Raw genomic sequence first — 47504 nt, forward strand, 5'->3', positions numbered from 1 at the left:
ATATAAAAAAGAGGGCTCCTTTTGAAAAGGAGCCCTCTTTCTATAAATAAATTGAAACTATAATCAGTGGGACCATTCCATTCCCTTTACATATTAGCTCACAAATAATGTGATAAAAATGATTAAGTGCGGTTTTCAACTTGCTGACAAATTTCATCTGTTGTTAAACCATGTGCTTTAATTACAGATCCTTTTATCGATGTATCTGCAATGCCCATCATATTAGAATCTTGCCCGGTTACAACGCAACAATCACACCCATGTGCATCATTTTCAGAGTTAAGTGAAACGACTTCATGTCCTTGTTGCTGAAGAGCTTGTTGAACATCTGTTAAAGAGTTCTCAACACCAATTCTAGCCATAATTTTCACCTCCTACCATCTAGTTGCTAGTATGCTCAAGTCCATAGCATATATTTATGAAAAGATGGTAGGAAGAGAATATTTGTTTAGTCGTTATATACACCAGTAAGCATTTGACTAACGAATTGATTATTTAATGTATCTTGTGCTGAACTGTTATTAGACTGAATATCGATTGAAGCTGTGTAGTTGTTATGTTTCCTACTATTTGGTTCTACTTCAACGTAATTATCGAATTTACAAAATCCTTTCGTATCCATTAGATCAAATAGTTGTAGCATTTCTACTACCTCTTGTCTCGTTCCTTTAATTTGTACACACGCCATTGTTATTTCCTCCTTCAATTTGACAAATTGTTTTTTAAAAATAGGATTATGATTACTAAATGAAAAATATGAATGTTATTTTTAGACAGCGTTATTTTTGTTATTTTCCCCCTTTTTCACCAAAAGTCGTTGTATATTCCCGGATTTATAAAATCGGACGTCCGTTTATTGAATACAATAGATTCGTATCAATTGGCGAAAACCCTTCTTTTAAACAAATATTTTTTTAGTAGAATTTGACGAAAAAATTTTTTTGACTTTTTGTAAACGTTAACAATGTTATTAAATCAATATAAACAAAGATGTACGTGCGATTAAAAATTAAAAATTTTCTAAAAATTAACTTGATTTATTTGAAAAGGAGAGTAGACTAGGAAACAATAAAAAACTCATAGAACATAGGGGGCGCTTTCAAGTGAACGAGCAGTGGATTTTCTTAAATGGAGAATTTGTTCCAAAAGACGAAGCAAAGGTTTCAGTATATGATCATGGCTATTTATATGGCGATGGAGTGTTCGAAGGAATTAGGGTATATAGCGGTAATGTTTTCCGTTTGAGAGAGCATCTTGTCCGGTTATATGAATCAGCGAAATCCATCATGTTAGAAATTCCATATACGTTAGAAGAAGCAACGAAAATCGTTGTTGAAACGATTCGACAAAACAAACTATCTAATGGATATATCCGCCTCGTTGTATCAAGAGGACCTGGGAACTTGGGATTAGATCCCGATTCTTGTACGAAACCAAATGTAGTAGTAATTGCAGAGCAATTATCTTTATTTCCACAAGAATATTATGAAAAAGGGATTCCGATTATAACAGTTGCAACGCGTCGCAATCGCCCGGATGTTTTATCGCCTCAAGTAAAATCTTTAAATTACTTAAATAATATTTTAGTTCGCATTGAGGCGAAATTAGCTGGAGTACAAGAAGCACTTATGTTAAATGACCAAGGATATGTAGCTGAAGGCTCTGGAGATAATGTATTTATTGTGAAGGGAAATAAATTAATTACACCACCAAGTTCTGCTGGAGCGTTAGAAGGTATTACACGAAACGCGATTTTAGAAATCGGCGAAAAACTTGGATATGACGTAAGAGAAGAATTATTTACAAGGCACGATGTATATGTAGCTGATGAAGTGTTTTTAACAGGAACAGCTGCTGAAGTAATTGCTGTTACGACAGTAGATGGAAGAACGATTGGTTTAGGTAGAACAGGGCCACATACGAATCGTTTATTAGAAGAATTCCGTAAATTAGTTGTAGAAGATGGAGAGAAAATTTACGAAGAAAATAAAGTTGGATAATAGCTCTTATGACATGATAAAGCGTTGATAGGGAGGAGTAGTTGACTGTGAAGCCTCACAGAGAGTCGGTGGTTGCTGGAAACCGATGGTTCACGTCGACGAACATCACCCTTGAGTGCTAAGCTGAAACGTTTGTTTAGGCTTAGACGGTAGCTCCGTTATTAGCTAGACTCATATCCCGAGTCACTGAGGCAAGAGTAATCTTGCAAAGAAGGGTGGTACCGCGAAATCTTTCGTCCCTTCAGCACATAGCTGGAGTGTGGACGTAGGATTTTTTTATTTTATAAATGTTTTAAAAAAGGGGGCTTATAAGAAAAATGTCTTCAAAAACGGAAGAGAAACTGGCTACTGGTGCACAGCTATTGTTAGAAGCGCTAGAAAAGGAAGGAGTAGAGGTGATTTTTGGTTATCCAGGTGGTGCAGTTTTACCTCTATATGATGCGCTTTATGATTGTGAAATTCCGCATATTTTAACGAGGCATGAGCAAGGTGCAATTCATGCTGCTGAAGGATATGCAAGAATTACAGGAAATCCAGGAGTGGTAATTGCAACAAGTGGACCGGGTGCTACAAATGTTATTACTGGTCTAGCTGACGCGATGATTGATTCATTGCCACTTGTTGTATTTACAGGGCAAGTAGCAACAACGTTAATCGGAAGTGATGCTTTTCAAGAAGCAGATATTATGGGACTTACGATGCCGGTGACAAAACATAATTATCAAGTGCGAAAAGCATCGGATTTACCCCGAATTATTAAAGAAGCATTTCATATCGCTAGAACAGGAAGACCGGGCCCAGTCGTAATTGACCTTCCGAAAGATATGGTAGTAGAGCAAGGTGAGCGATGTAGCGACGTACAAATGGATTTACCAGGATACCAGCCTAATTATGAACCGAATCTACTACAAATAAACAAATTATTACAAGCGATTGAGGTCTCAAAAAAGCCATTAATTTTAGCTGGAGCAGGTGTATTGCATGCGAAAGCATCGAAAGAATTAACAAGTTTTGCTCGCAAATATCATATTCCAGTTGTTCATACATTACTTGGTCTTGGTGGGTTTCCGCCAGATGATGAACTATTTCTAGGGATGGGAGGAATGCACGGTTCATACACCGCAAATATGGCGTTATATGAATGTGACTTACTTATTAATATAGGTGCAAGGTTTGATGATCGTCTTACTGGAAATTTAGCTTATTTTGCTAAAGAAGCGATTGTCGCACATATAGATATTGATCCAGCGGAAATTGGGAAAAATGTGCCGACTGAAATCCCTATTGTTGCGAGTGCAAAGCAAGCATTAGAAGCTCTACTTACTTTTAAAGAAGGGGAAGTACATCACAATGATTGGCTTTCGTTATTGAATAGTAGAAAAGAAAAATACCCTCTTTCTTACAAAGAACATGCAGAGCGTATTAAACCTCAATATGCAATTGATATGCTATACGAAATTACGAAAGGAGAAGCGATTGTAACAACAGATGTTGGGCAACATCAAATGTGGGCAGCTCAATATTATCCGCTGAAAAAACCAGATAGATGGGTAACCTCTGGGGGGTTGGGAACAATGGGCTTCGGGTTTCCAGCAGCAATAGGTGCACAAATCGCAAAGCCTGAAGAACTAGTTATTGCAATTGTCGGTGATGCTGGATTTCAAATGACCTTGCAAGAACTTAGTGTGTTAAAAGAGCATTCTTTACCAGTAAAAGTTTTTATTTTAAATAATGAAGCTTTAGGGATGGTAAGACAATGGCAAGAGGAATTTTATAATGGGCGATATTCGCACTCCTTACTTCCATGCCAACCAGATTTTGTTGCGCTTGCCAATGCTTATGGCATAAAAGGTGTTCGTATTGAAGACCCACTTCTTGCAAAGCAACAATTACAGTATGCAATTGAGTTAAGAGAGCCTGTTGTAATTGATTGCCGCGTACTTCAATCCGAAAAGGTAATGCCGATGGTTGCCCCAGGAAAAGGCGTTCATCAAATGGAGGGAGTGGAGAAAAGGTGAAGAGAATTGTAACAGCGACAGTTCGAAATCAAAGCGGTGTGTTAAATCGAATTACAGGTGTTATGACACGTAGACATTTTAATATTGAAAGTATTTCAGTAGGTCATACGGAATCATCGGATATTTCGAGAATGACGATTGTTGTACACGTTGAAAATGAACAGCAAGTTGAGCAGTTAATTAAACAACTTCATAAGCAAATCGATGTACTGAAAGTATCAGATATTACAGAAGAAGCGATGATCGCTAGAGAACTTGCACTTATTAAAGTAGCAACGTCTGTAGCAAGAGCAGAATTATATAGTTTAATTGAACCGTTCCGAGCCGCTGTAATAGACGTTGGGAAGGATTCCATAGTGGTGCAAGTAACAGGTACCCAGGAGAAAGTAGAAGCGTTAATTGAATTACTTCGTCCATATGGTTTGAAAGAAATTGCTAGAACAGGTGTAACAGCATTTACACGTAGTATGAAAAAACAAGATAAACAAGTTATGTTAATTCAATAATTATTTAAAAAATAGGGGGAAATGAAAATGGCGAAAGTTTATTATGAAAAAGACGTAACGGTAAATGTATTAAAGGAAAAGAAAGTAGCAATCATCGGATATGGATCGCAAGGCCATGCGCATGCGCAAAACTTACGTGATAACGGATTTGATGTGGTAGTAGGACTGAGGAAAGGGAAGTCATGGGATAAGGCGAAAGAAGACGGTTTTTCTGTATACACAGTAGCGGAAGCAGCAGAAAAAGCAGATGTAGTAATGATTCTACTACCTGATGAATTACAGCCGGAAGTATATGAAGCTGAAATTGCACCAAACTTACAAGGGGGCAATTCTCTCGTTTTCGCGCATGGATTTAATGTTCACTTTGATCAAGTAAAACCGCCAGCTAATGTAGATGTATTTCTAGTAGCACCGAAAGGACCAGGACATCTAGTACGTCGTACGTTTGCGGAAGGGGGAGCTGTTCCTGCATTATTTGCAGTATATCAAGATGCAACAGGAGTTGCGATTGAAAAGGCACTTTCATATGCAGATGGAATTGGGGCGACGAGAGCAGGTGTATTAGAAACAACGTTTAAAGAAGAAACAGAAACAGATTTATTTGGAGAGCAAGCTGTACTTTGCGGCGGAGTGACTGCACTAGTAAAAGCTGGGTTTGAAACGTTAGTTGAAGCTGGTTATCAACCTGAACTTGCATATTTTGAATGTTTACATGAACTGAAACTAATTGTTGACCTTATGTATGAAGGTGGACTTGAAAATATGAGATATTCAGTTTCAGATACAGCGCAGTGGGGAGACTTCGTATCAGGGCCACGCGTTGTTACTGAAGATACGAAGAAAGCGATGGGTGCAGTACTAGCAGAAATTCAAGATGGTACATTTGCAAGAGGCTGGATTGCAGAGCATAAAGCAGGAAGACCAAATTTCCAGGCGACAAATGAAAAAGAAAATGAACATGAAATCGAAGTAGTTGGACGTATATTACGTGAAATGATGCCTTTCGTACAGCCCCGAGTAAAGGTAGGGATTAAATAATATGAAGCAAATTTTGTTCATGGATACGACGCTTCGTGATGGCGAACAATCACCAGGAGTTAATTTAAATGAACAAGAGAAATTACAGATTGCGAGGCAACTAGAGAGACTTGGTATTAATGTAATGGAAGCTGGATTTGCAGCGGCTTCTGAAGGTGATTTTCAATCGGTAAAACGTATCGCAAATACCATTCAAAATGCTACGGTTATGAGTTTAGCTAGAGCGAAAGAAAGTGATATTCGAAGAGCCTATGAAGCTGTGAAAGGCGCTGTCTCTCCTCGTTTACACGTATTTTTAGCTACGAGTGACATTCATATGAAATATAAGCTTTGTATGTCAAAAGAAGATGTATTAGATAGCATACATCGCTCTGTTACGCTCGGGAAATCATTATTTCCGACAGTGCAATTTTCAGCAGAAGATGCGACAAGAACATCGAGAGCATTTTTAGCTGAAGCAGTAGAAGTAGCGATTCGTGCAGGAGCGAATGTAATCAATATTCCTGATACAGTTGGATATACGAATCCAGAAGAATATTATTCTCTTTTTAAATACTTACAAGAATCCGTTCCGTCGTATGAAAAAGCAATTTTCTCTTGTCACTGTCACGATGATCTTGGGATGGCAGTAGCGAATTCGTTAGCTGCGGTTGAAGGCGGAGCGTTACAAGTAGAAGGAACGATTAATGGAATTGGAGAAAGAGCGGGGAATGCGGCGCTAGAAGAAGTCGCGGTTGCTCTCCATATTAGAAAAGATTTCTATGAAGCAGAATCCTCTATGACATTAAAAGAAATTAAAGCGACGAGTACGTTAGTAAGTCGGTTAACGGGTATGGTTGTACCGAAAAATAAGGCGATTGTTGGAGCAAATGCTTTTGCTCACGAATCAGGTATTCATCAAGACGGTGTATTAAAAGAAGTAACGACGTATGAAATTATTGAACCATCACTGATTGGAGAGTCACAAAATCTATTTGTATTAGGAAAGCATTCCGGGCGCCATGCGTTTACTGAAAAAATGAAAGAACTTGGTTATGAGTTTACAAAAGAAGAACGAGATGTGGTGTTTGAAGCATTTAAAAACTTGGCTGACCGTAAAAAAGAAATTACAGAAGAAGATTTACGTGCACTTATGCTTGGTGAAGCAGCATTTGCGGCCCAGCAATATAGCATTACTCAATTGCAAGTACATTTCGTATCAAATAGTACACAGTGTGCAACGGTTGTACTAAAAGATGAGGAAGGAAATATGTACGAAGATGCAGCAACTGGTTCTGGAAGTATTGAAGCGATCTATAATGCAATTCAAAGAATTTTAGGATTAGAATGTGACTTAGCGGATTATCGCATACAATCTATAACGCAAGGTCAAGATGCACTTGCACATGTTCATGTTGAATTAAAAGAAGGAACTCATCAAGTATCAGGTTTTGGTGTTGCGCAAGACGTATTAGAAGCATCGGCGAGAGCGTATGTTCATGCGGCTGGAAAATTAAAATCTTTTATTACTCTTGTGAAGTAACTGTTTGATAAGTGAGGGGATCGTCCCTTACTTATCAAAATATATTTCTGAAAATTCAGATAAAAAGGAGTGTTTTAATTGGAAAAACGTATCGTTTGTTTAGCGGGTGATGGTGTTGGTCCGGAAATTATGGAAAGCGCGAAGGAAGTATTGCATATGGTAGAGAGGCTATATGGACATCACTTTCATTTACAAGATGAGTACTTTGGCGGAGCGGCTATCGATTTAAATGGGCAACCATTACCACAGCGAACACTTGCCGCTTGTTTAGCGAGTGATGCGGTTTTACTTGGAGCGGTTGGTGGACCGCGGTGGGATGATGCGAAAGAAAGGCCAGAGAAAGGATTATTAGCTTTAAGAAAAGGACTTGGTGTATTTGCGAACGTTCGCCCTGTAACAGTAGAAAGCTCAACTGCACATTTATCGCCATTAAAAAACGCAGATGAAATTGATTTCGTTGTCGTTCGTGAACTAACAGGCGGTATTTATTTCTCTTATCCGAAAGAAAGAACGGAAGAATCGGCAACTGATACACTTACGTACCATCGTCATGAAATTGAACGTATCGTGTCGTATGCTTTTCAATTAGCGAGTAAGAGAGAGAAAAAAGTAACCTCTATTGATAAAGCGAATGTTTTAGAATCTAGTAAATTGTGGAGAGCTGTTACGGAAGAAGTAGCTCTTCGTTATCCTAATGTTGAATTAGAGCACATTTTAGTAGATGCAGCTGCTATGGAATTAATTCGAAACCCAAGGAGATTTGACGTTATCGTAACAGAAAATTTATTTGGTGATATTTTGAGCGACGAGGCTTCTGTATTAGCAGGGTCATTAGGAATGCTTCCATCAGCGAGCCATGCGGAAAACGGGCCGTCTTTATATGAGCCTATTCACGGATCAGCGCCAGATATTGCAGGTAAAAATAAAGCGAATCCAATTGCAATGATGCGTTCAGTAGCGATGATGCTTGGGCAATCATTTGGATTAACGAGAGAAGGGTATGCGATTGAAGAGGCAATTTCTGCAGTTCTTCAATCTGGGAAATGTACAGCTGATATTGGGGGGAATGAGACGACAACTTCATTTACGAGGGCAGTTATTCAAGAAATGGAAGAGCAGGCACTAGTAGGGAGAGGAAGATAATGGGGAAAAGGTTACTAGATAAGCTTTGGGAAAGACATGTAGTTGTAACGAATGAAAATGGATTGGATTTATTATATATCGATCTTCATCTCGTTCATGAAGTAACGTCACCGCAAGCCTTTGAAGGCTTGCGACTTGCAAATCGAACTGTTCGGAGACCGGAATTAACGTTTGCAACGATGGATCATAATATTCCAACGAAAGATGTTTGGAATATTACCGATCGCATTGCGAAGCAGCAATTGGATACACTTCGTGACAATTGTAAACAATTTAAGGTGCGATTAGCCGATATTGGTGATGAAGAGCAAGGAATCGTTCACGTTATAGGACCAGAACTTGGGCTCACACAACCGGGGGAAACGATTGTATGCGGTGATAGCCATACAGCAACCCACGGTGCTTTCGGTGCTTTAGCGTTTGGTATTGGTACGAGTGAAGTAGAACATGTATTAGCAACTCAAACGTTGTGGCAACGAAAACCGAAAGCGATGGGGATTGAATTAAAAGGAAAGTTACCGAAAGGCGTTTATGCAAAGGATATTATTTTGCATCTTCTCTCAAAGTACGGTGTAGCGGTTGGAACGGGGCATGTAATGGAATTCTACGGAGAGACGATTCGTGATATGGGTATGGAAGAGAGAATGACACTTTGCAATATGGCAATTGAAGGGGGAGCGAAAGCTGGCATCATTGCACCAGATGAGAAAACATTTTCTTATGTAAAAGGGCGTGAATATGCACCGAAAGACTATGAAACGTTTACGGGAAAATGGTCGGAGCTTTATACAGATTCAGATGCAATTTATGATTTACATATTTCGGTAGATGTTACGGATTTAGCACCGTATGTCACTTGGGGAACAAATCCTAGTATGGGTGTTCCTATTGATGAAAAATTACCAGAGAAGCATAACGAAAATGATGAAAGAGCATTTTCATATATGGGATTGAGCCCTGGGCAAAGTACGTTTGAAATTCCTGTTAAGCATGTCTTCATTGGTTCTTGTACAAATTCACGTTTATCTGACTTAGAAATTGCTGCATCTGTTGTAAAAGGGAAAAAGGTAAAAGAAGGTGTGCGAGCACTCGTTGTACCAGGATCAAAAAGTGTGAGAGAGCGGGCGATGCAAAAAGGCTTACATCGCATATTTGAAGAAGCGGGATTTGAATGGAGAGAGCCTGGATGTTCAATGTGTCTTGGGATGAATCCAGATCAAGTACCTGAAGGAGAACATTGTGCTTCTACTTCAAATCGTAATTTTGAAGGAAGGCAAGGGAAAGGAGCACGAACACATTTAGTAAGTCCAGCTATGGCTGCAGCAGCTGCGTTATATGGTCATTTTGTTGATATTAGAAAGGAGAGTTACGATGGAACCATTTCATATTCATAAAGGTACTGCCGCAGTACTTATGAATGATAACATTGATACAGATCAAATTATTCCGAAGCAATATTTGAAGAGAATTGAAAGGACGGGATTTGGAAAATATTTATTTGATGAGTGGCGTTACGATAATGAGCGCCATGAAAATCCTAATTTCTCCCTTAATGCACAAGAACGAAAAGGAGCAAGTATATTAATTACAGGTGATAATTTTGGATGTGGTTCTTCAAGAGAACATGCTCCGTGGGCGCTTGCTGATTATGGTTTCCGCGTTATTATCGCCGGAGGATTTGCAGATATTTTTTATATGAATTGTATGAAGAATGGTATGTTACCGATTGTAATGGATAAAGAGATGCGTGAACAACTTGCCAAAACGAATGCGAGAGATCAAATGGAAGTTGATTTAGAGAATGAAGTAATTATTACGAATACGCACAGGTTTCATTTTACAATCGAGAAAATGTGGAAAGAAAAATTATTAAATGGTCTAGATGAAATCAGCATTACAATGCAATATGAACAAGAAATTGGAGAGTATGAAAGGAAAGTAGCTTTATATTAAGAGTTAACAGAATTTTTTAAAATGTATTTACATTCAGAATTAAGTGTTATATACTATGTGAAAATCAGAGGAGAAAGGGAGTAAGGATTATGAATATCATGCAATCTATTAAAATGCTTACACAACTACATCATCATACATGAAACCCTTGAACCTAACGTGAAAACGTGTAGGTACAAGGGTTATTCCCGTTGTACCTACACTCTACTAAAGAGCCTTGTAGGTATTTTGTCTACAAGGCTCTTTTTATTTTCGGTTTAGGTGAATGAAATAGGCATACATTAGAAAGGGAAAGGTGTGAGAATTTAGATGACAAAATGGAAACGGGCGAACCCAAATGGAACGAGGGACTATTTATTCGAAGAATGTACGTTAATTGAAGAAGTAGAACAAAAATTAAGGCGTACCTTTTTAGAGAGAGGTTATGAAGAAATAAGGACACCTACAATTGAATTTTATGATGTTTTTGCATTTCAAAACAGGCCGATAGATGAAGAAAAGATGTATAAATTTTTCGATGAAAAAGGACGGATTATCGTTTTACGCCCAGATATGACAATTCCTTTAGCAAGAGTAATTGGAACACAGAGAGGGGATATTCCTCTTAAAGTAACTTATAGCGGGAATGTATTTCGGGCGAATGAGTCCCTTACTGGGAAATATAATGAAATAGTGCAAAGTGGTATTGAAATTATCGGGATTGAAAATGTAAGGGCTGAAATTGAATGTGTGATAAGCGTAATTCAAGCACTTCAAAAATTAAAGGTGCAATCTTTCACAATTGAGATTGGGCAAGTGCAGTTATATAAATGTATCGTAAAAAAGCTCCCCATTAATGATGAAGAAGAGAAGTTACTTAGAACGTATATTGAAAGTAAAAATTATGCCGGACTCTCACACTTTATAGAAGAAAAGAAATTAAATCGGTGTGATGAAACAGTGAGGTTACTTGAGAAACTACCAAGGTTATTAGGGAGTTTAGATGTTGTTGAGGAAGCAGAAAAACTCGCCTCAAGTAATGAAATGAAAATGGCCATTGCGAGAGTGAAAGAAATATATGAAACAATTGAACAGTTAGGGTATGGCTCTTACATATCAATTGATTTAGGTATGGTTCAACATTTGGATTATTATACGGGTGTTATTTTCAAAGGGTATATATATGAAATTGGAGAAGAGATTGTTAGTGGCGGGAGATATGATGAGTTAATTGGAAATTTTGGAGAGATGATGCCAGCGGTTGGGCTCGCGGTGCAAGTAAATCAAATAGTTAAGGCGCTTCAAGAGCAGCAAGAACCATATAAACGAAAGAGAATAGATATTATGATTCATTATGAGTTAAATAGATTAGCAGAAGCGGAAAGGTTACGAAATTTACTTCAAAAGGACGGGAAGAATTCCCAGTTATCTTTATTCTCTAATTTAAATGATACTTTTCAATTTGCAAACAAGAATAAAATAATGACAGTCGTTGAGGCGAAGAGTGAGTCACTAGTGGAATATGTATGGAGAGAGAAATGGATCATCCAGAAAGAAGGGGAGGCTTCATGCGTAACATTCAAATTGCGTTAACGAAAGGAAGATTAGAAAAGCATGTTATTCCACTGTTTGAAAAAATTGGAATTGATTGTTCGGAGCTCAAAGATAAAGGAAGAAAACTTGTGTTTAAAAGTAAAAACACAAACATTTCATTTATTTTAGTGAAAGCGGTAGATGTTGCTACTTATGTAGAACATGGCGTAGCTGATATTGGAGTCGTTGGAAAAGATATATTAATGGAATTTGAGAAAGATATATATGAGATGGTCGATTTAGGAGTGGGCGTGTGTAAATTTTGTGTCGCTTCTATTCCTACGTATAATCCGAAGAGTTATCGAAAAAAACGAATTGCTACGAAATATCCGCACATTACTTCTACATATTTTCATGATAAAGGGGAGGATGTAGAAATTATTAAAATAGAAGGATCTGTAGAGATTGCTCCACTTCTAGGTTTGGCAGATGCAATTGTTGATATTGTTGAAACAGGAAAAACATTACAAGAAAACGGGTTAATTGTATTTGAGGAAATGTGCTCTATATCAGCTCGAATGATTGTGAATAAGGCTGCATTGAAAACTAAAAAAGACGAAATATTCTGTATTATAAATATGATGGAACAAGAAATTTTGTCAGGAAAATAGGGGGACTTTAAATGGAGATAGTTTTTGAAGATTTCCAAGAGGCTTTATCGAAAATAAAATCGCTACGAGAAAGCGCTAATATAATAGAAGAAACTGTTCAAAGAAGTGTAAGTGAAATTGTTCAAAACGTAAGGGAGAGTAAAGATGAGGCTTTATCGTTCTATACAAAAAAGTTTGATGGTGTAGAGACAAAAGATTTTCGTGTAAGTGAGGAAGAAATAAAACAAGCAAGTAAGTTTGTAGAGCAAGCTTTTTTAGAAGCGTTAAAAGAGGCGAAAAAAAATATTATCTCGTATCACGAAAAGCAAAAAAGACAATCTATGTTTGATTGCATGAGTGAAGGGGTAATTAGAGGGCAGCTTATTCGTCCGTTAGAAAATGTAGGTGTATATGTGCCGGGCGGGACTGCTTCGTATCCTTCATCAGTATTAATGAATGTATTGCCAGCAAAACTCGCAGGAGTGAAAAAAATTGTAATGGTAACACCGCCGAAGCAAGGAGGAATTGATCCGCATATTTTAGCTGCTGCAAGTCTTGCAGGTGTAGATGAAATATATATGGCCGGTGGTGCTCAAGTAATTGCTGCTCTAGCATATGGAACGGAATCGATTCCTAAAGTAGATAAAATAGTTGGACCAGGGAATTTATATGTCGCGCTAGCGAAGCGAGAAGTATATGGGATAGTCAATATCGATATGATTGCTGGACCATCAGAAATTGTAGTTATCGCAGATGAAACAGGAAATGCCGAATATATTGCTGCTGATTTATTATCACAGGCAGAACATGACGAGAGGGCAACAGCTATTTGTATTACAACAAATATAAAGCTTGCTAAAGAAGTAGAAAGAGAAATAGAAAGGCAGCTAGAGACGTTGCCTAGAAGTGAAATCGCTCGTGAATCCATAAAAAGAAATGGAGCAATTTTTATTGTCCCTTCTTTAGAAGAGGCGTTTCATTTATCGAATGAAATCGCTCCAGAACATTTAGAGTTACACATAAAAGAGCCAATGAATGCTCTAGCTTATGTAAAGCATGCTGGATCAATTTTTCTTGGTCCATATGCACCTGAACCGCTTGGAGATTATTTGGCGGGGCCGAATCACGTATTACCGACAAGTGGAACGGCAAGGTTTTTCTCTCCGTTATCCGTCGATGATTTCGTAAAAAAATCAAGCTTCGTTTCGTATACGGAAGAAGCGTTAAGAAGTGTACAGCATCATATTGTAGAACTTGCAAATAAAGAAGGTTTACATGCACACGCAAGAGCAATCCAAATTAGGTTTAAGGAGGAAGAATAATGCGCGAGTCTAGTCAAGTACGTGAGACGACGGAAACAAAAATTAAATTAAGTTTGCAACTTGATGAAAGTACGAATGTTTCTGTGCAAACAGGAGTTGGATTTTTTGATCATATGCTAACTTTATTTGCTAGACACGGAAGATTTGGTTTGCAAGTTGAAGCTGAAGGTGATGTATTCGTCGATGCGCATCATACGGTTGAAGATGTTGGCATTGTACTCGGAACTTGCTTGAAAGAAGCATTGCAAAATAAAGAGGGGATTAACCGTTACGGCTCAGCGTATGTACCGATGGATGAATCTTTAGGATTTGTCGCGATTGATATAAGCGGGCGCTCATATATTGTATTTCAAGGTGAATTAACAAATCCGAAGCTAGGGGATTTTGACACAGAATTAACGGAAGAATTTTTTAGAGCAGTTGCTCATGCTGCAACTATCACGTTACATGCTCGCATTTTATACGGAAGCAATACACATCACAAAATTGAAGCTTTATTTAAAGCGTTCGGTCGAGCGCTTAGAGAGGCAGTCGATAAAAATGCCAATATTAATGGTGTAAATTCAACGAAAGGGATGTTGTAATTGATTGCAATTATAGATTATGGAATGGGAAATATTCGTAGTGTGGAACAAGCATTAAAATATATTGGAACAGAGTACATCATAACGGATGATAAAAAAGAAATATTGAGAAGTGATGGAGTTATTTTACCAGGAGTAGGCACATTTCCGAAAGCGATGGGCGTTTTAGAAGAAAAAGATTTAGTATGTGTGCTAAAAGAAGTTGGGAGCTTAGGAAAACCGCTTCTGGGTATTTGCTTAGGAATGCAGCTTTTATTTGAGAAAAGTGAGGAACTACAAAATTGTAACGGATTAAATTTATTGCCAGGTGTTATTCGAAAGTTAAAAGTTCCTTATAAAATTCCACATATGGGGTGGAATGAATTAAAAAAAGAAGGAGAAATATCGCTTTGGAATGGAGTAGAGGACGGTTCTTTCGTATATTATGTCCACTCTTATTATGCAGATTGTCCGAATGAAATTGTGTATGGGGCAAGTGAATATGGAGTGAAAGTACCTGGTTTTGTAGCAAAAGGAAATATATTTGGCGCACAGTTTCATCCTGAAAAAAGTGGGGAAATTGGGATGCGAATGTTAAAAAATTTCAAAGGGGTGGTAGAAGCATGGAAATCTTCCCAGCTATCGATTTAAAAGAAGGACGATGCGTCAGGCTTTATCAAGGAGAGTTTAGTAAAGAAACGGTGATGAATGAAGATCCAGTCACACAAGCAATCATATTTGAAAAACTGGGAGCGAAAATACTACACGTTGTTGATTTAGATGGAGCAATTGTCGGGGAGTCAGTAAATTTACCTGTCATTGAAAAAATATGCAAGGCGGTACGTATTCCGGTGCAAATTGGAGGAGGAGTTCGGTCACTCGCGGCAGTGGAGAAGTTGTTGTCAGTAGGTGTAGAAAAAGTGATATTAGGAACGGCTGCCCTTTACGATAAATCATTTTTAGAAGAAGCGGTTTGTCTATATAAGGAGCAAATCATAGTTGGAATTGATGCGAAAAATGGTTTCGTAGCAACGAGGGGCTGGTTAGATGTGTCTGAAATTTCGTACATCGATTTAGCGAAGCAAATGGAAAGTGTAGGTGTTCAAACGATTGTGTTTACGGACATTTCAAAAGATGGGACACTTGCAGGACCAAATTTTGAGCAATTAGAGTTACTGCAAAAAAGCGTGGGTATTCGTGTGATTGCATCTGGAGGTGTCGCATCTATTCAACATGTGAAAAGATTAAATGATATGAACATATATGGCGTCATTATTGGGAAGGCACTTTACGAGAAAACGATTGATTTAGAAAAAGTGTTACAGGTAACAAAACTATGTTAGCAAAACGAATTATTCCATGTCTAGATGTGAAAGAAGGGCGGGTAGTAAAGGGTGTGAATTTTATAGGGTTACAAGACGTCGGTAATCCTGTTGAAATAGCCGCATTATATAATGATGCGGGAGCAGATGAAATCGTATTTTTAGACATTACTGCGACGCATGAAGGGCGAAAAACGATTATAGATGTTGTAGAACAAACAGCCTCAAAGGTGTTTATTCCTCTTACAGTTGGCGGGGGGATTTCAAGTGTTAAAGATATGTACAATTTACTAAGAGCTGGAGCAGATAAAGTTTCAATAAACTCAGCGGCAGTGAGAAATCCGAAGTTAATCCAGGAAGGTGCGGAACATTTTGGCTCACAATGTATTGTCGCAGCAATTGATGCTAGAAAAGTAGCAGAAGATAAATGGAATGTATACGTAAATGGCGGAAGACTTAATACGGGAATGGATGCAATCGAATGGGCGAAGCGCGTTGTTGAGCTCGGGGCAGGAGAAATTTTGTTGACGAGTATGGATGCAGATGGAACGAAAAACGGATATGATCTTCGTTTAACAGGAGCAATTTCAAACAGCGTTTCTGTTCCAGTAATCGCATCAGGTGGATGTGGTCATGTGGATCACATTATAGAAGTATTTCAAAAGACAACAGTTGATGCAGCATTAGCGGCATCAATCTTTCATTATGGTGAAGCGACTGTACAAGATGTAAAGAGAAAATTAAGAGAAGCAAACGTTGAGGTGCGGTTATGAAACCTAATTTTGCAAAAGGATTGATACCAGCTGTTGTTATCGAGGAAGATACGAAAGAAGTTTTAATGTTAGCTTATATGAATGAAGAAGCGTATGACAAGACGCTGGAAACGAAAAGAACATGGTTTTATTCCCGTTCGAGACAATCGTTATGGAATAAAGGAGGTACATCGGGAAATGTCCAATATGTGCAATCACTTTATTTAGACTGTGATCAAGATGCAATCGTTGTTGTCGTAAAGCAAGTAGGGCCTGCTTGCCATACGGGAGAAAAAACGTGTTTTCACTACAAAATTATATAGGGGGATACATATGGAAGATATCCTTAAGTTATTATTTGAAACAATTGAAGAACGAAAGAAAAATCCACTCTCTGAATCATATACGAATTATTTATTTTCAAAAGGTGAAGATAAAATTTTAAAGAAAATTGGTGAGGAGTGCACCGAAGTAATTATTGCGTCTAAAAATAATGATAAAGAAGAAATAGTAAAAGAAATGGTTGATGTGTTCTATCACTGTTTTGTTCTATTAGCCGAAAAAAATATTCCATTGGAAGATGTCATGCAAGAAGTGAAAGAAAGAAATGGAAAGCTTTCGCGAGTAGGGGACAGAAGAGAAATAGATACATTATAAGGGGGAATATGGATGAAAGTGGACTATCACATTCATTTAGAAGAAGGGCCATATTCAATAGGGTGGCTAGCTAAAATAAATGATGCGCTACAATATTTTGAACCGCTTAAAGAAGAAAAACATTCTATGGAATGGCTTATGAAAACACAAGAACGCCTGCAAAGACGTGTGAAGGAAGGTCCATTTACAGCGAAATGGATTGATTTATATTTAGAAGAAGCTGTGCGAAAAGGTATAAAAGAAGTTGGTATTGTCGATCATTTATATCGTTTTCATGAAGCGAAAGGATATTATGAAAAGTATGTAGATATTAGTGATTCTAAGCTTGGTCGCCTGCAAAAAGAATGGTTAGATCAAGTAAGAGTAACGTCTATTTATGATTTTACAAAGGCGATTGAAGAGGCAAAAGAGCGATGGAGTAAACGAGGGATAACGCTCAAACTTGGAATTGAAGCGGATTATTTTATCGGGGGTGAACAAGAGTTAAAAGGTTTACTAGCATTAGGAGACTTTGATTATGTAATCGGTTCGGTCCATTTTATAGATGGATGGGGATTTGATAATCCAGATACGAAAGAGTATTTTGGTACGCATGAGTTACATACTTTATATCACACGTTTTTCGCTACAGTTGAAAGTGCTGTTCGTTCCGAGCTTTTTGATATTATAGCTCACCTCGATAACATAAAAGTATTTAATTATCGATTGGATGAGAATGAACAGCTTTCTTATTATAAGGAAATTGCTCGTGCGTTAGTGGAAACAAATACAGCAACAGAAATAAATGCGGGATTGTACTATCGATATCCTGTGCGCGAAATGTGCCCAAGTCCGCTTTATTTACAAGTATTAGCTAAGCATGGAGTTCCGATTACTCTATCCTCAGATGCCCATTATCCGAATGATTTAGGAAAGTATGTGGAAGAGAATATAAAGACATTACGCAATCATGATATTTCTCACATAGCTACATTTACGAAACGAGTAAGAACGATGAGATTGCTTGAAGAAGAAGGAATAATTTCAAAATGAAACACGATTTTTTGATGAAAATCACCCTTTTTGTTCAAAATAAGAAAGAATGAAAAGGAGGATAAAAAATGGCGAAACAACAAAATAAACAAAACGTACAAGCGGCAGATCAAGCCTATACTTCTGAAACAAATAATACTGCTAACTCAGTTATTGAGGAACAAATTAGCGATACAGTTGCAGAAGGAACAATCGATGCGAAGCTTGGGAAAGAATCGCAAGAAAAAGCGTAAAAAGAGGGGAGAGTTGCATCTCCTCTTTTTTTATGGAAAAGTGTCGATTTTCAAAACTATAATCAAATTCCTTGGTTTTTATATGTAGATTTCTTACAATGAAATATAAGAGATATCATATTTTGTATAGAAGAGGTGTTAGTAGTGGCGAAAATATTAGTAGCAGGGAAAATTCCAGAAATCGGATTAGAATTATTGAAAAATCATGATGTAGAAATGTACAATAAAGAAGAATTAATTAGTGTAGAAGAGTTAGCAGAACGTGTAAAAGATAAAGATGCACTTTTAAGCTTACTTTCTACGAAGGTATCGAAAGAGGTTATTGACGCAGCACCAAACTTGAAAATTATCGCAAATTATGGTGCTGGTTACGATAATATTGATTACACATATACAGGAGAAAAAGGAATTGCGGTAACGAATACACCGAAAGTATCAACTGAAGCGACAGCAGAATTAACATTTGCACTTCTTTTAGCAGCTGCACGTAGAATTCCTGAAGGTGATACGTTATGTCGTACAACTGGATTTAACGGATGGGCACCGTTATTCTTCTTGGGCCGCGAAGTACACGGTAAGACAATCGGAATTATTGGCCTTGGAGAAATCGGGAAGGCAGTTGCAAAGCGTGCGAGAGCATTTGGAATGAATGTTTTATATACAGGACCAAATCGAAAGCCTGAAGCTGAAAGTGAACTGGAAGCGACATACGTAACGTTGGAAGAATTATTACAAACAGCGGACTTTATTACAATTAACTGTGCTTATAATCCGAAATTACATCATATGATTGATGAAGAACAGTTTAAAATGATGAAGAAAACAGCATGTATTATAAATGCTTCACGTGGACCAATTATGAATGAATCAGCACTTGCTCATGCACTAAAAACGAATGAAATTGAAGGTGCAGCTCTTGATGTATTTGAATTTGAACCGAAAATTACAGAAGAGCTAAAAGGATTAAAGAATGTAGTACTTGCTCCTCACGTAGGAAATGCAACATTCGAAACACGTGATGCAATGGCTGAACTGGCAGTAAGAAATATTTTAGCTGTATTAAATGGTGAAGAACCTGTAACACCTGTAAATCAAAAAGTATTAGTTACAAAATAAAAAAGAAACCTTCCGAAATACGGAAGGTTTTTTTATTTTTCTTTATTCGCTTTTTTAGAAGGTCTTTGTCTAATAAATTGAGATAACATATACAAAATGTATAGTGGAATGGCAATGAATAAGAAAACAGAAATGTTGCCAAAACTTGTTTGGTACATTGTGATAATAATTCCAACTAAAAATAGTGTAATAATTATGCTATATCGTGGAATTGGTACATCTTTTAAACTTGGGATACGAACACGGCTCACCATTAAAAATGCGAACGTTACAAATACGGTAATGAGAACGATTTTTGGAATAGTATGTGAAAATAATGTTAAGAAAGCAACAAGCCCTCCTGCTGCAGTAATCGGAACTCCAGTGAAATATTTCATAGAAGTAGAAGATGGTGTTACATTAAATCGTGCTAAGCGATATGCTCCGAACAGAGGGAATAATCCCGCTATGTATAGTCCAATGATTCCGTAGTTGGAAAAAGATGTGTAATACATTAAAACAGCAGGTGCTGCGCCAAATGTTACAACATCCGCGAGTGAATCAAGCTCTTTTCCCATTTGTGAATCAACGCGTAATAAACGAGCGACACGACCATCAAGACTATCTAACATCATCCCGATCAGTACTAAAATAGCAGCTGATTTATAATATCCTAAAGATGCATAGCCGATTGACAAAAATCCGCTATATAAATTCCCGAGCGTAAATAAGTTTGGAATAGCTGCTCTATACAAAATCTGATCCCTTGCTTTCTGTTATAAATTCTTAATTAGTGTATGAAAGTTTACTTATTTTATCATACCATAAATTTCTTTCTCATACGAAAAAAATTCCCAATTTGTGAAAGATTGTATAGAAGAGAAATTTGAAAAATAAGTAAAAAAAGGAAGCAACTTTTGTAAAGTTGCTTCCTACACTATTCAAATTTCGTTGTCATCGTTCCGGTTTTATATCGATTGTTAGGATCAAATCGTAATAAATCTCCATAAATGAGTTTGTCGGATAATTTTAATTCTGTTTTTGCTTTTTCAATATAAGGCTGACATAGTGTTAAATCAGCTTCTTCACCTGTGCTTCTTTTATAGCACATATTTTTTGTATAAACATAATCTTCCGAAACAAAACTGCCGTCTCGCATTACCATAAGAGGGTCTTTTTCTTTCGTAAATAAGTCTGTTCCAAATTCTACGGATTGATTTGTTTTAATACCAAGTAAATGAAGTAACGTTGGTTTAATATCAATTTGACCAGATACTTTAGAGATGACTTTTCCTTCTTGGCCAGGCACATGAATAATGAGAGGGACGCGTTGTAATTGCATAGAATCAAACGGTGTAATAGCGTCTTTCCCAAGGAACTGAGCCATAGCTGCATTATGGTTTTCAGAAATGCCGTAATGATCACCATAAATGACAATAACGGAATTATCATATAGTCCTTCGTCTTTCAATTGTTTAATAAATAATTTAAGAGCTTCATCCGTGTAACGAACGGTTGGGAAGTAGCGATTTAAAACACCACTTTCGGAATTAAATTCATCAACATATTGATCTTCTGGATTTAGAAGAAATGGAAAATGGTTTGTTAACGTAATAAATTTTGTATAGAACGGTTGTGGTAAAGATTTTAACTTTGGAATAGATTGCTCAAAGAACTCTTTATCTTTTAATCCCCAACCGACAGACATTTGTTCCGTTCCTACGTAATCATTTAAATTAAAGTAACGATCATATCCAAGCGCAGGATACATTACGTCACGATTCCAAAACGTTTTATCGTTTGAATGGAAGACAGCAGAAGAATATCCGTATTTCTTTAATTGTTCTGGTGTGGCAGTGTATTCATTTGTTGCATGAGTAAAGAATACAGAACCACGGTCTAACGGATAAAGGGAATTTTCAACGATAAATTCAGCATCAGAAGTTTTACCTTGTCCCGTTTGATGATAGAAGTTATCGAAATAAAAACTATCTTTAATAAACTCATTTAAAAATGGAGTAATCTCTTTTCCATTTATTTTTTTATTAATAACAAAACTTTGTGTAGATTCCATTGAAATTAAAATTACATTTTTACCCTTTGCAGCTCCAAATAAGTTTTTATCAACTTGTTTATCTTTTGAGTCTGTATAGTTTTTAATTTCAGAGAACCCGTCTCCACTTGCAAATACACGCTCAGCTGAAGACTTAGATTGAAGTGTAATATCAAATAGATGATATGTGTATAACCCTAAATTTTTCACGACAGTTTGACGATCAAATGAGCGTGAGAACATTTGTGGTTTATATATAACTGAAACAACAATTTGTAGTGCTAATAATACTGTTACACCGCTAAAGAAAGTTCGCTTCTCAGAGCGAGAAAGGGGTGTTTTATCACCAAATGATGGGAATTTACGCGAAATAAACATTAAAATAATTGCGTCTGCAAATAAAAGTAATGTTTTATACGTAAAGAGTTCTTTTATACTCGTCCCTAAGTCAGCCATATTATTTGTTTGGAATAAAACAGGGAAAGTAACAAAATCGTTATAGAACCCGTAAAACATTGCATTTCCAAATAAAATAAATGACAGTATAAAACTAATTACAATAATAATTCGGTTTCGGTACTTAGATGCAAGTAAAGCGAAACCAAAAAATAAAAGTAACGAAGCTAGTGGGTTAATAAAAAGCATAAACTCTTCAAAGAAGTTATCAATTCTAATATCAAATGCTAGCTTGTACACAATATATGTTTTTATCCATAATAAAACGACTGCAACTAGTGCAAATCGCAGTTTTGGAAACAGATTTTGTAGCATAATATACTCCTCTCCTAAAAGCATGACGGTTCTTGTGAGCCGGTTTGATTAGCGCCTCATTTTATATATACGAACAGTCCTTTGTTATTATGTTTATTATACTATGAGTATCATTATACGAAAATAAAAGAGAGTTGTGGGCTTTTTTATAATAATTGAGTAGAAAAAGGGCAGTGGGAGACAATAAAACGGAGTTTCTATGTATGATAATTATCGTGCGTAAAAAGAATCGAGTAATAAAACGGAGGTTATAATGCGAAAATTATTATATTTTATAGTATGCAGTAGTGTTATACTTTTTGCTTCACCGAGTGTGTCGGTAGCACAATATGATGCACCCCTTATGGAAGATGCCCTTTATTCTGTTTTATTTCCAAAAATAAATAAGGCAATTGAAAAACAATATGGGAGCTTGAAGCCTTATCAATGTCCTAAAATTATTAGTTTAAAAAAAGTGTATAGTGGTACATATTTATTTCAAGCGAGTATTGAAGTAACGAAGTATGAACAGGTTGGTGGGAAAATTGTTCCACCATTTGAGAAGGTAACGATTACATTTAATAACGAAGAGGGCGAATGGGAAGTGACAAAGGTTTCAGTAAAGCGCTTACCAAATGATACAAAATTAAACTGTAAAAAAACAATATAAAAAATTGTTTGACAAATAAAATGGTCCTTTGGTATTGTTAATAGCAACAATTAGATGTTTGAAAATTAAATAGACTTACCTCATCTACTCTCAAAGGTAGAGGCCGCGATAGGAAAGAGTAAGCTATGGGAGATTTAATGGAATCTGTGATCATAGGTTGAAAGGGACTATTGCCGAAATATAAGAATAACCATCTTATTCATATATTGGGACTGCATTGAATAAATGTAGTACTGTCATAAGATTTATTTTATGAAGAGCTATTTGGAGATGTTGATGCGGTTTCTTATTTTGAGGAGATAACAACTCGTTTATTTTTTCAATATATATTTTTCCTAATAAGAAACGCGTGTGAACATTGTTCCGCGCGTTTTTTGTCTATCTAAAAGCGTGCTGCAATGAATAGAAGATTGGGGTTATGAGTTTTAGAGGAAATAAGGGAGGAATTTAAATGTATTTACACGGCACAAGCCGAATCAATGGGCAAGGACACTTAGAAATTGGTGGGTGCGATACGACGCATCTAGCAAAACAATACGGAACACCACTTTATGTATACGATGAAGAGTCTATTCTAGGAAAGTGCCGCGCGTTTCATCGTGCTTTTAAAGAAAGTGGTTTCTCTTATCAAGTAGCATATGCAAGCAAGGCGTTCTTGTGCATGGAGATGTGCCGAGTAGCTCGTGAAGAGAATATGTCTTTAGATGTTGTTTCTGGAGGAGAATTATATACTGCGCTCCAAGCTGGTTTTCCGGCATCGCGTATTCATTTTCACGGAAATAATAAAACAGAAGAAGAAATGATTATGGCTCTTCAGGCGAATATCGGTTGTTTTGTAGTAGATAATTTCTTAGAATTAGAAATCTTACATGATTTAGCAATGCAACATGGGGAATTTGTGAACATATTAATCCGTGTAACGCCTGGAGTAGAGGCACATACACACGAATATATAACAACAGGTCAAGAGGATTCGAAATTTGGATTTGGTGTTTCAAATGGTCAAGCGATGCAAGCAATTGAGCTTGCCTTGCAAAAATCAAATTATAATGTGCTAGGAATTCACTCGCACATCGGATCACAAATATTTGAAACGGCTGGATTTGTTCGAGCAATTGAAGTACTCCGCCAATTTTTAGAAGAAGTGAGAGAGCGAACACATTATGTGATGAAAGTATTAAATGTGGGCGGAGGTTTCGGTATACGTTATACGGATTCAGATACACCGTTAACACTTGAAACGTATGTGCACGCTGTAACAAGTACGATAAGAGAACAATTTACATTATGTGAATATCCGCTTCCAGAAGTATGGATTGAACCAGGTCGTAGTATCGTAGGTGATGCGGGAACAACACTTTATACAGTCGGAGCGGTGAAAGAGATTCCTGGCATTCGGAAATATGTTTCAGTCGATGGTGGAATGACAGATAATTTAAGACCAGCTCTATACGGAGCCCGTTATGAGGCGATGTTGGCGAATCGAGGGAATGATGAGAATGAGGAACTCGTTTCGATTGCTGGGAAATGCTGTGAAAGTGGAGATATGCTGATTTGGGATATTAACTTACCGCAAGTTGCTTCTTCTGATTTACTAGCAATTTCTTGTACGGGGGCATATGGGTACTCGATGGCGAATAATTATAATCGTATTCGTAGACCAGCTGTCGTCTTTGCAAAAGGCGGGACGTCACAAATTGTCGTAGAACGTGAAACATATGAAAATATCATTGGGAACGATCGCATACGTATTAAAGAGCTGGTGTGAATGAGAAAGAAGGAGTTGTCTAGTAAAGGCAACTCCTTTTAAAAAAAGAAAAATAATTAAATATATCGGAAAACTAGGATTGAAAAAAATCAGAATTGTGATAAAATACAAATACAAAGCTTATCAAGAGAAGCTGAGGGAACTGGCCCTACGAAGCTCGGCAACCTGCTTATAGAAAGCAAGGTGCTAAATCCAGCAAAATGGAATCCATTTTGAAAGATAAGGTAAAATATATTACCGAACAGTCTTTTCGAAATGGGAAAGATTTTTTTTATGAATAAAAAGGGGGGCTGTTTGCGTGAGCGTACGGGAGCATTTTGATGAAGTATCTGAGAAAATTCAAGCGATGCTTGCTGATATGAAATATGGTTCCATTACAATTGTTGTGCAAGATGGAAAAGTGATTCAATTAGAAAAAAGTGAAAAGGTTCGTTTAAAGTAAAAAGCGCTGACTAGAAAAACTAGAGGCGGTTTTAATCTATTTTTAATAGGTTAAAGCCGCCTTTTTGCTTTTACAGGGGGAAAAAACATGTTGACGTACGAAACGTGGAAAGAAAATAGTGTTTCATTTTCTGAAGAAGATGAAACGAAAGGCGCGCTATCAGTATTAAGTTGGGCTTATAACGAATATAAAGATGAAATTGTATATGCATGTAGCTTTGGGGTGGAGGGAATGGTTTTATTGCATCTTATAAACCAAGTAAATCCATCTGCTAAAGTTGTATTTTTGGATACAAATGTTCATTTTCAAGAAACGTACGAATTAATTAAGAAGGTACGCGAGAGATTTCCTTCATTAAATATTATAGAAAAACAGCCAGAACTTACACTCGATGAACAAGCGAAGCTTCATGGAGAGAAGTTATGGGAAAGTAATCCGAATCTTTGCTGTAGTATTAGAAAAATTTTACCGTTAGAAAAATCATTAGCAGCGGAAAAAGCGTGGATATCAGGCTTAAGAAGGGAACAATCAGAAACGCGTAAGCATACACAGTTTATAAATCAAGATCGTCGTTTTCAATCTATTAAAGTTTGTCCGCTCATTCATTGGACTTGGAAAGAAGTTTGGCGATATGTATATAAACATAGTTTGCCGTATAACCCATTGCATGATGTTGGCTATCCGAGTATTGGGTGTGAGAAATGTACATTACCTGTAGGTGATGGTGACAACTCAAGAGATGGAAGATGGGCTGGGAAAATGAAGACGGAATGTGGCCTTCACTTTCAATGAGATAGATTTTGAAATAAAGCTAAGAAGGGATATAAGAAGATGAGTACAACAAATGAATTAGTAAACCGCATTGATGAAACATATGAAATATCGAACATTGTAAAGGAAATCGAGATAGACAAAATTGCACTTAGTGATTTAGAACTTTTGGCGACAGGAGGATATAGCCCTCTTACAGGATTTTTAGGGAAGAGAGATTATGATTCAGTAGTAGAAACGCTTCGTTTAGCAAATGGTAGCGTATGGAGTATACCGATTACACTACCGGTAACAGAAGAAGTAGCCGAGAAACTGCAGGCTGGAGAGGAAGTAAAACTTGTCAACGCCGGAAATGTATATGGTGTTATTCAAATAGAAGATATTTTTGTACCAGATAAAGAAAAAGAAGCGTTACTTGTATATAAAACGACGGATGAAGCACATTCAGGGGTGAAAAAATTATATGAACGACCAAACGTTTACATTGGAGGAGCTATTATTCTTACAAAACGCTTTGGAAATAATCCGTTTCCTTCTTATCATTTAGATCCAATTGAAACGAGAGAAGAATTTAAAAAACGCGGTTGGAAAACAGTAGTTGGATTTCAAACGAGAAACCCAGTACATCGTGCCCATGAGTATATTCAAAAATCTGCCCTTGAAATTGTAGATGGTCTCTTTTTAAATCCGCTCGTTGGGGAAACGAAGTCAGATGATATTCCTGCTGATGTAAGGATGGAAAGCTATGAAGTATTACTTCAAAACTATTATCCGAAAGATCGTGTCTTTTTAGGTGTATTTCCTGCAGCAATGCGTTACGCAGGACCAAGGGAAGCGATATTTCATGCACTAGTAAGAAAGAACTTTGGTTGTACCCACTTTATTGTAGGGCGTGATCATGCTGGGGTAGGGGACTATTACGGAACATATGAAGCGCAGGAAATCTTTACGAATTTTACAGTAGAAGAGTTAGGGATTACGCCGTTATTTTTTGAACATAGTTTTTACTGCACGAAATGTGAAGCAATGGCTTCAACGAAAACATGTCCGCATGGAAAAGAAGACCGTGTCATCTTATCGGGTACGAAAGTACGAGAAATGTTAAGGAATGGTGAGATTCCGCCAAGTACATTTAGTCGTAAAGAAGTAGTGGAAGTGCTGATTAAAGGTTTGAAAAAAGAAGTAGTAACAGAATAGGGAGAGAACGAGATGGATACGAATATTACTTGGCATACAGCTTCTATTTCAAAAGATGAGAGAAGAGTGAAGAATGGGCATCATAGTTTTGTAGTTTGGTTTACTGGTTTATCAGCTTCGGGTAAATCTACAGTAGCGAATGCGGTTGCTCGTAAACTATTTGAAAAGAATATCGGAAATTATGTGCTAGATGGGGATAACATTCGGCACGGTTTAAATAAAGATTTAGGTTTTTCTGAAAGTGATCGTATGGAAAATATAAGACGTATTGGCGAAGTGGCGAAGCTATTTGTAGATCAAGGTACTGTTGTCCTTACAGCGTTCATTTCACCATTTCAAGTAGATCGAAAACAAGTTAGGGATTTATTAGCGGCAGATGAGTTTATAGAAGTGTTTGTAAAATGTCCAATTGAAGAGTGTGAAAAACGTGATCCAAAAGGGTTATACAAAAAAGCGAGACAAGGTGATATTAAAGAGTTTACTGGTGTTGATTCACCATATGAGGAACCAAAACAAGCAGAATTAATTGTAGAAACGCACAAGTATTCTATTGAAGAATGTGCAGAACAAATCGTGAAATACTTACAAGAGCGTAGTTTTATATAGGGGGATTAAAAATGACTTATGAAAAAGTATGGGCAAATAATGAAAAATTGAATTCGTCCGAGAAAAAGAAATTAGAAAAAGATGGATTAGAAATCTTTAATGATATTCCGTATTATGCGGAGAATGGATTTGAATCTATTCCGAAAGAAGAGTGGGACTCCTTTAAATGGGCAGGATTGTATTTACAACGTCCGAAAGAAGCAGGATATTTTATGATGCGTGTTAATATTCCTTCTGGGATTATTACAAATGCACAGGCAGAAGCACTTGCTTCTATCGCTGAAGATTATGGGCGTGATGTGTTAGATATTACGACAAGACAGGCGATTCAGTTTCATTGGTTAGAAATTGGGCAAATTCCGGATATTTTTAAAAGATTAGCGAGAGTTGGTTTATCTTCAGCAGGGGCATGTGGTGATATTACGCGTAATATTACAGGTAATCCACTTGCTGGAATTGATGCGAATGAACTATTTGATACAACATCGATTGTTAAAGAAATATACGATTACTTCCAACATAATGAAGAGTTTTCTAATCTACCACGTAAATTCAAAATGTCTATTAGTTCTAACATTTATAATTCAGCAAATGCAGAGATTAACTGTGTGGCATTTACACCTGCTACGAAAGAAATAGATGGTGAGAAAAAAGTTGGTTTTCATATAAAAGTAGGCGGAGGCTTATCAGCTCGTCCGTACTTAGCGGAAGAATTAGATGTATTCGTTTTACCAGAAGAAGTGAAGGCAGTGTCGATTGCAATTGCTACTATATTCCGTGATTTTGGATATCGTGAAAAACGCCACTTAGCACGTTTGAAATTTCTTGTCGCTGACTGGGGCGCTGAGAAATTTAAAGAGAAACTAGTAGAATACACAGGCCCATTGCAAAGTAAAGGGGAAAGTGCTCTCAAAGGCTGGAATGCAGGATACTTTTATGGCGTTCAAGATCAAAAACAAGCAGGATTAAAGTATGTCGGCTTTAATGTACCAGTAGGGCGTTTACACGCAGAGGAAATGTTTGAGATTGCAAGAATTGCAAAGAAATATGGAAACGGGCAAATTCGAACTTGTAACTCTCAAAACTTCATTATTCCGAATGTTCCGCCAGAAAATGTTGCAGGATTATTAAGTGAACCGTTGTTTGAAGCAATTTCAGCAAATCCGAAATCGTTTATCGGTCATGCGGTTTCATGTACTGGCATTGAGTATTGCAATCTTGCGTTAGTAGAAACGAAAGAAAGATTACGCAAAATCGCAGAGTACTTAGATACACAAATTGCACTCGATGTTCCAGTTCGAATTCATATGGTAGGATGCCCGAACTCATGTGGTCAACGTCAAATTGCTGATATTGGTTTGCAAGGAATAAAACTAAAAACGAAGGAAAAGGGAATCGTTGAGGCGTTTGAAATATATGTGGGCGGAACACTATTAGACGGAGGAGCATATAACGAAAAGTTAAAAGGGAAAATAGATGGAGAAGATTTGCCGGATGTTCTCGTGTCCTTTTTAAGTTATTTCCAAAAGAATAAATTACTAGCCGAAACGTTTTATGATTTCGTAGGACGTGTTGGAGTGGAAGAATTACAAATTGTACTAAATCGTGTATTAGAAGAAGTAATAGCATCTTAGGAGGGGCAATATGGACTTATATCGATTTGAAGCTGTATTAGTAAATAGTATTGTTCCAATTGTTGTCGTTGCTCAGAGTGAAGAACAGGCATTTAAGCTTGCGGAAATTGAGCTTGAAAAACATTTTTTACCGTTACCAGAAGTGAAAGAGATTTCTTTGTTTGAAAAAAAGAAGATTCGAAAAGGGGCGGCATTTGTTATTCATGAGTAGAGAACATGTAATACGAAATAATAGTAACTTCCATTCGTGATTAAGAGTGGAAGTTTCATTTTATAGTAGAAATGAGGAGAGATTATGGGGAAGGTTTATATCGTCGGGGCGGGTCCTGGTGATCCGGATTTAATTACTGTTAAAGGGTTGAGATGCATCGAGAAGGCTGATGTTATATTGTACGACCGTCTCGTAAATAAAGAATTGCTTTCTCATGCAAAGCCTGAAGCGGATTTAATTTATTGCGGGAAACTCCCAAATTATCACACGATGAAGCAAGAGACAATTAACACATTTCTTATTAAATATGCGAAAAAAGGAAAAGTTGTAACGAGACTTAAGGGCGGAGATCCATTTGTATTTGGAAGAGGTGGAGAAGAAGCTGAAGCGTTAGCGAAGCAAAGTATCCCATTTGAAATTATTCCTGGTATTTCAGCTGGTATAGCTGCTCCTGCTTATGCTGGAATTCCAGTAACGCATCGCGATGCAAGTGCAAGTTTTGCTGTTGTGACAGGGCACCGGAAAGAAGGGGCTAAAGAGGAAGTGAAGTGGGAAAGTTTAGCGAAAGGTGTAGATACATTAGCGGTCTATATGGGGGTTAGTAATTTACCTTACATATGTGAACAACTAATAAAACATGGAAAAGATCAAAGTACACCTGCCGCTATCATTGAGTGGGGAACGACATCTATGCAGCGTACTGTTACAGCGACGTTAGGAACAATTGTAGATGTTGCCAAAAAAGAACGAATTCAAAATCCGAGTATGATTGTTATTGGAGAAGTTGTCCGTTTTAGAGAAAAGATACATTGGTTTGAGAAACAAACGGAAAATGCATATCAAGTAAGCGGAGTATTGTAAAATGAAGGCTGTTATATATATATGTCATGGAAGCCGTTTGAAAGCAGCAAAAGAAGAAGCGGTTGCATTTATTACGTCATGTATGAACCGTGTAGAGGCAAATATTCAAGAAATTTGTTTTTTAGAGCTAGCGAATCCTTCTATTGAAGAAGGATTTCGTACATGTGTGAAGCGTGGTGCTACAGAGATTGTCGCTATTCCTGTGTTTTTATTAGCGGCAGGACATGTAAAGAAAGATATTCCGCTTGAATTACGAAAGTTAAACGAGGAATATCCGGATATCAAAATAGTGTATGGTAATCCATTTGGTGTATCAGAAGTGCTTGTAAAAGCGGTATATAACGGAAGTGGTATTAAAGACTATAAAGAAGAAGTAACACTTTTGCTCGTTGCAAGAGGGAGTAGTGATCCGGAAACTTTACAAGACATAAAGTGGATTTCTTCTTTATTTCAAAAAGAAGAGAACATTAAAGAGGTGGAAGTTTGTTATTTAGCAGCCGCAGAGCCGAAGTTTGATGAGAAGTTGAAAGAAATTGTAGAACAAAAAGAACGGAACATTGTTGTGTTACCTTACTTATTATTTACAGGCTTACTCATGAAACATGTTGAGAAAGAAGTGCGTCAATATGAGTCGGAAGAGATAAAAATAAGTCCCTATTTAGGAAAGAATGTAGCGTTTCGAGAGATGTTAATTCAGAAAACAGAGGAAATATTGAAGGGAGATCAATATGTATCCACTTACAGTGCGAGTTGATAAGAAACGTGTTGTTGTCATTGGTGGAGGGAAAGTAGCGGGGTTTAAAATTATTCCTTTACTAAAACAAGGTGCGGATATTGTTGTAGTAAGTACAGAATTAGATGCAAATTTAGTGAAACTTGTAGAAGACAAGCGAATTCGTTGGTATCAAAGAGAGTATGAGAAAAGTGATATTAAAGATGCTTTTTTAGTAGTTGCAGCGACTAGTGATTCGGTACTAAATGAACAAATTGCTGAAGATGCCGCAGTGAATCAATTGGTAAATGTTATTACGAATCCGGAAAGTGGAAATGTTCATTTTCCGGCGGCAATTCATCGTGGATTGCTTAATGTAGCTGTTTCTACTGGAGGGGTAAGTCCGAAACTTGCAAAAAAAATTCGTGATGATATCGCAAATAAATATGATGAGAAGTATGAATCGTATCTTGATTTTTTATATGAAGTTAGACTAAAAGTGAAAGAATTACAAGTAGAGAAAAGGAAAAAAAATATATTGTTACAAGAAGTATTAAAGTCGATATATGTTCAAAGTGAACAAAAAAGAGAGCTTTTTTTACAAGAATTAGAGAGGGGAATTTATATAGGATAGTGAGTGAATTGTGCTTTACAAATATAAAAATATAATTTATAATCACAAGTAACTTCAAAAGATGAAATCGATGAGCAAGAAGAGTACGTATATTTGATGCGTTCAGAGAGCTGGGGTAAGGTGTGAGCCCGGTACGATAAAATATACAGAATGGGCTTGCGAGAGGTATGCTGAACATTGCAGTAGGCAACCCGGGTTCCGCCGTTAAAAGGATAGGGTATCGGAATTTTCCTGTACCTGAACAAGTGGGATTTATTGATCCAATTGAGGTGGTACCACGGTATTCTATTACATATATCGTCCTCTACATGCATATTTGCGTGTAGGGGACTTTTTTATTTTCTAAAGGAGGTGTGCGAGTATGAAATGAAAGTGTATAATTGATAAAAGTTATAATATTCAGAAAAGGAGAATTTATGATGAAAGAAACACAGCAATGGACGTCGAAAATTGGCTTTGTACTCGCAGCAGCCGGAGCCGCAGTAGGTCTTGGTGCAATATGGAAGTTTCCATATGTTGCAGGTAATGGTGGGGGAGGCGCATTCTTCCTTGTATTCTTACTATTAACTTTATTTATTGGTATGCCTCTTCTTTTAGCTGAATTTGTTATTGGCCGTAGTACTCAAAAAGAGGCCGTTACAGCTTATAAAGTATTAGTACCGAATAGCAAGTTATATCCTTGGATTGGTCGTATGGGGGTTGTTACTTGTTTTAGCGTACTATCTTTTTATAGTGTTGTAGGTGGATGGATTTTACTTTATTTATACTATAGTGTCACAGGTAGTTTCTGGAACGGAGTAGTCGATTATGGACAATTGTTTGCTGAAACAATTTCAAATCCAGTAAGTGCGATTGGGGCGCAATTCATCTTTATGCTTTGTACCATTTTTGTTGTTAGTAAAGGTGTGGAAAAAGGCATAGAAAAAGCAAGTAAGTACATGATGCCGCTATTATTCATTTTATTTATTGCTATCATTATTCGTGCGTTAACACTTGATGGTGCTATGGCTGGGGTAGAGTTCTTCTTAAAACCAGATTTTTCAAAGCTTACAGCAGATACGATTTTATATGCGATGGGGCAATCTTTCTTCTCACTAACGGTAGGTGCCTCGGTAATGGTAACGTATAGTTCGTATTTAAAGAAAGAAGAGCATTTAGCTAAATCAGCAACATCTATTGTAAGTTTAACTGTATTTATTACAGTACTTGCAGGGTTAGCGATTTTCCCAGCGATTTTCGCATTAGGAGTTAAACCGACAGAAGGACCAGGGCTACTGTTTATCGTTCTTCCTGCTGTCTTTGCAAAAATTCCATTTGGACAATTTTTCTTCATTATGTTTTTAGTGTTATTCTTCTTTGCGACTTTAACATCTGCGATTTCAATGCTTGAAATTGTAGTAGCGTCTGTTGCGAAAGATAATGAGAAGAAGCGTCCATCAGCTTCGTTATTAATTGGTATTCTTATTTTTGCAGTTGGAATCCCATCAGCGTTATCGTTTGGAATTATGAGTGATGTGAAAATATTTGGTAAGACATTCTTTGATTTCGTCGATTTTTCGGTAAGTAATGTATTACTGCCACTCGGAGTACTAGCCATTTCGTTATTTGTACCAAATAAGATGAGTAAAGAGCTATTAATGAAAGAATTAGAAGTTACGGAAACGAAAGGGAAAACATTGTTTAATATTTGGTTCTTCTTGCTTCGTTATGTTATTCCGGTAACTGTAATTATCGTATTTTTAAATGCGATAGGTGTATTTAAAATGTTTGCATAATAAAAAGACGGAGATGTGGATTCTCCGTCTTTTTATTATGTTGTAGAAGTATTTAATAAGCGATTATATGCTTTATAAGCTGTGACAACTGCGATAAATGATCCAATTAAAAATAACGCTGAGCCGCCGAATGTAAATAGCCGGCCAATGTATGTTTCTCTAGCTTCTTCTATTTCTTCTTGTAATTGTGTATTCATATTTATCACCCCGCAAAATATAGGCATTTAGTTGTAGTTTATGTAAAACGCCTAAAAAGTGTGAAGTAGTAAAAAAACTCGGTATGCACCGAGTTTTTTATAATCCGATATAAGGAGATGGATCAACTGCGTTTGTCTTACCGACATTCCATTCCCCAAGGTGAAGTTCGAAGTGTAAATGTTGTCCGTATGATTGGCCAGTGTTCCCCATAAATCCAAGTTGAGTGCCTTGTTTTACAGTTTGTCCATTAGATACAGAACGGCTACTCATATGTGCATATACAGTTGTATATGTTTTTCCGTTTATACGGTGAGATAAGTATACAACATTTCCGTAACTAGATGATAATTCTGAACGGATAACGACGCCATCTGCAGCAGCTACGATTGGCACTGTTCCTGAAGCTGCGATATCGATTCCTTTATGGTTATCTAAAGAACGTGTACCAAATCCTGAAGTTTTCGATCCAGCGGCAGGTTTAATAAATCCACCTTTGTTCGTATCTTGCGGTGTTGGTGCGGATTGTGTGCTTTCTTTAGCAGAAGCGGCTACCTGTTTTTTTGCTTCCTCAGCCTTACGTGCCTCTTCAGCTTTACGCGCCTCTTCTGCACGTTTTTCTTCTTCAATTGCTTTTTGAACAGCTTGACGCTGGTTTTCTAAAATGCCTTTTGATTCTTCTAACCCTTCAATCTCTGAATCTACTTTTGCTACTTTCGTATGTAGATCGTTAATAAAAGTTTGTTGCTGTTGTTGGTTACTTTGTAATTCTTGCTGTTTTTGTTCTAATTTTTGCTCAGATGCTTTCAGTTGTTGCTCTTTTTTCTCAACAGCCTCTTTTTCTGTCGTCACAGCATTTTGATCGCTTGTTTGTTTTTTTACAATATCTGTATCGTTATTTAAAATTAAACTTACAGAATACATATTATCAACAAGATCGGCAATATTTGCAGAACTTGTTATTACTTCTGTAATGATGCTCGTACGAGGCTTTTCTTGCATAGATTGTAGTCGTTGTTTAATAACTTCCTGCCGTGTATCTATGTTCGTTTGTAATTGCTCTATATGTTTCTTTTTTTTAGTAATAACTTGCTGTGTGTTGCTAATTTCTTTTTTTGTATCGTTTAATTCAGCTTCGTTTTTATTAATAGAAGTAGTTAATTCGTCGATTTTCTTTTGTAATTCCTGGATTTCTTTTTCTATTTGTTCTTTCTCAGCTGATTTATTTTGTAAGTCATTTTGTTTGCCTTCTAATTCGGATTGAATATTAGATAATTTATTCTCATTCGTTTCAGCGTATACGGGTGAAAGTAACGGGGAAACGAAAATCGTTCCAGCTGCTAAAACACTAAATGCTGCAAATTTCTTTTTCATGGTTGTCTTGCTCCTTTCCCTATGAATGTTATATATCATAAGAAGAAGAGTGTCTATCGTTGTAACCATAATGTAAAGAAAATTTTATAATTTTGCTAAGTTTTGTCGGAATTTAGTATCTTTTCGTAGTGTTTGTCATAAAGTTAAAATTCTTGAATGTATAGAAAAAGATATCAATTTCTATATTTTTTAAAAAAACATGGAAAATGATGGGGTTTTCCGTAATGAAACAGTATTTTAAAAACCTATCAATCACTAGTAAGGAATCGATTTCATGTGAGGTTTTCTGACATGAAGTTTGTTTTTGTCAAGAAAATTATTTGCATTCGTGCAAACTTATTTTGTTGTCAGATTTTAAATTTTGATTTATGATTTTCAACAGGGACAAAATGTAGTGAATTGTCGAATAATATGTAATACTCTTAATTTCAAGTTTTATAGAGATAGAATGAGAGATAGAATGAGAGATAGAGTGACACATCGAAGAGGGGGTTACCACAAGTATGAAAAGAATAGGACTTGCATGGCAAATTTTAATAGGACTTGCGCTTGGTATTGCAGTTGGGGCGATTTTCTTTGGCAATCAGGAAGTGGTGAAGTACTTACAACCAATTGGTGATATTTTCATCCGATTAATTAAGATGATTGTTGTACCGATTGTTGTAGCGAGTATTGTTGTTGGGGTTGCTGGTGTTGGCGATATTAAAAAGTTAGGTCGACTAGGCGGAAAAACAATTATTTACTTTGAAATTATTACAACACTTGCAATTGTTGTTGGTTTATTAATAGCAAACATTTTCCAACCTGGAAAAGGCGTTGATATGGATAAGTTAACAAAAACAGATATTTCTAAATATACACATACGACAGAGCAAGTACAAAGTCATTCGTTCGCGGATACGTTTGTAAATATTGTTCCGACGAACATTATGAAATCATTAGCTGAAGGTGATATGCTTGCTATTATCTTCTTCTCAGTATTATTTGGTTTAGGTGTAGCAGCAGTTGGTGAGCGTGGCAAACCAGTTCTACAATTTTTCCAAGGTGTAGCAGATGCAATGTTTTATGTAACGAACCAAGTTATGAAGTTTGCACCATTTGGTGTATTCGCATTAATTGGTGTTACAGTTTCTACATTCGGATTAGCTTCATTAATTCCATTAGGGAAATTACTCATTGTAGTATATGGGGCAATGATCTTCTTCGTTGTAGTTGTATTAGGACTTACAGCGAAAATCTTTGGAATAAACATTTTCCAATTCTTTAAGATTTTAAAAGACGAGCTGATCTTAGCGTATTCTACAGCAAGTTCAGAAACGGTTTTACCGAAAATTATGGAGAAAATGGAAAAGTTCGGTTGTCCGAAAGCAATTACATCTTTCGTTATTCCAACAGGTTATTCATTTAACTTAGATGGATCAACTTTATATCAAGCAATTGCGGCAATTTTCTTAGCTCAAATGTACGGTATTGAATTATCCATTACACAACAAATTACGTTATTACTTGTATTAATGGTTACATCAAAAGGTATCGCGGGTGTACCGGGCGTATCATTCGTTGTATTATTAGCAACACTTGGTACAGTAGGTATTCCAGCTGAAGGTTTAGCGTTTATTGCAGGTATTGACCGTATTCTTGATATGGCTCGTACAGCAGTTAACGTTGTAGGTAACTCTTTAGCGGCTGTAGTTATGTCTAAGTGGGAAGGTCAATATGACGCTGAAAAAGGACAAGCCTATTTAAAAGAGATATCTGAAAAGGGTCAAGCAGCTTAATTATAATATGAACAAGCTCTCACATAATATGTGGGGGCTTTTCTATATATAGAAGAGGAGCGGACGTAATGAAACGTAAATATGGTGACGGTTCTTCGTGGAAGCGACTAATAGAGAAGGATTATAGGGTTAAGCAAGTAGAGGATGGAATGTTAGGAATACTGGACATAAAAAAAGTGAGAGAACCTAGTCATAAAGAATACAATGGTAAACAGCTTTGCATTGCAGGTGATGGGTATACATGGATGCAATATTTTATAAACGGGAAAAACTTTGCAATTACAGCTATGTTAGACAATCAAAAACAATTAGTACAATATTATATCGACGTGACGAAAGAATATAAAATAGACGAGCGTGGTTTACCTTATTTTGATGATTTATATTTAGATGTAGTATTGTTACCGAACGGTGAGATCTATGTACTGGATGAAGACGAGTTAGAGGATGCCTATAAAATTGGTGATGTTACAAAAGAAGAATATGAGTTAGCATGGAATACAACAAAATGGATTATCGCGACGATAAAAAATAGAAAATTTTACTGGATTTCAATATTGGATAAAGAAATCGAAAAGTTAAAATGATTGGTTTATTCATATTTTTGTATAATTACCAAAAAAATCTATACAAAAAATAATTGACTTTTGCTTTGTAAGCGAGTAAAGTTAGGAAAGAAATTATTATTAAAAAATAAATATGAAACCTTCTTATAAAGAGAGGCGGAGGGACTGGCCCTACGATGCCTCGGCAGCGGACTCGATTTCAGAGTGCTGTGCCAAATCCAGCAAGCATGTGCTTGAAAGATGAGAAGAGTGTTTCTTATAGATGTATAAGACCTCTTCTCATTGGAAGAGGTCTTTTGTTGTTCATTAGAAAAGGTTGAAAACTAGGGAGAGATGATACTTTGAAAGAAACGAGAGGAAATGGTTTAGCGTTATTACCACTTGGAATATTTTTGGCGCTATTTATTGGTTCTGGAATTATTACAGGTGATTTCTATAAATTGCCGATACTTGTAGCAATTTCAATTGCTGTAGGAATTGCTTTAGTGATGAATCGTAAGGAAAGCTTTAATGTGAAAGTAGAACGATTTGCTAAAGGTGCAGGAAACCCTGATATTATGATTATGGTATTAATTTTTGTACTTGCAGGGGCGTTTTCTGAAACAGCAAAAGGAATGGGCGGAGTTGATTCCACTGTTAACTTAGCGTTATCTATTTTACCCCAAGGATTTATCGTTGCTGGAATTTTTGTTATAGGGGCATTAATTTCATTAGCGATGGGAACTTCAATGGGAACAATTGCTGCATTAGCACCGATTGCTGTAGGTATTAGTGGGCAAACAGATATCTCAATTGCACTTACGATGGCTACTGTTGTGGGCGGAGCGATGTTTGGCGATAATTTATCATTTATTTCTGATACGACAATTGCTGCTGTTCGTTCGCAAGGAACAGAAATGAAAGATAAGTTTAAAACGAATTTTTTAATTGTATTGCCAGCTGCAGTTATTACAATTGTAATATTAGTAATGATTACTTTAGGTAATGATACAGAAATTAAAGCTCATACATTTGATTGGGTGAAGATTTTACCATATGCAGGTGTACTTGTTACAGCGCTACTTGGCTGGAATGTACTTATTGTATTAACCGGTGGAACGGTACTATCTGGTGTTATCGGTCTTATAGATGGAAGTTATACGTTAGAGAGTTTCTTTAAAAGTGTAACGACTGGAATGGGCGGTATGATGGAGTTAGTGTTACTTGCCATTTTAATCGGTGGTATGGTTGAACTTATCCAGTATAATGGTGGCATTCAATATTTAATGAATCTTTTAACACGTAATATTCGTTCGGAAAAAGGAGCGGAGTTTGGTATTGCTGGCTTAGTGAGTATGACGAATGTGTGTACAGCAAACAATACAATCTCTATCATTTTTACAGGTCCGCTTGCGAAAAATATTGCGGATCAGTATGAAATTGATCCCCGTAAATCAGCGAGTGTACTGGATCTTTTCTCTTGCTGTGTACAGGGGTTAATCCCATATGGTGCTCAAATGTTAACAGCGGCAGGATTTGCTGCGTTATCTCCGGTCGAATTGTTACCATATGCATTTTATCCAATTTTAGTTGGAGTATGTGGAATCATTTCTATATTAATTGGTTTCCCGAGATTTTCTAAAGTGGCGGAAAAAAAAGAGTATCATAAAACTGCATAACATAAAGAGACATTTATTATTAGCAGTTGAAAACGCTCGGAGAACATTCTCTGAGCGTTTTTTATTATTTATAAATCCTTTTTCAAATAGTAGTGTTTATAATCTCTTCCTACGTTATCGAGGATACCATACTCTTTATAACCATATTTTTTATAGAAATCTAATGCTTGAAAGCTTAAAGTGTCAACTTTTATAAAATCACAATTTCTTTCTAAAGCGATTTTTTCTACTTCTAATAACAGTTTAGTTCCATACCCTAATGCACGTATATCTTCATCGATGATAAAAGAGTGAATCTCTAACCAATTCCAACAGACTTCACCTAATATTCCCCCGCATATTTTACCATTTTCATCTTTAAGAAATAAATGAATCTCTAAGTATCTGTCTCTTAAATCAGATGGAAAGTGCTTTAAATTATATTCATAAAGCTGATTGTTTATATAGTTTTTAGCGGCGGTATTGATTTCTTTCGTAATGTGTAAATGCATGATATATCCCCTTTAATTTAAATGTAGCCTTCTGATTTATTTTAACATAATTTTCTTAATAATATATTTAATGTAATTTAATAAACGTTTGTATGTATTGCTAATTTTTTGGACGCGCAAGTTGAGATTTTCATCCGTTATTGAATAAGAATTTTTCTGTATCTATACGCATCGCATACATGTTCGTTTTGCAAAAGGCTGAATTCAACTCGGTCTTAAGTCTGAGTCGAAAACAGTTCTTAAGCTCGTTATGAAAAAATGAAAAAATAGTTAAGATAAGAGTATCAAATCGAAGGGAGGCAAGCACAAGATGAAACAATTTCTAGCGTTTATCGCAGCCGGTATTTTGGCTTTAATTGCTCTTGGTAGTCTTGCTGGTATTATAGGATTCGCCATTGGAGCAGGAGTTGTGTACTGGAGCTATAAATCATTTGTGCGAGCTAAATCATTCTTTGGAAAGTTAGCTTGGGGTATTGTTGGTTTAATCGGTTTGTCCATTGCACTTTCTCATTCCCCCGCATTAATCGGTATCGCAGCATTAGTAGTTTTATACTACGGATACCGTGAGTGGAAAAAAGGAAAAAATGTAGTTGTTGATTCTGCTCCAGAAAGTGCTAAACCATATAGCAACTTTGAAGATGAGTGGAACAAGTTAATGAAAAACTAATATAAAATAAATCAAATTATAAAGTAGAAGAGAGGAAGATTATAATGAAACAATCTTTATTCGGACGTGTACGCGATGCAATTTCAGCTGATTTTCATAATGTGTTAGATGAGAAAGAAAGAAAAAATCCAATTGCTATGTTAAACCAATATTTACGAGATAGTGAGCGTGAAATAACAAAAATTGAGAAGTTAATTCAGCGTCATAAAACATTAAAATCTAACTTCGCTCGTGAGCTTGAGCAAGCACGTTATTTCGTTAATAAAAGATCAAAGCAAGCTATCATCGCACAAGAAGCAGGCGAATTGCAATTGCATGAACGTGCATTAGAAGAAGTAGCGTATTATGAAGGGCAAGTAACTCGCTTAGAAGAAATGTATGCTGGTGTTGTAGAGCAAATTGATGAGTTAGAGCGTCGTCTTTCAGAAATGAAAAATAAATTAAAAGAAATGAACGCAAAGCGTATGGAATTAATGGCACGTGAAAATATGGCGCATGCAAACCGCCGTATGAATACTGCTATGCATAAAATGGATGAAAATAATCCGTTCTTACGATTCGAAGAAATTGAAGATCACATTCGTGACATAGAGCTTCGTATAAATGAAGAGCATGAGCGTGATACATTTGATATGAAAATTGCAAAACTAGAGAGTGAAATGAAAGAGAAAAATGAAGTATCGTTAACGAAAGAAGTAACAAAATAATTGTAGTATATAATAAAACAGGCTTATGATATAGTGATAGGAGAAAAGGTGTTGGAAAGCAATGCCTTTTCTTCTATGTATATGTGACAAGGAGGGGGGAGCTGAAATGAAGAAGCAATTTTCAAAAACACAATTTATGGGGATGCTCCTCATCATATTTGGATTCGGTCTTTTTCTTGATATGATACTTGGACATTTTGAACCAGGTGGTCTAATATTTGCATTTATTATGATTATGTTTGGAAGACATTATCGAAAGAAGAACCGTTATGTAAGAGGGAATGTATTTTTATTTGTCGGTGGTATTGTCTTCTTATTCTTCTTATTTTCATCAGCGGCATTCGTACTTGTTGTGTTTGCTTGTTTAGCTTTAATTGGTTATCAACTTATTCAACAAGGACATCGGCAAAAAGCAATGAAAGTTGAAATTAAAGAAAAGGGATATATAAATGAAGAAAAACAAATATATCGTACAGAACCGTATATAAAAAATATGTTTGTAGGTAATGTACGAATGATGGATCATATTTATGAAATAGAGGATATTAACGTCCAATATGGTGCTTGTGACGTCGAGATCGATTTAACAACTGCTATGATTCCAGAGGGAGAAACGGTTATTGTGATTCGGGGCGTCATTGGTAATATTCGCTTATATGTACCATATGATATTGAATTGTCTTTAAATCATTCTGTTATTGTTGGGCGAGTGCTCCTGCCAGGACACGAAGAAACTGGATTTAACCGTAATGTTACGTTTAGAACAGAACAGTATAAAGAAGCCCCTCGTCGTATTAAAATTATTTCTTCGCTTGTCGTAGGCGATACGGAAGTGAGGAAAGTATAATGAAAAAACAAAGGAATATTTCGTGGATGTATATTCGTTATTCTATGTTGTCCTCTGTGAGTATCGCACTTATTTGTACAATTGTATATGTATGGAAAAGCGAGCAACAAGTTTATGATTTACTCTGGAAAGAATCCATTGCTTCTGTTCCAATTGGCTTGTTTATTATGAGTACGAGTCTTCTTATCGGAGGAATTGTAGGATATGCAATCGGTTATTATATAGAACAGCGTATACAAGGATTAAATACTTTTCTATTTGAAGTAGAGCGAGGGAATTTTCCGAGTGATGTTTCATTTACTGCGGACGATGAATTTCATGAAGTGGAACGAAAAGTAATTGGTCTTGCTCGTCGCTTAGAGGAGCAAGCTGGGCTATTTCAAAAAGTAACGAATGAACGAGCCCATTGGAATGAAGAGATGAGACAAGAAGCGATTTCTCAAGAAAGGCATCGATTAGCGAGAGAGCTGCACGATTCTGTAAGTCAGCAGCTTTTTGCAATGTCGATGATGATGTCAGCCATTAATGAGCAAGCAGCTGAAATTCCAGACACGACGAAAAAACAGTTGCAGCTTGTTGAGAATATGGTTGTAAATGCACAATCAGAAATGAGAGCATTGCTCCTTCATTTACGCCCAGTGCAGTTAGAAGGTAAGAAACTAACAGAGGGTATAGAAGAATTATTAACAGAACTGTCTAGAAAGCAACATATGAAAATTGAATGGTTAATTGAACCGATTCAATTAAAAAAAGGTGTAGAGGATCATTTATTCCGTATTGTACAAGAGGCGCTGTCTAATACTTTACGGCATGCGAAGGCAAAGAAAACCGAAGTACGCCTTCGGAAAATTGATCAATATGCGATTTTGAAAATTATTGATGACGGTGTTGGGTTTAAAGTTGGTGTTAATAAGGCTGGTTCATACGGTTTAAGGTCAATGCAAGAGCGAGTTCATGAAATTGGTGGTACATTAAAAGTTCTTAGTTTTCCGAATAAAGGTACGCAAATAGAAGTGAAAGTACCTATTATGATTGAGAGAGGGGGAGAATCATGATAAAAGTATTACTAGTTGATGATCATGAAATGGTTCGAATGGGTGTATCAGCATATTTATCAACGCAGCCAGATATTGAAGTAGTTGGAGAAGCTGAAAATGGAAGAAAAGGTTCAGAGTTAGCTTTGCAATTAAGACCGGATATTATTTTAATGGACCTTGTTATGGATGAGATGGATGGGATTGAAGCGACACGTGCTATTATTCAAGAATGGCGAGAAGCGAAAATTGTAGTTGTCACGAGCTTTTTAGATGATGAAAAGTTATATCCTGTTATTGAGGCGGGGGCGACAAGTTATTTATTAAAAACATCAAGAGCGAGTGATATTGCAGATGCTGTACGAGCTACTTATGATGGGGAAACGGTATTAGAGCCGAAAGTTACTGGAAAAATGATGTCTCGTATGCGTCAGAAGAAAGAACAACCTTTGCATGAGGAGTTAACAGAAAGAGAGTCTGAAATTTTGTTATTAATTGCAGAGGGGAAAAGTAATCAAGAGATTGCAGATGAGTTGTTTATTGCCCTTAAAACAGTAAAGACACATGTGAGTAATATATTAAATAAGCTAAATGTAAGTGACCGGACACAGGCGGTTATTTATGCGTTTAGACACCAATTGACGAAATAAGAAGGAAGCTTTGACTATATATGGTCAAAGCTTTTTATTGACGGTTATTTATGTAAGCGTTATCATTAAGGTGTTAACAGTACATACAAAGGGGAGAGAGTGTATGTTAGTTCAAACGATATTTGGAATGGATGAAACGAAAAAATTAGGTAATTATGTGAATGCGTTGCAAGCACTTTGTGAACAATATGATATTGAAACAGATCGTATTGCAATTATTGAGGCAACAGAAGAATATTATTTATTTCTAGTGAAGCAAGAAGATTGCTATGATGTTGTAAAAGTAGAAACAGTGGATACGAATATTGATTACTATACGAAAGCTTATAAAGTAAGTAGCTTTAATCATACTTCTTATCAAATGTAAAAAACTCCCGAAATGGGGGTTTTTTTATGATGCTTTCGATTCAGGTGAATGCTCCGTTAATGGTACTGTTTTTGCACCACTTAATTTTGCGATAGCAAAACCGATAATAGCCCCAACTAACGCTGGTACTAACCAGCCAATTTCTTCATTATATAATGGAATAAACTCAAAATAAGATGTGATAAATGAAACAGGAATATTCCCTTGTTTTAATCCGTCAAAAACGCTAACAACTGCTGTTCCGATTAAAGCACATACATAAACAGATCGATAGCCACCGAAATATTTATGAAGTAATGATAATAACACGAGTACAATTGCAACTGGATATACAACAAGTAAAATAGGAACAGAGATGGCGATAATTTTTGTTAAACCTAAGTTGGCAACTAATAATCCTAACAAGCAAATGACACTTGCTAACATTTTGTATGAAAATTTTGTCAATAATGTTGAGAAGTATTGACTGCATGCAGATACAAGTCCAACGCATGTTGTTAAGCAAGCAAGTGTAACGATAAGAGATAATAGAATTAGACCATATGGACCGAATAATTGTTGTACGATAACGGTAAGTAGCTGTCCTCCATTTTTTGCGTATCCGAGAGAGACACTAGTTGTACCGAGCCAGCCAAGTGCACCATATACAAGTACGAGACCAGTAGCGGCAATAAGTCCTGCTTTTGCTGTAGCGATGGCAATTGATTTACGATCACTCACACCTTTTGAGCGAATTGCATTTACAACGATAATCCCAAATGCAAGTGCTGAAATGGTATCCATCGTTAAGTATCCTTCCATAAAACCTTTGAAAATTGGAGAAGTTTGATACTCTTGCATGGCTGGTCCAGATTGCCCGAGGGGTGTAAATACACTCTTAACGAATAATAAAAAAATAGAGAGTAATAAAATAGGTGTTAATACACTTCCGATACGATCGACGAGCTTAGAAGGGTTTAAACTAAGCCAAAATACGATAGAAAAGAAGATGACTGTGTATAAAAATAGCACTAGGCTGCTAGAGCGAATAGTTTCTGGTAAGAAAGAGCTAACCCCCATTTCATAAGCGACATTAGCAACACGTGGGATGCCCATAGATGGACCGATTGCAATGTATACAACTACCGTAAAGAATATTCCGAATAATGGGTGAACATGACTTGCAAGTTGTTGCATTCCATTTCCTGATAGAGAAATAGCGATAACAGTAAGTAGTGGTAAGCCGACTCCTGTTAGTAAAAAACCAATCATTGCTGGCCAAAAGTTTTCACCAGCATTTTGTCCAAGCATTGGAGGGAAAATTAAATTTCCTGCCCCAAAAAATAAAGAAAATAGCATAAGGCCTGTGAAAAAAACATGTTTTTTTGATACAGTGTTCATTGTTTTTCCTCCTTTTTTGTAAATTCATTGTAAGAACACAAAAAACTCGTCCCTAAAGAAAGGGACGAGTTATATTTACCCGCGATACCACCCTAATTTATACATGTAGAAATAAATCTATATGTATACGGCTTTGCAACGTACAACATGATACGTGTTCCTTGTAACGGGGGACATCCGGTAAGAACTTACTTTAGCATTCGGTTCTACTTCTCGGAGATGATTTTCGGTTAAGCACTGAACGTTGGCTTTCAGCAAATCGCCAACTCTCTGGGGAACAGTCCTATAACGTACTCGTTCTCGTCAATGAATTTTAATTCAAGTATTCTGACAGTATTTTCACACGTTTTTTTTAGAAAGTCAACATATTTTTTGGGGAATACACTTTCCTGTAGAAATATAGCTGAGAATATAAGGGTTAATACTATTTGTAAAAATGCTGTAAAACATTATAGAGAATTGTAAAGTTTATGGAGAAAATCGATATTTATAGGAGTAAGGAAGGAATTGTTTGAATTTGCAGAGAATAATACAACAATCCACTTGCTGGAAAGAACAAACCAAAAGAGGTGACTGAAATGCTTGCGATGGGAGTATTATTTGGCATTATTGCTATAATTGGTTTTATGTGGTTATATTATTCGCGTTCGTTTAAACAAGCAGAAGTTTTACTCTTTCAAAAAGGTAGTTTGTTGACAAATCAGTCTAGATATTTAGTATGTCCGAAGTGTGGAAGTGCACAGGCCAGGAGTGGAGGATATCAAGAGTGTTGCAAAATTAGATTATGAAAGAAGGAAGCCTCACATTACTTTGTGAGGCTTCCTTCCTTACAATTTTTTCGCGCTCCAAATTGTCCAACGATCTCTTTCGATGATAGGAGAGACGTTTTGTAATGCCGTTTGGATATGATGTAGAAGTTGAGAAAGTTCATTATCTGTTAGTTCATATAGAATGGATCGGCCTGTTCGAGGAGATAAATCTTGTAGCAAAGCCTCTACAGAATCATGTACTTTTCGTACTTCCCATTGTGTTTGTATGGGGAACGCTTGAAGAGAATATTGTTGTAATTCTTGCTGAATAGTAGTGGTTTTTGGTCTTCTTTTCGCTTCTGTTTCAATGAGTTTTGGAAAGACAGAGAAAAAATATCCACGAAGGTGTTCAGGACTTCCTGGAATTGTACAATCTTCAATAGTTCGGTCTTGTAAAATAAGTATACCGTCTTTTTTTAATATGCGAGAAGCCTCTCGTATAAATGTGGGAATATCATGCAAATGATGAATGACTGCACGAGAAATGACAAGGTCGAATGTTTCATTAGGGAATGAGATATTATGTGCATCACCGTGAATGAATGAAATGTTTGGGAAGCCGTTACAATTTTCTTTTGCAGCTTGTAATATTTCTTTTGAAAAATCAAGCCCAATAACACTTTTGGCTCCCATAAGAGCAAGTTCTTTCGTGTAAATGCCGCCACCACAACCTATATCAATTACTTGTTTATTTTGCACATCTGCAATATTGTTTATTGTTTCCTGCCATGAAATATGTGCGTTACGACTTGCATACGTATACTTATTATTTGCATCATGAAAATTAATGGACATTGTAAAATCCTCCCTTCATTGTATAGTATAGCTCATTCTATATAATGTAACGTTTTTGTTTTATGTATGAGGATTATAAGAATTTCTTATTGGAAAAGGAGAATCGATTTGAAAGGGAAATATTTAATGGTTTTATGTGTTATTTTACTCGCGTCGTGTGGTCAAGCAGAGCAAAAGAAAGAATCGAAACAAGTAGAGGAGACAGTGAATGAAGTGAAAGAACCATTACAAATAACTGTTATACAAAAAGGTACAGAAGAAAAAAAATTGAAGAAAATGGATGCGGAGTTAGTGGTGGATATTATAAGCAAAGCAGAAAAACAAGAAGTAACAGGTAGCTTTGGTAAACCAGAATATGAAATACAAATTAGTAGAGAGGGGAAAATAGAAACGTATTATGCATGGTTAAGAGGAGAAGATCGCCGAGGATGGATGCAATATAAGAAAGATATGTATATGCTTAACGAAAAAGATACGGAAAAGCTTTTGGCTATCTTTCCAAAGATTCCAGAACAAAAAGAAGATGAGATGCAGGTAGGTACTTTAACGGAAGTAACAAAAAAAGACATGCAGATTACTGCGTTTCATATTAAAGCAGGTGATCAAAAAATGAATTATACAGTACGTTATACGATTTCACAATCACTATATAATAAGTTAGCAAAGGAACAAGAATATTATTTGCAATTAATTTTCCCGGAAAAGGTCCAAAAATTAATTGGCGCAAAAGAGAGTGAAATAATTTCAGCTGAAAAAGTAAAGGAAGGGTATAAACAGTATGAGT

The 47504-nt window shown here is 36.4% G+C and carries 52 protein-coding genes, 3 riboswitches and 3 other annotated features; of the genes, 43 read left to right on the forward strand and 9 right to left on the reverse strand.

Features of this window, described 5'->3' with window-relative positions:
- Positions 1 to 122: 122 nt before the first annotated feature.
- Positions 123 to 362 carry a YkuS family protein gene (locus tag AB3X49_RS01745; protein WP_002011725.1) on the reverse strand — a complete coding sequence of 80 codons (240 nt, stop codon included), beginning with the start codon at positions 360 to 362 and terminating at the stop codon, positions 123 to 125.
- Positions 363 to 448: 86 nt separating this feature from the next.
- Positions 449 to 688 carry a DUF3911 family protein gene (locus tag AB3X49_RS01750; RefSeq protein WP_367960228.1) on the reverse strand — a complete coding sequence of 80 codons (240 nt, stop codon included), beginning with the start codon at positions 686 to 688 and terminating at the stop codon, positions 449 to 451.
- Between the two features lie 415 nt (positions 689 to 1103).
- Between AB3X49_RS01750 and ilvE the strand changes: the two genes are divergently transcribed.
- The 20 genes from ilvE (at position 1104) to AB3X49_RS01850 (ending at position 19339) form a co-directional block, all read left to right on the forward strand.
- The gene (ilvE, locus tag AB3X49_RS01755; protein ID WP_002011723.1) at positions 1104 to 2000 is read left to right on the forward strand and encodes a branched-chain-amino-acid transaminase; all 897 of its coding nucleotides are present in this window, start codon (positions 1104 to 1106) and stop codon (positions 1998 to 2000) included.
- Between the two features lie 15 nt (positions 2001 to 2015).
- Positions 2016 to 2244: a binding site (T-box leader), on the forward strand.
- 73 nt (positions 2245 to 2317) lie between these two features.
- The gene (gene ilvB / locus AB3X49_RS01760; protein WP_367960229.1) at positions 2318 to 4018 is read left to right on the forward strand and encodes an acetolactate synthase large subunit; all 1701 of its coding nucleotides are present in this window, start codon (positions 2318 to 2320) and stop codon (positions 4016 to 4018) included.
- The gene (gene ilvN, locus AB3X49_RS01765; RefSeq protein WP_000822948.1) at positions 4015 to 4524 is read left to right on the forward strand and encodes an acetolactate synthase small subunit; all 510 of its coding nucleotides are present in this window, start codon (positions 4015 to 4017) and stop codon (positions 4522 to 4524) included. The genes ilvB and ilvN overlap by 4 nt, the downstream gene beginning before the upstream one ends.
- A 27-nt stretch (positions 4525 to 4551) precedes the next feature.
- Positions 4552 to 5562 (forward strand): ketol-acid reductoisomerase, encoded by a 1011-nt coding sequence (gene ilvC, locus AB3X49_RS01770; RefSeq protein WP_367960230.1) that lies wholly within the window; start codon positions 4552 to 4554, stop codon positions 5560 to 5562.
- A 1-nt stretch (position 5563) separates the two neighbouring features.
- Entirely contained in the window at positions 5564 to 7084 is a 1521-nt protein-coding gene (gene leuA, locus AB3X49_RS01775; RefSeq protein ID WP_002064438.1) for a 2-isopropylmalate synthase, read from the forward strand.
- A gap of 78 nt (positions 7085 to 7162) precedes the next feature.
- Entirely contained in the window at positions 7163 to 8227 is a 1065-nt protein-coding gene (leuB, locus tag AB3X49_RS01780) for a 3-isopropylmalate dehydrogenase (protein ID WP_367960231.1), read from the forward strand.
- Complete coding sequence (gene leuC / locus AB3X49_RS01785; RefSeq protein ID WP_367960232.1) at positions 8227 to 9621, forward strand: 3-isopropylmalate dehydratase large subunit; 1395 nt, start codon at positions 8227 to 8229, stop codon at positions 9619 to 9621. The genes leuB and leuC overlap by 1 nt, the downstream gene beginning before the upstream one ends.
- A complete protein-coding gene (leuD, locus tag AB3X49_RS01790; protein WP_002135167.1) occupies positions 9599 to 10180 on the forward strand; it encodes a 3-isopropylmalate dehydratase small subunit in 582 nt (193 codons plus the stop codon). Before leuC ends, leuD begins: the two co-directional genes overlap by 23 nt.
- A gap of 309 nt (positions 10181 to 10489) precedes the next feature.
- Positions 10490 to 11752, forward strand: a complete 1263-nt coding sequence (locus AB3X49_RS01795; protein WP_367960234.1) for an ATP phosphoribosyltransferase regulatory subunit — start codon at positions 10490 to 10492, stop codon at positions 11750 to 11752.
- Positions 11728 to 12363, forward strand: a complete 636-nt coding sequence (hisG, locus tag AB3X49_RS01800) for an ATP phosphoribosyltransferase (RefSeq protein WP_033708301.1) — start codon at positions 11728 to 11730, stop codon at positions 12361 to 12363. Before AB3X49_RS01795 ends, hisG begins: the two co-directional genes overlap by 25 nt.
- A gap of 11 nt (positions 12364 to 12374) precedes the next feature.
- Positions 12375 to 13664 carry a histidinol dehydrogenase gene (gene hisD / locus AB3X49_RS01805; protein WP_002188917.1) on the forward strand — a complete coding sequence of 430 codons (1290 nt, stop codon included), beginning with the start codon at positions 12375 to 12377 and terminating at the stop codon, positions 13662 to 13664.
- Positions 13664 to 14248 (forward strand): imidazoleglycerol-phosphate dehydratase HisB, encoded by a 585-nt coding sequence (gene hisB, locus AB3X49_RS01810; protein ID WP_367960235.1) that lies wholly within the window; start codon positions 13664 to 13666, stop codon positions 14246 to 14248. Before hisD ends, hisB begins: the two co-directional genes overlap by 1 nt.
- Complete coding sequence (gene hisH / locus AB3X49_RS01815) at positions 14249 to 14878, forward strand: imidazole glycerol phosphate synthase subunit HisH (protein ID WP_002011707.1); 630 nt, start codon at positions 14249 to 14251, stop codon at positions 14876 to 14878.
- On the forward strand, positions 14851 to 15570 hold the full coding sequence (gene hisA / locus AB3X49_RS01820; RefSeq protein WP_367960236.1) for a 1-(5-phosphoribosyl)-5-[(5-phosphoribosylamino)methylideneamino]imidazole-4-carboxamide isomerase: 720 nt from the start codon (positions 14851 to 14853) through the stop codon (positions 15568 to 15570). Before hisH ends, hisA begins: the two co-directional genes overlap by 28 nt.
- A complete protein-coding gene (gene hisF / locus AB3X49_RS01825; RefSeq protein ID WP_367960237.1) occupies positions 15564 to 16322 on the forward strand; it encodes an imidazole glycerol phosphate synthase subunit HisF in 759 nt (252 codons plus the stop codon). Before hisA ends, hisF begins: the two co-directional genes overlap by 7 nt.
- Positions 16319 to 16624, forward strand: coding sequence for a phosphoribosyl-AMP cyclohydrolase (gene hisI, locus AB3X49_RS01830; protein ID WP_002086731.1), 306 nt, complete (start codon positions 16319 to 16321; stop codon positions 16622 to 16624). The genes hisF and hisI overlap by 4 nt, the downstream gene beginning before the upstream one ends.
- Positions 16625 to 16634: 10 nt before the next feature.
- Entirely contained in the window at positions 16635 to 16958 is a 324-nt protein-coding gene (gene hisE / locus AB3X49_RS01835; protein ID WP_002011702.1) for a phosphoribosyl-ATP diphosphatase, read from the forward strand.
- Between the two features lie 12 nt (positions 16959 to 16970).
- A complete protein-coding gene (locus AB3X49_RS01840; protein WP_002030669.1) occupies positions 16971 to 17990 on the forward strand; it encodes a histidinol phosphate phosphatase domain-containing protein in 1020 nt (339 codons plus the stop codon).
- 68 nt (positions 17991 to 18058) lie between these two features.
- Entirely contained in the window at positions 18059 to 18223 is a 165-nt protein-coding gene (locus AB3X49_RS01845) for a YozQ family protein (RefSeq protein ID WP_002030670.1), read from the forward strand.
- A gap of 135 nt (positions 18224 to 18358) precedes the next feature.
- Positions 18359 to 19339 carry an NAD(P)-dependent oxidoreductase gene (locus tag AB3X49_RS01850; RefSeq protein WP_367960238.1) on the forward strand — a complete coding sequence of 327 codons (981 nt, stop codon included), beginning with the start codon at positions 18359 to 18361 and terminating at the stop codon, positions 19337 to 19339.
- 32 nt (positions 19340 to 19371) lie between these two features.
- Here the strand turns inward: AB3X49_RS01850 and pssA are convergent, their stop codons facing one another.
- Positions 19372 to 20073, reverse strand: coding sequence for a CDP-diacylglycerol--serine O-phosphatidyltransferase (gene pssA, locus AB3X49_RS01855; protein WP_002011698.1), 702 nt, complete (start codon positions 20071 to 20073; stop codon positions 19372 to 19374).
- A 182-nt stretch (positions 20074 to 20255) separates the two neighbouring features.
- Positions 20256 to 22142, reverse strand: a complete 1887-nt coding sequence (locus AB3X49_RS01860) for an LTA synthase family protein (protein ID WP_002086724.1) — start codon at positions 22140 to 22142, stop codon at positions 20256 to 20258.
- A gap of 253 nt (positions 22143 to 22395) precedes the next feature.
- Between AB3X49_RS01860 and AB3X49_RS01865 the strand changes: the two genes are divergently transcribed.
- The 12 genes from AB3X49_RS01865 to AB3X49_RS01920 all read left to right on the forward strand — a co-directional run bounded on the left by AB3X49_RS01865 (position 22396) and on the right by AB3X49_RS01920 (position 33402).
- Positions 22396 to 22791: a DUF3888 domain-containing protein gene (locus tag AB3X49_RS01865; protein WP_016092994.1), complete on the forward strand. Its 396-nt coding sequence runs from the start codon at positions 22396 to 22398 to the stop codon at positions 22789 to 22791.
- Positions 22792 to 22880: 89 nt separating this feature from the next.
- Positions 22881 to 23062, forward strand: a riboswitch (Lysine riboswitch).
- Between the two features lie 180 nt (positions 23063 to 23242).
- A complete protein-coding gene (gene lysA, locus AB3X49_RS01870; protein WP_367960239.1) occupies positions 23243 to 24559 on the forward strand; it encodes a diaminopimelate decarboxylase in 1317 nt (438 codons plus the stop codon).
- Positions 24560 to 24676: 117 nt separating this feature from the next.
- Positions 24677 to 24785: riboswitch (SAM riboswitch) on the forward strand.
- 72 nt (positions 24786 to 24857) lie between these two features.
- A complete protein-coding gene (locus AB3X49_RS01875) occupies positions 24858 to 25001 on the forward strand; it encodes a YezD family protein (RefSeq protein ID WP_000116159.1) in 144 nt (47 codons plus the stop codon).
- Positions 25002 to 25088: 87 nt separating this feature from the next.
- Positions 25089 to 25793, forward strand: a complete 705-nt coding sequence (locus AB3X49_RS01880; RefSeq protein WP_367960240.1) for a phosphoadenylyl-sulfate reductase — start codon at positions 25089 to 25091, stop codon at positions 25791 to 25793.
- A 39-nt stretch (positions 25794 to 25832) separates the two neighbouring features.
- Positions 25833 to 26969 (forward strand): sulfate adenylyltransferase, encoded by a 1137-nt coding sequence (gene sat, locus AB3X49_RS01885; RefSeq protein WP_367960241.1) that lies wholly within the window; start codon positions 25833 to 25835, stop codon positions 26967 to 26969.
- Between the two features lie 12 nt (positions 26970 to 26981).
- Positions 26982 to 27575: an adenylyl-sulfate kinase gene (gene cysC / locus AB3X49_RS01890; RefSeq protein WP_367960242.1), complete on the forward strand. Its 594-nt coding sequence runs from the start codon at positions 26982 to 26984 to the stop codon at positions 27573 to 27575.
- Positions 27576 to 27586: 11 nt separating this feature from the next.
- On the forward strand, positions 27587 to 29209 hold the full coding sequence (locus AB3X49_RS01895; protein WP_367960243.1) for a nitrite/sulfite reductase: 1623 nt from the start codon (positions 27587 to 27589) through the stop codon (positions 29207 to 29209).
- 10 nt (positions 29210 to 29219) lie between these two features.
- Complete coding sequence (locus AB3X49_RS01900) at positions 29220 to 29420, forward strand: DUF3906 family protein (RefSeq protein ID WP_000366913.1); 201 nt, start codon at positions 29220 to 29222, stop codon at positions 29418 to 29420.
- 84 nt (positions 29421 to 29504) lie between these two features.
- Positions 29505 to 30281 carry a uroporphyrinogen-III C-methyltransferase gene (gene cobA, locus AB3X49_RS01905; RefSeq protein WP_367960244.1) on the forward strand — a complete coding sequence of 259 codons (777 nt, stop codon included), beginning with the start codon at positions 29505 to 29507 and terminating at the stop codon, positions 30279 to 30281.
- Between the two features lies 1 nt (position 30282).
- Entirely contained in the window at positions 30283 to 31035 is a 753-nt protein-coding gene (locus AB3X49_RS01910; protein WP_367960245.1) for a sirohydrochlorin chelatase, read from the forward strand.
- Positions 31010 to 31627: an NAD(P)-binding protein gene (locus tag AB3X49_RS01915; RefSeq protein ID WP_367960246.1), complete on the forward strand. Its 618-nt coding sequence runs from the start codon at positions 31010 to 31012 to the stop codon at positions 31625 to 31627. The genes AB3X49_RS01910 and AB3X49_RS01915 overlap by 26 nt, the downstream gene beginning before the upstream one ends.
- Positions 31628 to 31688: 61 nt before the next feature.
- Positions 31689 to 31935 (forward strand) — a binding site (T-box leader).
- 111 nt (positions 31936 to 32046) lie between these two features.
- Positions 32047 to 33402, forward strand: a complete 1356-nt coding sequence (locus AB3X49_RS01920) for a sodium-dependent transporter (RefSeq protein WP_002140989.1) — start codon at positions 32047 to 32049, stop codon at positions 33400 to 33402.
- A gap of 35 nt (positions 33403 to 33437) precedes the next feature.
- Here AB3X49_RS01920 and AB3X49_RS01925 read toward each other — a convergent pair whose 3' ends face one another.
- Together AB3X49_RS01925 and AB3X49_RS01930 are read right to left on the reverse strand one after the other, a co-directional pair.
- Positions 33438 to 33599, reverse strand: a complete 162-nt coding sequence (locus tag AB3X49_RS01925) for a hypothetical protein (RefSeq protein WP_002158647.1) — start codon at positions 33597 to 33599, stop codon at positions 33438 to 33440.
- Between the two features lie 97 nt (positions 33600 to 33696).
- The gene (locus tag AB3X49_RS01930; RefSeq protein WP_367960247.1) at positions 33697 to 34971 is read right to left on the reverse strand and encodes a murein hydrolase activator EnvC family protein; all 1275 of its coding nucleotides are present in this window, start codon (positions 34969 to 34971) and stop codon (positions 33697 to 33699) included.
- Between the two features lie 503 nt (positions 34972 to 35474).
- Here AB3X49_RS01930 and gltP point away from each other — a divergent pair.
- The 3 genes from gltP (at position 35475) to AB3X49_RS01945 (ending at position 38973) form a co-directional block, all read left to right on the forward strand.
- Positions 35475 to 36749 (forward strand): glutamate/aspartate:proton symporter GltP, encoded by a 1275-nt coding sequence (gltP, locus tag AB3X49_RS01935; RefSeq protein WP_367960248.1) that lies wholly within the window; start codon positions 35475 to 35477, stop codon positions 36747 to 36749.
- A gap of 68 nt (positions 36750 to 36817) precedes the next feature.
- Positions 36818 to 37336: a ribonuclease FAU-1 family protein gene (locus tag AB3X49_RS01940; RefSeq protein WP_002135200.1), complete on the forward strand. Its 519-nt coding sequence runs from the start codon at positions 36818 to 36820 to the stop codon at positions 37334 to 37336.
- A 120-nt stretch (positions 37337 to 37456) separates the two neighbouring features.
- Positions 37457 to 37562: riboswitch (SAM riboswitch) on the forward strand.
- Between the two features lie 94 nt (positions 37563 to 37656).
- Positions 37657 to 38973, forward strand: a complete 1317-nt coding sequence (locus AB3X49_RS01945; protein ID WP_367960249.1) for a Na+/H+ antiporter NhaC family protein — start codon at positions 37657 to 37659, stop codon at positions 38971 to 38973.
- A 68-nt stretch (positions 38974 to 39041) separates the two neighbouring features.
- Here AB3X49_RS01945 and AB3X49_RS01950 read toward each other — a convergent pair whose 3' ends face one another.
- On the reverse strand, positions 39042 to 39464 hold the full coding sequence (locus AB3X49_RS01950) for a GNAT family N-acetyltransferase (RefSeq protein ID WP_367960250.1): 423 nt from the start codon (positions 39462 to 39464) through the stop codon (positions 39042 to 39044).
- A 310-nt stretch (positions 39465 to 39774) separates the two neighbouring features.
- On the opposite strand from AB3X49_RS01950, the gene AB3X49_RS01955 reads away from it, so the two are divergent.
- The 6 genes from AB3X49_RS01955 to AB3X49_RS01980 all read left to right on the forward strand — a co-directional run bounded on the left by AB3X49_RS01955 (position 39775) and on the right by AB3X49_RS01980 (position 43736).
- Positions 39775 to 40131 carry a lmo0954 family membrane protein gene (locus AB3X49_RS01955; RefSeq protein WP_367960252.1) on the forward strand — a complete coding sequence of 119 codons (357 nt, stop codon included), beginning with the start codon at positions 39775 to 39777 and terminating at the stop codon, positions 40129 to 40131.
- A gap of 44 nt (positions 40132 to 40175) precedes the next feature.
- Positions 40176 to 40838, forward strand: a complete 663-nt coding sequence (locus AB3X49_RS01960) for a PspA/IM30 family protein (RefSeq protein WP_367960254.1) — start codon at positions 40176 to 40178, stop codon at positions 40836 to 40838.
- A 106-nt stretch (positions 40839 to 40944) separates the two neighbouring features.
- A complete protein-coding gene (gene liaF / locus AB3X49_RS01965) occupies positions 40945 to 41685 on the forward strand; it encodes a cell wall-active antibiotics response protein LiaF (RefSeq protein WP_002126337.1) in 741 nt (246 codons plus the stop codon).
- Positions 41685 to 42740, forward strand: coding sequence for a sensor histidine kinase (locus AB3X49_RS01970; RefSeq protein ID WP_002011673.1), 1056 nt, complete (start codon positions 41685 to 41687; stop codon positions 42738 to 42740). The genes liaF and AB3X49_RS01970 overlap by 1 nt, the downstream gene beginning before the upstream one ends.
- Positions 42737 to 43369: a response regulator gene (locus AB3X49_RS01975; protein ID WP_367960255.1), complete on the forward strand. Its 633-nt coding sequence runs from the start codon at positions 42737 to 42739 to the stop codon at positions 43367 to 43369. Before AB3X49_RS01970 ends, AB3X49_RS01975 begins: the two co-directional genes overlap by 4 nt.
- Positions 43370 to 43379: 10 nt before the next feature.
- Positions 43380 to 43736, forward strand: coding sequence for a DUF3992 domain-containing protein (locus AB3X49_RS01980; RefSeq protein WP_002126339.1), 357 nt, complete (start codon positions 43380 to 43382; stop codon positions 43734 to 43736).
- A 24-nt stretch (positions 43737 to 43760) separates the two neighbouring features.
- Here AB3X49_RS01980 and brnQ3 read toward each other — a convergent pair whose 3' ends face one another.
- Positions 43761 to 45116, reverse strand: coding sequence for a branched-chain amino acid transport system II carrier protein BrnQ3 (gene brnQ3 / locus AB3X49_RS01985; RefSeq protein WP_367960256.1), 1356 nt, complete (start codon positions 45114 to 45116; stop codon positions 43761 to 43763).
- A 57-nt stretch (positions 45117 to 45173) separates the two neighbouring features.
- Positions 45174 to 45432, reverse strand: a binding site (T-box leader).
- A gap of 262 nt (positions 45433 to 45694) precedes the next feature.
- On the opposite strand from brnQ3, the gene AB3X49_RS01990 reads away from it, so the two are divergent.
- Positions 45695 to 45904, forward strand: a complete 210-nt coding sequence (locus AB3X49_RS01990) for a hypothetical protein (protein ID WP_000880630.1) — start codon at positions 45695 to 45697, stop codon at positions 45902 to 45904.
- Between the two features lie 39 nt (positions 45905 to 45943).
- On the opposite strand, the gene AB3X49_RS01995 is transcribed toward AB3X49_RS01990, so the two are convergent.
- Positions 45944 to 46720 (reverse strand): class I SAM-dependent methyltransferase, encoded by a 777-nt coding sequence (locus AB3X49_RS01995; protein WP_367960259.1) that lies wholly within the window; start codon positions 46718 to 46720, stop codon positions 45944 to 45946.
- Positions 46721 to 46828: 108 nt separating this feature from the next.
- Here AB3X49_RS01995 and AB3X49_RS02000 point away from each other — a divergent pair.
- Positions 46829 to 47504, forward strand: a 676-nt coding sequence (locus AB3X49_RS02000) for a YhfM domain-containing protein (protein ID WP_367960261.1), incomplete at its 3' end; no start/stop codon positions are given.

It is taken from the genome of Bacillus sp. C30 (genome assembly GCF_040838255.1).
GTDB classification, from domain to species: Bacteria; Bacillota; Bacilli; order Bacillales; family Bacillaceae_G; genus Bacillus_A; species Bacillus_A mycoides.

Bases quoted from the DNA above. Each gene is read 5' to 3' on its own strand.
- AB3X49_RS01925 (WP_002158647.1), bottom strand. From the start codon at position 33,599: ATGAATACACAATTACAAGAAGAAATAGAAGAAGCTAGAGAAACATAC.
- AB3X49_RS01950 (WP_367960250.1), bottom strand. From the start codon at position 39,464: ATGCATTTACACATTACGAAAGAAATCAATACCGCCGCTAAAAACTAT.
- AB3X49_RS01865 (WP_016092994.1), top strand. From the start codon at position 22,396: ATGCGAAAATTATTATATTTTATAGTATGCAGTAGTGTTATACTTTTT.
- AB3X49_RS01915 (WP_367960246.1), top strand. From the start codon at position 31,010: ATGTATCCACTTACAGTGCGAGTTGATAAGAAACGTGTTGTTGTCATT.
- AB3X49_RS01840 (WP_002030669.1), top strand. From the start codon at position 16,971: ATGAAAGTGGACTATCACATTCATTTAGAAGAAGGGCCATATTCAATA.
- ilvC (WP_367960230.1), top strand. From the start codon at position 4,552: ATGGCGAAAGTTTATTATGAAAAAGACGTAACGGTAAATGTATTAAAG.
- AB3X49_RS01920 (WP_002140989.1), top strand. From the start codon at position 32,047: ATGAAAGAAACACAGCAATGGACGTCGAAAATTGGCTTTGTACTCGCA.
- AB3X49_RS01930 (WP_367960247.1), bottom strand. From the start codon at position 34,971: ATGAAAAAGAAATTTGCAGCATTTAGTGTTTTAGCAGCTGGAACGATT.
- leuA (WP_002064438.1), top strand. From the start codon at position 5,564: ATGAAGCAAATTTTGTTCATGGATACGACGCTTCGTGATGGCGAACAA.
- AB3X49_RS01745 (WP_002011725.1), bottom strand. From the start codon at position 362: ATGGCTAGAATTGGTGTTGAGAACTCTTTAACAGATGTTCAACAAGCT.
- hisF (WP_367960237.1), top strand. From the start codon at position 15,564: ATGTTAGCAAAACGAATTATTCCATGTCTAGATGTGAAAGAAGGGCGG.
- AB3X49_RS01975 (WP_367960255.1), top strand. From the start codon at position 42,737: ATGATAAAAGTATTACTAGTTGATGATCATGAAATGGTTCGAATGGGT.
- AB3X49_RS01940 (WP_002135200.1), top strand. From the start codon at position 36,818: ATGAAACGTAAATATGGTGACGGTTCTTCGTGGAAGCGACTAATAGAG.
- AB3X49_RS01895 (WP_367960243.1), top strand. From the start codon at position 27,587: ATGACTTATGAAAAAGTATGGGCAAATAATGAAAAATTGAATTCGTCC.
- AB3X49_RS01910 (WP_367960245.1), top strand. From the start codon at position 30,283: ATGAAGGCTGTTATATATATATGTCATGGAAGCCGTTTGAAAGCAGCA.
- brnQ3 (WP_367960256.1), bottom strand. From the start codon at position 45,116: ATGAACACTGTATCAAAAAAACATGTTTTTTTCACAGGCCTTATGCTA.
- AB3X49_RS01960 (WP_367960254.1), top strand. From the start codon at position 40,176: ATGAAACAATCTTTATTCGGACGTGTACGCGATGCAATTTCAGCTGAT.
- AB3X49_RS01795 (WP_367960234.1), top strand. From the start codon at position 10,490: ATGACAAAATGGAAACGGGCGAACCCAAATGGAACGAGGGACTATTTA.
- ilvB (WP_367960229.1), top strand. From the start codon at position 2,318: ATGTCTTCAAAAACGGAAGAGAAACTGGCTACTGGTGCACAGCTATTG.
- hisG (WP_033708301.1), top strand. From the start codon at position 11,728: ATGCGTAACATTCAAATTGCGTTAACGAAAGGAAGATTAGAAAAGCAT.
- liaF (WP_002126337.1), top strand. From the start codon at position 40,945: ATGAAGAAGCAATTTTCAAAAACACAATTTATGGGGATGCTCCTCATC.
- AB3X49_RS01995 (WP_367960259.1), bottom strand. From the start codon at position 46,720: ATGTCCATTAATTTTCATGATGCAAATAATAAGTATACGTATGCAAGT.
- AB3X49_RS01750 (WP_367960228.1), bottom strand. From the start codon at position 688: ATGGCGTGTGTACAAATTAAAGGAACGAGACAAGAGGTAGTAGAAATG.
- hisA (WP_367960236.1), top strand. From the start codon at position 14,851: ATGGAAATCTTCCCAGCTATCGATTTAAAAGAAGGACGATGCGTCAGG.
- leuC (WP_367960232.1), top strand. From the start codon at position 8,227: ATGGGGAAAAGGTTACTAGATAAGCTTTGGGAAAGACATGTAGTTGTA.
- hisD (WP_002188917.1), top strand. From the start codon at position 12,375: ATGGAGATAGTTTTTGAAGATTTCCAAGAGGCTTTATCGAAAATAAAA.
- AB3X49_RS01970 (WP_002011673.1), top strand. From the start codon at position 41,685: ATGAAAAAACAAAGGAATATTTCGTGGATGTATATTCGTTATTCTATG.
- sat (WP_367960241.1), top strand. From the start codon at position 25,833: ATGAGTACAACAAATGAATTAGTAAACCGCATTGATGAAACATATGAA.
- AB3X49_RS01955 (WP_367960252.1), top strand. From the start codon at position 39,775: ATGAAACAATTTCTAGCGTTTATCGCAGCCGGTATTTTGGCTTTAATT.
- AB3X49_RS01990 (WP_000880630.1), top strand. From the start codon at position 45,695: ATGCTTGCGATGGGAGTATTATTTGGCATTATTGCTATAATTGGTTTT.
- AB3X49_RS01860 (WP_002086724.1), bottom strand. From the start codon at position 22,142: ATGCTACAAAATCTGTTTCCAAAACTGCGATTTGCACTAGTTGCAGTC.
- cysC (WP_367960242.1), top strand. From the start codon at position 26,982: ATGGATACGAATATTACTTGGCATACAGCTTCTATTTCAAAAGATGAG.
- gltP (WP_367960248.1), top strand. From the start codon at position 35,475: ATGAAAAGAATAGGACTTGCATGGCAAATTTTAATAGGACTTGCGCTT.
- AB3X49_RS01845 (WP_002030670.1), top strand. From the start codon at position 18,059: ATGGCGAAACAACAAAATAAACAAAACGTACAAGCGGCAGATCAAGCC.
- AB3X49_RS01900 (WP_000366913.1), top strand. From the start codon at position 29,220: ATGGACTTATATCGATTTGAAGCTGTATTAGTAAATAGTATTGTTCCA.
- hisE (WP_002011702.1), top strand. From the start codon at position 16,635: ATGGAAGATATCCTTAAGTTATTATTTGAAACAATTGAAGAACGAAAG.
- AB3X49_RS01880 (WP_367960240.1), top strand. From the start codon at position 25,089: ATGTTGACGTACGAAACGTGGAAAGAAAATAGTGTTTCATTTTCTGAA.
- hisI (WP_002086731.1), top strand. From the start codon at position 16,319: ATGAAACCTAATTTTGCAAAAGGATTGATACCAGCTGTTGTTATCGAG.
- cobA (WP_367960244.1), top strand. From the start codon at position 29,505: ATGGGGAAGGTTTATATCGTCGGGGCGGGTCCTGGTGATCCGGATTTA.
- lysA (WP_367960239.1), top strand. From the start codon at position 23,243: ATGTATTTACACGGCACAAGCCGAATCAATGGGCAAGGACACTTAGAA.
- hisB (WP_367960235.1), top strand. From the start codon at position 13,664: ATGCGCGAGTCTAGTCAAGTACGTGAGACGACGGAAACAAAAATTAAA.
- leuD (WP_002135167.1), top strand. From the start codon at position 9,599: ATGGAACCATTTCATATTCATAAAGGTACTGCCGCAGTACTTATGAAT.